The sequence below is a fragment of the Agromyces sp. P2_B3 genome (assembly GCF_056404815.1).
This window is the reverse complement of the sequence record NZ_JBFUDH010000004.1, coordinates 279992-327224: the sequence shown is the minus strand read 5'-3', so window position 1 is coordinate 327224 and position 47233 is coordinate 279992. Positions and strand designations below refer to the sequence as shown.

33 protein-coding genes are annotated in these 47233 nt (G+C 72.5%); 16 read left to right on the top strand and 17 right to left on the bottom strand.

The features are described from left to right. Positions 1-161 precede the first annotated feature (161 nt). From AC1DZA_RS09615 to AC1DZA_RS09600, 4 genes are all read left to right on the top strand, one after another. Positions 162-3110, top strand: coding sequence for a GH32 C-terminal domain-containing protein (locus AC1DZA_RS09615; protein ID WP_476772568.1), 2949 nt, complete (start codon positions 162-164; stop codon positions 3108-3110). A 218-nt stretch (positions 3111-3328) separates the two neighbouring features. Next, on the top strand, positions 3329-6142 hold the full coding sequence (locus AC1DZA_RS09610; RefSeq protein ID WP_476772567.1) for a DUF4062 domain-containing protein: 2814 nt from the start codon (positions 3329-3331) through the stop codon (positions 6140-6142). Beyond that, positions 6142-8820, top strand: coding sequence for a DUF4062 domain-containing protein (locus AC1DZA_RS09605; RefSeq protein ID WP_476772566.1), 2679 nt, complete (start codon positions 6142-6144; stop codon positions 8818-8820). Before AC1DZA_RS09610 ends, AC1DZA_RS09605 begins: the two co-directional genes overlap by 1 nt. Next, positions 8817-11492 (top strand): DUF4062 domain-containing protein, encoded by a 2676-nt coding sequence (locus AC1DZA_RS09600; protein ID WP_476772565.1) that lies wholly within the window; start codon positions 8817-8819, stop codon positions 11490-11492. Before AC1DZA_RS09605 ends, AC1DZA_RS09600 begins: the two co-directional genes overlap by 4 nt. Positions 11493-11576: 84 nt before the next feature. Here AC1DZA_RS09600 and AC1DZA_RS09595 read toward each other — a convergent pair whose 3' ends face one another. Continuing rightward, positions 11577-13166, bottom strand: coding sequence for a glycoside hydrolase family 68 protein (locus AC1DZA_RS09595; protein WP_476760930.1), 1590 nt, complete (start codon positions 13164-13166; stop codon positions 11577-11579). Between the two features lie 719 nt (positions 13167-13885). Here AC1DZA_RS09595 and AC1DZA_RS09590 point away from each other — a divergent pair. After that, positions 13886-15547, top strand: a complete 1662-nt coding sequence (locus AC1DZA_RS09590; RefSeq protein WP_476772564.1) for a glycoside hydrolase family 32 protein — start codon at positions 13886-13888, stop codon at positions 15545-15547. Positions 15548-15582: 35 nt separating this feature from the next. Here AC1DZA_RS09590 and AC1DZA_RS09585 read toward each other — a convergent pair whose 3' ends face one another. Next, a complete protein-coding gene (locus tag AC1DZA_RS09585) occupies positions 15583-16704 on the bottom strand; it encodes a LacI family DNA-binding transcriptional regulator (protein ID WP_476772563.1) in 1122 nt (373 codons plus the stop codon). Between the two features lie 83 nt (positions 16705-16787). Here AC1DZA_RS09585 and AC1DZA_RS09580 point away from each other — a divergent pair, with 83 nt between their 5' ends. Together AC1DZA_RS09580 and AC1DZA_RS09575 are read left to right on the top strand one after the other, a co-directional pair. Next, entirely contained in the window at positions 16788-19448 is a 2661-nt protein-coding gene (locus tag AC1DZA_RS09580) for a DUF4062 domain-containing protein (protein ID WP_476772562.1), read from the top strand. A 44-nt stretch (positions 19449-19492) separates the two neighbouring features. Beyond that, on the top strand, positions 19493-20620 hold the full coding sequence (locus AC1DZA_RS09575) for a DUF998 domain-containing protein (RefSeq protein WP_476772561.1): 1128 nt from the start codon (positions 19493-19495) through the stop codon (positions 20618-20620). Positions 20621-20680: 60 nt separating this feature from the next. Here the strand turns inward: AC1DZA_RS09575 and AC1DZA_RS09570 are convergent, their stop codons facing one another. Then, positions 20681-22045: a threonine/serine exporter family protein gene (locus AC1DZA_RS09570; protein ID WP_476772560.1), complete on the bottom strand. Its 1365-nt coding sequence runs from the start codon at positions 22043-22045 to the stop codon at positions 20681-20683. A gap of 8 nt (positions 22046-22053) precedes the next feature. Further along, complete coding sequence (locus tag AC1DZA_RS09565) at positions 22054-23613, bottom strand: SLC13 family permease (protein WP_476772559.1); 1560 nt, start codon at positions 23611-23613, stop codon at positions 22054-22056. 126 nt (positions 23614-23739) lie between these two features. On the opposite strand from AC1DZA_RS09565, the gene AC1DZA_RS09560 reads away from it, so the two are divergent. Together AC1DZA_RS09560 and AC1DZA_RS09555 are read left to right on the top strand one after the other, a co-directional pair. Next, a complete protein-coding gene (locus AC1DZA_RS09560) occupies positions 23740-25464 on the top strand; it encodes an MFS transporter (RefSeq protein WP_476772558.1) in 1725 nt (574 codons plus the stop codon). Then, entirely contained in the window at positions 25461-26978 is a 1518-nt protein-coding gene (locus AC1DZA_RS09555; protein ID WP_476772557.1) for a leucyl aminopeptidase, read from the top strand. The genes AC1DZA_RS09560 and AC1DZA_RS09555 overlap by 4 nt, the downstream gene beginning before the upstream one ends. A 125-nt stretch (positions 26979-27103) precedes the next feature. On the opposite strand, the gene AC1DZA_RS09550 is transcribed toward AC1DZA_RS09555, so the two are convergent. The 3 genes from AC1DZA_RS09550 to AC1DZA_RS09540 all read right to left on the bottom strand — a co-directional run bounded on the left by AC1DZA_RS09550 (position 27104) and on the right by AC1DZA_RS09540 (position 31329). Next, positions 27104-30103 (bottom strand): helix-turn-helix transcriptional regulator, encoded by a 3000-nt coding sequence (locus AC1DZA_RS09550; RefSeq protein ID WP_476772556.1) that lies wholly within the window; start codon positions 30101-30103, stop codon positions 27104-27106. A 95-nt stretch (positions 30104-30198) separates the two neighbouring features. Further along, positions 30199-30387 (bottom strand): hypothetical protein, encoded by a 189-nt coding sequence (locus AC1DZA_RS09545; RefSeq protein ID WP_476772555.1) that lies wholly within the window; start codon positions 30385-30387, stop codon positions 30199-30201. Positions 30388-30657: 270 nt separating this feature from the next. Then, positions 30658-31329 carry a pyridoxamine 5'-phosphate oxidase family protein gene (locus tag AC1DZA_RS09540; protein WP_476772554.1) on the bottom strand — a complete coding sequence of 224 codons (672 nt, stop codon included), beginning with the start codon at positions 31327-31329 and terminating at the stop codon, positions 30658-30660. Positions 31330-31413: 84 nt separating this feature from the next. On the opposite strand from AC1DZA_RS09540, the gene pdxR reads away from it, so the two are divergent. The 3 genes from pdxR (at position 31414) to AC1DZA_RS09525 (ending at position 34012) form a co-directional block, all read left to right on the top strand. Further along, positions 31414-32943: a MocR-like pyridoxine biosynthesis transcription factor PdxR gene (gene pdxR, locus AC1DZA_RS09535; protein WP_476772553.1), complete on the top strand. Its 1530-nt coding sequence runs from the start codon at positions 31414-31416 to the stop codon at positions 32941-32943. Between the two features lie 158 nt (positions 32944-33101). After that, entirely contained in the window at positions 33102-33551 is a 450-nt protein-coding gene (locus tag AC1DZA_RS09530) for a LysM peptidoglycan-binding domain-containing protein (protein WP_476772552.1), read from the top strand. A gap of 62 nt (positions 33552-33613) precedes the next feature. Further along, complete coding sequence (locus AC1DZA_RS09525) at positions 33614-34012, top strand: hypothetical protein (RefSeq protein ID WP_476772551.1); 399 nt, start codon at positions 33614-33616, stop codon at positions 34010-34012. A gap of 46 nt (positions 34013-34058) precedes the next feature. On the opposite strand, the gene efeB is transcribed toward AC1DZA_RS09525, so the two are convergent. From efeB to efeU, 3 genes are read right to left on the bottom strand one after another with little or no spacing between them, the layout of a single operon-like run. Further along, positions 34059-35345, bottom strand: coding sequence for an iron uptake transporter deferrochelatase/peroxidase subunit (efeB, locus tag AC1DZA_RS09520; RefSeq protein WP_476772550.1), 1287 nt, complete (start codon positions 35343-35345; stop codon positions 34059-34061). Beyond that, positions 35345-36565, bottom strand: a complete 1221-nt coding sequence (efeO, locus tag AC1DZA_RS09515) for an iron uptake system protein EfeO (protein ID WP_476772549.1) — start codon at positions 36563-36565, stop codon at positions 35345-35347. The genes efeB and efeO overlap by 1 nt, the downstream gene beginning before the upstream one ends. 60 nt (positions 36566-36625) lie before the next feature. Then, complete coding sequence (efeU, locus tag AC1DZA_RS09510) at positions 36626-37492, bottom strand: iron uptake transporter permease EfeU (protein ID WP_476772548.1); 867 nt, start codon at positions 37490-37492, stop codon at positions 36626-36628. 144 nt (positions 37493-37636) lie between these two features. Between efeU and AC1DZA_RS09505 the strand changes: the two genes are divergently transcribed. Both AC1DZA_RS09505 and AC1DZA_RS09500 read left to right on the top strand, forming a co-directional pair. Next, positions 37637-39799, top strand: a complete 2163-nt coding sequence (locus AC1DZA_RS09505) for a S9 family peptidase (protein ID WP_476772547.1) — start codon at positions 37637-37639, stop codon at positions 39797-39799. 106 nt (positions 39800-39905) lie between these two features. Further along, positions 39906-41225, top strand: a complete 1320-nt coding sequence (locus AC1DZA_RS09500; RefSeq protein ID WP_476772546.1) for an FAD-binding oxidoreductase — start codon at positions 39906-39908, stop codon at positions 41223-41225. A 36-nt stretch (positions 41226-41261) separates the two neighbouring features. Here the strand turns inward: AC1DZA_RS09500 and AC1DZA_RS09495 are convergent, their stop codons facing one another. From AC1DZA_RS09495 to AC1DZA_RS09480, 4 genes are read right to left on the bottom strand one after another with little or no spacing between them, the layout of a single operon-like run. Then, positions 41262-41765 (bottom strand): GNAT family N-acetyltransferase, encoded by a 504-nt coding sequence (locus AC1DZA_RS09495; RefSeq protein WP_476772545.1) that lies wholly within the window; start codon positions 41763-41765, stop codon positions 41262-41264. Further along, complete coding sequence (locus AC1DZA_RS09490) at positions 41762-42373, bottom strand: DUF1349 domain-containing protein (protein ID WP_476772544.1); 612 nt, start codon at positions 42371-42373, stop codon at positions 41762-41764. Before AC1DZA_RS09490 ends, AC1DZA_RS09495 begins: the two co-directional genes overlap by 4 nt. A 56-nt stretch (positions 42374-42429) precedes the next feature. Continuing rightward, the gene (locus tag AC1DZA_RS09485; protein ID WP_476763639.1) at positions 42430-42771 is read right to left on the bottom strand and encodes a DUF2834 domain-containing protein; all 342 of its coding nucleotides are present in this window, start codon (positions 42769-42771) and stop codon (positions 42430-42432) included. Positions 42772-42814: 43 nt separating this feature from the next. Then, positions 42815-43471 (bottom strand): hypothetical protein, encoded by a 657-nt coding sequence (locus AC1DZA_RS09480; RefSeq protein ID WP_476763640.1) that lies wholly within the window; start codon positions 43469-43471, stop codon positions 42815-42817. Positions 43472-43594: 123 nt separating this feature from the next. Between AC1DZA_RS09480 and AC1DZA_RS09475 the strand changes: the two genes are divergently transcribed. Further along, entirely contained in the window at positions 43595-44200 is a 606-nt protein-coding gene (locus tag AC1DZA_RS09475) for a GIY-YIG nuclease family protein (RefSeq protein ID WP_476772543.1), read from the top strand. 85 nt (positions 44201-44285) lie between these two features. Here the strand turns inward: AC1DZA_RS09475 and AC1DZA_RS09470 are convergent, their stop codons facing one another. Beyond that, entirely contained in the window at positions 44286-44510 is a 225-nt protein-coding gene (locus AC1DZA_RS09470; RefSeq protein WP_476772542.1) for a hypothetical protein, read from the bottom strand. Between the two features lie 45 nt (positions 44511-44555). Between AC1DZA_RS09470 and AC1DZA_RS09465 the strand changes: the two genes are divergently transcribed. Then, a complete protein-coding gene (locus tag AC1DZA_RS09465) occupies positions 44556-45050 on the top strand; it encodes a MarR family winged helix-turn-helix transcriptional regulator (protein WP_476772541.1) in 495 nt (164 codons plus the stop codon). Positions 45051-45082: 32 nt separating this feature from the next. Here the strand turns inward: AC1DZA_RS09465 and AC1DZA_RS09460 are convergent, their stop codons facing one another. Then, complete coding sequence (locus AC1DZA_RS09460) at positions 45083-46000, bottom strand: NAD(P)-dependent oxidoreductase (RefSeq protein ID WP_476772540.1); 918 nt, start codon at positions 45998-46000, stop codon at positions 45083-45085. Positions 46001-46129: 129 nt separating this feature from the next. Next, positions 46130-47233, bottom strand: coding sequence for an alcohol dehydrogenase catalytic domain-containing protein (locus AC1DZA_RS09455; RefSeq protein ID WP_476772576.1), 1104 nt, complete (start codon positions 47231-47233; stop codon positions 46130-46132).

The following is a 47233-nucleotide window of genomic DNA, read 5'->3' as shown; positions in this document are numbered from 1 at the left end:
GTGCCGCCGCGCCCGCCGCGCGGCCCCCGCCGCGCGGCCGCGCCGGCCCGCGGCATCCGCCCCTTGCATTGTCCGGCGGACACTGCGTAGCATCGCCGCCGTCGACTGACAACGATGTCACGAGTCAACCGTGACACGCGCGATGAAGGGCGAAACAGACGATGACGACGAAATCACGATGGGCGACAGGCACGACGGCGGTGGCCGTCGCCGCACTGGTCGCCGGCCTGCTCGGAGCGGCGCCGGCCGACGCGGCGGAGCCGCCGGCGCCCGACCCCGCGAGCGAGCAGTACCGCCCGTACCTGCACTTCTCCCCGGAGCGCAACTGGATGAACGACCCCAACGGCCTCGTCTACGAGGACGGCACGTGGCACCTGTTCTTCCAGCACAACCCGTACGGCACCCGCTGGGGCAACATGAGCTGGGGCCACGCGACGAGCACCGACCTCGTGCACTGGGAGGAGCAGCCGCTCGCGATCCCCCAGACGTTCGACGCGAACGGCGTCGCGATCGAGGACATCTTCTCGGGCTCGGTCGTGCTCGACGAGCAGAACACGAGCGGCCTCGGCACGGCCGAGAACCCGCCGATGGTGGCGATCTACACGAGCGCGTACACCCCGGCGCATCCGACGCTCGCCGGCCGCCAGGCGCAGTCGCTCGCGTACAGCCTCGACCACGGGCAGACGTGGACGAAGTACGAGGGCAACCCGGTGTACGACCGGGGCTCGTCGAACTTCCGCGACCCGAAGGTCTTCCGCTACACGAACCCCGGGACCGGCGAGTCGTACTGGGTCATGGCGGCCGTCGAGGCGCTGCAGTACAAGGTCGTGCTCTCGCGCAGCGACGACCTGAAGACGTGGACGCACCTCAGCGACTTCGGCCCGGCCAACGCCACGGGCGGCATCTGGGAGTGCCCCGACCTGTTCCCGCTCGCGGTCGACGGCGACCCGGCGAACACCAAGTGGGTGCTCGTCGTGAACCTCAATCCGGGCAGCGTCGCGGGCGGCTCGGGCGGCCAGTACTTCGTGGGCGACTTCGACGGCACCACCTTCACGTCCGAGAGCACGGTGGCGGATGACGCGGTGCCGGCCGGCGAGGTCTTCGCAGGCTTCGACGACGGCACGTACGACGGCTGGACCGTGGCCAACGAGCCGGGCAACTGGAAGAACGGCCCGTTCGGCGATGCCCCGGCCGCCGGCACCCTGCCCGGCCAGAACGCAGTGGGCGGATTCGTGGGCGCGGGCCTCGTGAACGGATTCAACGACGGCGACTGGCCCGTCGGCACCGCCGAGTCGCCGACGTTCACCATCGACGACCCCTTCGTGAACCTCCTCGTCGGCGGCGGCAACCACCCGCACGTCGACGGCACGCAGCTCGGCAACGAGCCGCCCGCCGGGCGACTGCTGTTCGACGGCTTCGAGTTCCCCGAGGGCACCACGCTCGTCGACACGGGCTGGACGGCGACCGGCGACCTCGCGGTCGACCCGAGCCGCAATCCGTCGACGTCCGGCGGCGACTACTACCTCGGGCAGAAGCGCATCAACACGTGGGAGGGCGGCCCGAAGGGCGACGACAACCTGGGCGACCTGACCTCGCCCGCGTTCACCATCCAGCCCGGCGAGGACCACCTCTCGTTCCTGCTCGGCGGCGGCAAGCGGTTCAACGGCACGCTCGAGGTGCGGCTCCTCGTCGACGGCGAGGTCGTGCGCACGGCCACCGGTCCCGAGGCCGGCCAGCTCAACTGGCAGTCGTGGGACGTCTCCGAGTATGCCGGTCGCGACGCGCAGTTCCAGGTGCACGACGACGCGACGGGCGGCTGGGGCCACCTCACCGTCGACCACCTCGTCCTCGGCGCCGAGCCGGCGCTGCCCCGCTCGGAGGAGACGAGCGTCAGCCTCGTCGTCGACGGCGAGGTCGTGCGCACGGCGACCGGGCGCAACAGCGAGACCCTCGACTGGGTGAGCTGGGACGTCGCCGAGTACGCCGGCCGCGAGGCATCCGTTCGCATCGTCGACAACAACCGCTTCGGCTGGGGGCACGTGCTCGTCGACCAGGTGATGTTCTCGGATGCCGCGGCCGCGCCGCGCCTCGAGGGCTACGACTGGCTCGACTGGGGCCGGGACTACTACGCGACGGTGTCGTTCTCGAACGCGCCCGACGGCCGGCGGGTGATGCTCGGCTGGATGAACAACTGGGACTACGCGAACGACATCCCGACCGGGACGTGGCGCAGCGCGAACACGCTGCCCCGCGACGTGAGCCTGGTGTCGACGCCCGAGGGCCCGCGCCTCGCGCAGCAGGTCGTGCCCGAGTTCGCGCAGCTCGAGCAGACCGATCGGGCGTACACGGATGCCTCGCGGCCGATCGCCGACGGCTCCGAGATACTGCCCGTGGCGGGCGACGTCGTGCGCATCGACGCGGTGCTCCGGCCCGGTGACGCCGACGCGGTCGGACTCAGCGTGCTCGGCGACGACGAGGCGTCGACGCGCATCGGGTACGACGCGGCATCCGGTCGCCTGTTCGTCGACCGCCGCGACTCGGGGAGCACCGCGTTCCACCCGGCGTACCCGTCGCTCGACGATGCGCCGGTGGCGCTCCGCGAGGACGGCACCGTGGCGATCACCGCGTACGTCGACCGGTCCTCGGTCGAGGTCTTCACCGCCGACGGGCGCACGACGATCACCGACCAGGTGTTCCCGAACGCCGGCGCCGACGCGATCGGCCTGTGGGCCGACGGTGACGGTGCGACGCTCGAGTCGCTCACGGTGACGCCGCTGCACGGCGCGATGTACAAGGAGGCCGGCGTGGACGACGCGACGGCCGCGCCGCCCACCGCCCAGCTGTCGTCGACGTCGGGGCCGAAGTCGGCCGACAAGGACGGCGACTACCTCGTGAAGGTGAAGCTCGGCAAGGGCCAGCCGACCACGGTGGTGCGACTCGTCGAGGGCGACTCGGTGATCGGCCGCGTCTACCGCACGGCCGACGACGGGCGCATGGTGCAGTTCCCGATCACGGATGCCGCGCCCGGCGAGCACCACTACCGGGTCGAGCTCGAGAACTCGGCCGGCACGACCGACGGGGGCTCCCTCGTCGTGCGCGTCGCCGGCTGAGCCATGGGGGCGGGGTGCGGCGCTGCTGACCGCCGCACCCCGCTCGCCGAGGCGCAGGGCGGGTTGGAGTAGCGACCCTGCGCCCGCGGGCCGGGTGCACGGCGTCGCGCCCGTGTCCCCCGATCTCGGGTGATGGACGCCGACGGCCGCTGGCCCCAGAATGGCAGGATGGGGCGCCGAAGGCGATGCACCCCGGCGGCGCTGGAGGCGTCGCCGTAATGGATCGCGCCGCCGGACTTCCGATCCGAACGCCAGACCAGCGGCTCCGGGTCTTCGTCAGCTCCACACTGAAGGAGCTCGAACCAGAGCGCCGCGCCGCTCGGGCGGCGATCGAGCGGCTGCGACTCGCGCCGGTCATGTTCGAGCTCGGTGCGCGGCCGCATCCGCCGCAGCAGCTCTACCGGGCCTACCTCGACCAGAGCGACGTGTTCGTCGGCATCTACTGGGAGCACTACGGCTGGATCGCGCCCGGCGAGGAGGTCTCGGGCCTCGAGGACGAGTACCTGCTCGCCCCGCGCGACATGCCCAAGCTGATCTACCTGAAGCAGCCGGCGCAGCGCGAGGAGCGGCTCGACGAGCTCCTCGGCCGCATCCGCGACGACGACACCGCGTCGTACACGCCGTTCTCGACCAGCGAGCAGCTGGCCGACCTCATCACGGCCGACCTCGCGACGCTGCTCGCCGAGCGGTTCGACGCGTCGCGGGCGGCGTCCATCGGGTACGGAGGGGTCGGCGGCGCAGCCGGGACGCCCGGCGCGGCTGCGGCATTCGGCCCGGCGGCGGCATCCGGCGCGCCCGCGGCATCCGCTGCATCGGCCGCCGAGCCCGACGCGAGCGCCTCGGGAACCGACCACATCCCCGTGCCGTACACCGAGGCCGTCGGCCGCGACCGCGAGGTGGCGACGCTGCTCGACTGGCTCGGCCACGGCGCGGAGCGCATCATCACGCTGGTCGGTCCGGGCGGCATCGGCAAGAGCCGGCTGGCGATCGAGGTGGCGCGCAGCGCGGGCGAGCCGTTCGACCGGGTGACGTTCGTCGCCCTCGAGCACGTGCTCGACCCGGCCGACGTGCTGCCCGCGATCGCCCGCGAGCTCGGCGTGCGCGACGCCGGCGACCAGCCGCTCAGCCGCCAGCTCGGCGCAGCCCGCGCCGGCCGCCGCGACCTCATCGTGCTCGACAGCTTCGAGCAGGTGATCTCAGCCGCGGGCGACGTGATGGCCCTGCTCAACGACCTGCCCGACGCGACGTTCCTCGTCACGAGCCGCGCGCGAATGCGGGTGCGCGGCGAGCGGGTGTTCGACGTGGAACCCCTCGGGCTCCCGCCCGACCCGGCACGCGCCTCGCTCGAGGCCATCTCCACGGCCGACGCGGTGCGGCTGTTCGTGACACGCGCCCGCGCCGCCGACCCTCGGTTCGAGCTCACCGACGAGAACGCCGACGGCGTCGCCCGCATCTGCCGCGCGCTCGAGGGCGTTCCCCTCGCGATCGAGCTCGCCGCCGCCCGAATCCGGGCCCTGACGCCCGCGGCGATGCTGGGGCGGCTCGACAAGATGCTGCCGCTGCTCGTCACGGCCGCCCGCGACATCCCCGAACGCCAGCGCACCATCCAGGCGACGGTGGAGTGGAGCATCGACCTGCTGAGCCCCGAAGCGCGGGCCCTCTTCGTGCGCCTGGGCGTGTTCGCGGGCGACTTCAGCCTCGACGCGGTGGAGGCCGTCACGGCGCGCGCGCCCTGGGCGACCGACCTGCTCGGCACGCTTCTCGAGCTCGTCGACGGCAGCCTCCTGCGCCAGCACGACGACGCGGGCGTGCCGCTGTTCTCGATGCTCGTGCCGGTGCGCGAGATCGCGAGCGCTCGATTCGAGGCCGAGCCGGATGCCGCGGCGGTGCGCCGCGCGCACGGCGAGCACTACCTGCGCCTCGCCGCAGAGGTGGAGCCGCTGCTGGAGGGATCGACGCAGTCGGCCGCGCTGCAGCGGCTCGATGCGGAACGCGACAACATCAGGGCCGCGTTCCGGCATCTCATCTCGGTCAGGATGGTGGATCCGGTCGCGCGGGCCGTGTGGCGGCTGTTCCTCTACTGGTGGATCCGCAGCCAGCTCACCGAGGCGAAGGCCTGGATGGAGGACATCCTGCACGCCGACGTGCCGCTGCGCGACCACACCCGGGCGATCGCGATGGGCTTCACGTCGTGGGTGGCGCTCTCGCAGCCCGGCCCAGAGGTCGACTCCGGTCCGATCGAGTGGAGCCTCGCGCTGTTCCACGCGGTCGGCGACCGTCTCGGCGAGAGCGGCGCGCTCACCGCGCTGAGCATCGCCTGCGCCGCGTCCACGCCGCCCGACCTCGAGCGGGCCGACAAGCTGCAACGACGGGCGCTCGAACTCGTGTCGGCCGAGGAGCATCCGACGTTCGCGGCCCTGTTCAAGGACGCGTTCGGCGCCCTCACACTGCTTCGCGGGGATGTCGACGGGGCGATCGGCATCTACGAGGAGGTGCTGGAGGATGCCCGGCGCTCGGGCGACGTGTTCGTCGAGAGCATCACCCTGGCGAACTCGGGGTGGGCGCGACTCGCGCGCGGCGAGGCGCGCCCCGACCTGTTCTCGCGCAACCTCGAGCTGTCGCTCCAACTCAGCAACGACGACGGCATCGCGTACGCGCTCGAGGGGCTGGCCGCGTGCGCCGCGGTGGCGGGCGACGTCGACCGGGTCGGCGTGCTGCTCGGCGCGGCCGACACGGTGCGCGTGCGTACGGGGCTGGTGGGCCAGCGCTCCAACCCCACCTACCGGCCATTCGTCGAGCGCATCCTGGCCTCCGACGGGGCCGGCGCGTTCGAGGCGGCGCGGGCACGGGGCCGCGGGATGTCGCGGCGCGCGGCCCTCGACCTCGCGCTGGCACCCGTGGAGCCGGCCGAGCCTGCCCGGCCGGCCAGGCCGACAGAGGCTGCCGGGGCGACAGAGGCCGCCGGGCCGACCGCGCCGGCAGCGGCCACGCCCGCGACCGACCGAGCGACCTCGGTGGAGCCGGTGACCTGATGGGTCCCGGGCCGGCGATCCGCACCCCCGATCAGCGGCTGCGCGTCTTCGTGAGCTCGACCCTGAAGGAGCTGGCACCCGAGCGAGGCGCCGCACGGGTCGCCATCGAGCAACTGCGGCTCGCACCCGTCATGTTCGAGCTCGGCGCCCGTCCCCATCCACCGCGGCAGCTCTACCGCGCCTACCTCGACCAGAGCGACGTGTTCGTCGGCATCTACTGGCAGGAGTACGGGTGGGTCGCGCCCGGCGAGGAGATCTCGGGCCTCGAGGACGAGTACTGCCTCGCGCCCGCCGACATGCCGAAGCTGATCTACGTGAAGCAGCCGGCTCGGCGAGAGGAGCGGCTCGGCGGCCTGCTCGGCCGCATCCGCGACGACGACACCGCCTCGTACACGCCGTTCTCGAGCGCCGACGAGTTGGCCGAGCTCGTGACGGCGGATCTCGCGACCCTGCTCGCCGAGCGCTTCGACGCCTCACGGCCGCCGGCCCAGACGGGAGCGATCACGGCGGCACCGACAGGAGCGGCGACGCCGGTGGGAGCGACGCCGGACGCGAACCCCTCGCCTGCGGGCCGCCTCCCCGTGCCCTTCTCCGACGCCGTGGGCCGCGAGCAGGATGTCGCGACCCTCCTCGCGTGGCTCGGGGAGGACTCGCGACGACTGGTCACGCTCGTCGGTCCGGGCGGCATCGGCAAGAGCCGCCTCGCGATCGAGGTCGCCCGCAACGCGGGGGCTCGGTTCGACCGGGTGACCTTCGTGGCACTGGCGCAGGTCCGCGATCCGGGCGAGGTGCTGGGCGCGATCGCCCGGGAACTGGGCGTGCGCGACTCGGGCGACGCCCCACTGAGCGAGCAGCTCGGCATCGCGCGGGCCGGACGCCGCGACCTCATCGTGCTCGACAACTTCGAGCAGATCGTGGATGCCGCACCCGACGTCCTCTCGCTGCTGACCGACCTGCCGGGCGCGACCTTCCTGGTGACGAGCCGGGTCCGGTTGCGCGTGCGCGGAGAACAGGTCTTCGACGTCGAGCCCCTGGGCCTGCCGCCCGAGCCCTCCGAAGCTCCGACGGGAGTCATCCTGGAGTCGCCGGCTGTGCAGTTGTTCCGCGATCGGGCCCGGGCCGCCGATCCGAGGTTCGACGTGACCGATGACAACGTCGAGGATGTGGCCCGCATCTGCCGCGCCCTCGAGGGCGTTCCGCTGGCGATCGAGCTCGCGGCTGCCCGCATCCGGTTGCTCACACCGGCCGCCATGCTCGCACGGCTCGACCGGGTGCTGCCGCTGCTCGCCACCGCGGCGCGCGACGTGCCCGAACGCCAGCGCACGATCGGGGCCACCGTGGAGTGGAGCATCGACCTGCTGGGCGACGACGCCCACGCGCTGTTCGAGCGGCTGGGCGTCTTCGCGGGCGACTTCAGCCTCGACGCCGTCGAGGCCGTGACGGCCGGCGAACCCTGGGCCTCCGACCTGCTCGGCACCCTCCTCGACCTGGTCGACGGCAGCCTCCTGCGGCAGCACGACGACCATGGCCTTTCGCTCTTCTCCATGCTCGTGCCGGTGCGGGAGGTCGCCGCCGCCAGGTTCGCCGACGATCCCGCGGCCGATGCGGTGCGCCGCGCACACGGCGAGTTCTACGTGCGCCTCGCCTCGGCGACCGAACTGGTGCTTCGCGGCGAGACGCAGCCGGCCGCCCTGGACCGGCTCGAGTCGGAGCGCGACGACATCCGGGCCGGCTACCGCCACCTCATCGCGATCGGCGAGGTCGACGTCGTGGCGGACGCGGTCTGGCGGCTGTTCCTGTACTGGTGGATCCGGGGCCTGCTCCACGAGGTGAAGGCCTGGATGGAGATCGTCCTCGGATCCGGTCGCCCGCTGTCTCCACGCACCCGCGCGGTCGCGCTCGCGTTCTCGTCGATGGTCGCGCTCTTCCAGCCCGATGCGAAGATCACGACCGAGCCGGTGGAGGAGGCCGTCGCGCTGTTCCGCACGATCGGAGACGAGTTCAGCGAAGGCCTCGCCCTCTCGATCGCGTCGCTGTCGTTCATGTCGGTCACCCCCGCCGACCTCGACCGCGCCGAGGCCCGGCAGCGTTCGGCGCTCGAGCTGGAACCGGTGCGACGTGACGCGACCTTCCACTCGTTGTTCCTCTCAGGGCTCGGACGCATCCTTCTCCTCCGCGGTGACCTGGCCGGCGCGACGGACTGCTACGAGCGTGCTCGACGGATCGCCGAGCACGCGGCCGACCGGTTCGCCGAGGTCCTCGTCCTGACGCAGGTCGGCTGGGCTCGTCTCGCGGCGGGCGAATCGCAGCCCGAGCCGTTCGCGCGGGCGCTGGAGCTCTCGCTCCTCCTGCGGAACGATGACGGCGACGCCTATGCACTCGAGGGGCTCGCCGCATGCGCGGCCGCCTCGGGCGATCTCGAGCGCGCCGGCTTCCTCCTCGGTGCCGCCGACGCGTTGCGGGCTCGCACGGGCATCAACGACCAGCGGTCGTACGTGACCTACCAGTCGTTCGTCGATGCCGTGCTCGCCACCGACCGTGCTGCCGAGTTCGAGGCGGCACGTGTGGTGGGTCGGCGGATGCCGCGAAGTGCCGTGCTGGAGATCGCGCTCGACCCCGGGGCGATCTCCACCCCGAGCACCTCGGCCACGCTGCGCACGACGGACGTGCGGTCATGACCGCAGAGGCGTCGATCCGCACCCCCGACCAGCGGCTGCGGGTCTTCGTGAGCTCGACCCTGAAGGAACTCGAGCCGGAGCGGAGAGCGGCCCGGGCGGCGATCGAGCGGCTACGGCTGGCGCCGGTGATGTTCGAACTGGGCGCGCGACCGCACCCGCCCCGCGACCTCTACCGTGCGTACCTCGGCCAGAGCGACGTGTTCGTCGGTGTGTACTGGCAGCAGTACGGCTGGATCTCACCCGGCGAGGAGATCTCGGGCCTCGAGGACGAGTACCGGCTGACGCCCGGCGACATGCCGAAGCTCATCTACGTGAAGCGGGCTGCCGAGCGCGAGGAACGCCTGACCGAACTCCTCGACCGGATTCGGGATGACGGCACGGCCTCGTACACGCCCTTCTCGACGGCCGACGAGCTGGCGGAGTTGATCGAGTCCGACCTCGCCACCCTGCTCGCCGAGCGGTTCGACGCGTCGCGGGGTGCGGTCACCTCAGAAGCCGGGGCCGCGGGCGACGGGGCGCCTGCCGACGAGGCATCCGACGGCGCCCGGACCGCCGCGGCAGCGCCACCGACGGGGCGCATACCCGCCCCGTACACCGAGGCGGTGGGACGCGAGTTCGAGGTCACGGCCCTGCTCACCTGGCTCGCCGACGACGCGCAGCGGCTGATCACGCTCGTCGGTCCTGGCGGCATCGGCAAGAGCCGCCTCGCGATCGAGGTGGCGCACCAGGCGGGGCCGCCGTTCGACCGGGTGACCTTCGTGACCCTCGAGCACGTGCGCGACCCGGCGGACGTGCTCCCGGCCATCGCCCGCGAACTCGGCGTGCGCGACTCCGGCGACGCCCCGCTGAGCGAGCAACTCGGCATCGCGCGGGCCGGACGGCGGGACCTGATCGTGCTCGACAACTTCGAGCAGGTGCTCGATGCCGCGCGCGACCTCGTGACGCTGCTCACCGACGTGCCCGGCGCGACGTTCCTCGTGACGAGTCGTGCGCGGCTCAGGGTGCGCGGCGAGCAGGTCTTCGACGTCGAGCCGCTCGCGCTGCCGCCCGACCTCGCCGATCCGGCCGATGACGGGACCGTCGACGAGATCCTCGCCGCCCCGGCGGTTCGCCTCTTCCGGGACCGCGCACGGGCAGCCGACCCCCGGTTCGAGGTGACGCCCGAGAACGCGGCGGACGTCGTCCACATCTGCCGGGCGCTCGAGGGCGTGCCCTTGGCGATCGAGCTCGCGTCGGCCCGCATCCGTGCCCTTACCCCGGCCGCCATGCGGGCGCGGCTGGATCGCGTGCTGCCGCTGCTCGTCACCGCCGCCCGCGACGTGCCCGAGCGCCAGCGCACCATCGAGGCGACCGTCGAGTGGAGCATCGACCTGCTCAGCGACGAGGCCCGGGCGATGTTCGTGCGCCTCGGCGTGTTCGCCGGTGACTTCAGCCTCGACGCGGTGGAGGCGGTGACCGCCGGCGCCCCGTGGGCGACCGACCTGCTCGGCATATTGCTCGAGCTCGTCGACGGGAGCCTGCTGCGCCAGCACGGCGACGCCGACGTGCCGCTCTTCTCGATGCTGGTGCCGGTGCGGGAGATCGCAGGGGCCCGCTTCGATCGGGATCCGGATGCCGCCGCAGCGCGCCGCGCCCACGCCGACCACTACGCGGGCCTCGCAGCCCAGATGGAGCCGCTGCTGCGCGGTGCGACCCAGGTCGCGGCCCTCGACCGCTTGGAGGCGGAGCGCGACAACCTGCGCGCCGCCTTCCGGCACCTGATCGCGGTCGACGAGGTCGACGCGGTCGCGGACGCCGTGTGGCGGCTGCTGCTGTACTGGTGGATCCGCAGCTACCTCCCCGAGGCGAAGACATGGACGGAGGACCTCCTCGCGGCGGGACAACCACTCTCGACGCGCACTCGGGCCATCCTGCTCGCATTCCCCTCGTGGGTCTCGCTGTGGCAGACGGATGCGGAGATCAGCACGGAGAAGCTCGAGGAGAGTGTTCGACTCTTCCGGGAGATCGGCGACGAGTTCGGGGAGGGCCTGACGCTGACGGTGCTGTCGCTCGCCTACATGTCGGTGGAACCGCCCGACCTCGAGCTCGCCGAGGCCCGCCAGCGTGCGGCGCTCGACCTCGAAGACGGCCGAGATGCGAGCTTCGACGCGCTGTACCGGGGCGCGCTCGGGCGCATCCGACTGCAGCGCGGCGACCTGGCCGGAGCGATGACGCTGTTCGAGCAGTCGCTCGACGAGGCGGTGCGGGCGCAGGACATGTTCGTCGAGAGCATCGCGCTCACCCAGGTGGGATGGGCGCAGCTCGCCCTCGGCCAGGACGCGAGCGAGGCGTTCCTGCGCAACCTCGATCTCGCCGTGCGGCTGCGCAACGACAACGGGATCGCGTTCGCGCTCGAGGGTGTGAGCGCATCGGTGGCCACCACCGGCGACTTCGAGCGGGCCGGCACGCTGCTCGGCGCGGCCGACGCGCTGCGCGCACGCACCGGCCTCTCGGACCAGCGCTCGTACGTCACGTTCCAGCCGTTCGTGGACGCGGTGCTCGCCTCCGACGGTGCGGCGGCGTTCCTCGCGGGTCGCGGGCGAGGGCGACGGATGTCGCGGCGCGCCGTGCTCGAGTCGGCGCTGGGTTCCCGCACCGAACGGACCGCCCCGACCACCACGGCCGGTTCGTAGCCGACGGCACACGGATGCCCCGGGGCGATCGGCCCCGGGGCATCCGTCGATCTCGCGCTGATCGGGTGACCAGCGCAGCTCGGCCTACTTCAGCTTGCCGCCGGAGTTGACGTTCAGGTTCGCCGGGATGTCGGCCCAGCCGCCGAGCCCGCCGTTGCCGTAGGAGTAGTCGACGCTGGTGGTGTCGCCGTGGATGTCCATCTTCACGGTCGGGGCGAGGGTGCCGCCGCGCACGAAGTCGTCGTGCGTGCCGATCGTGTCGATGAACGACTGCACCAGGCCGCCGGGCATCACGTAGTGCGAGTACGCCTGGAAGTGGCCGGGGTGCTGGTTGTAGTCGGGGGCGAAGGGCTGGCCGCCGGCGAAGTTCAGGTTCGTCGGGTTGCCGAGCGCGAGGCCCGAGCCGCCGTTGAGCGGCTGGAAGTCGCTGCGAATGCCGTCGCCGACGAAGCCGTAGACGCCCTCGGGTCCGTCGATGCCGTTCGCGAACGTGCCGCGGTGGCTGATCGTGAACAGGTAGGACTTGCCGTCCTTGAACACGAACTGGGGACGCTCGGTCTGGTCGGTGACGCAGTTGGCCGAGAGGATCGGGGGCAGGAACTCCCATTCGGTGAGGTCGTCGTTCTTGGCCTTCGCGAGCCCGATGTTGCCGATCTGGTAGGTCGCGCCCGAGGCGTTCACCTGGTCGACGTCCTCCGCGTACGGGTCGCCCTCGCGGTAGCCGAGGTCCTCGGCGTCGCAGCTCGCGGACTCGCGCGGCATGGCCGAGTTGCCCTCGAAGACCATGTAGGTCTCACCGGGGTGCGCGGGGTCCTCGAACGTGAACGGGTCGCGGAAATTGAAGAACTCGTTCTGCTCGCCGTTCTGGTAGTAGGTGCCGTCGGCCTCGAGCAGGTCGGTCACGGAGTCGAAGCCCGTGAATCGCACGCCCTGCTTGTTGGCGTGCACCGTGCCCACGCTGAGCGCGATGTGCGGGTCGTACGGCTTGATGTTGTTGCCAGCGGCGTCACGGTAGAACGCGACATCCGTGAAGAACAGGTTGATCTTGCCGCCCTTGTCGATTCGGGCGGAGCCCGACCACTGGGTCTGGTGGCTGTACGACTGGTCGTCGAAGATCTTCCCGGTCACGCCCTCCTTGAAGACGAGGCCGCCGTAGGTCCAGCCGCCGTTCTCGGGGCGCTCATCGGCGGGAACGCCCGCGGGCCGGAAGAAGTAGCCGATCTTGGCGAAGACGTGCCGGTCGTCGAAGCCGAGGCTGCGGTCGGCCACGAGCGAGAAGATGATCTCCTGGCCGTTCACGCTGTACTGGTTGCCGTCCTTGTCGGTCAGCGGCCAGGTGTCCCACACCCAGACCTCGCCGTTCGACATGTCGGGGAAGTCCTGCGGCACGGTCGGCATGGTGAGTGCGGCCGGCATGGAGTTCTCACGCGAGGGCGCCTCGGGGTCCGAGAGCCGTGCGAGCTGCCGGGCGTCGGCGCGGGTCCACTTCGAGGTGAAGTCGGACTCGGGCGCGAACGCCTCCTGCGTGTGCGCCGTGGGCTCGGGGCCGGGCTGCAGGTCGTCGGGTGCCGCGACGGCCCCCGCCGTGCCGGTGAAGAGGGTGGCGAGCACGGCACCGGCCGTGATCATCCCTCCGATGAGTGGGCGCCTCGTGCGCCGGGTGGGTGTCGACATGTCTGTCGCCTTCCTGTTCCAGGGTGGTGGGTGGTGGTGCCGCCGGGCGGCGGCGATGGCGGGCGGATGCCGCGTGCGGGCGTGCCACAGTCGCGCATCCGTCCGGTCCGAGCCGTCGGGCGTCAGCCGAGCGGTCGGGAGTCGAGGTGCGACCGGGTGGCTCGCCTGAGCGCGCCAGGTCGGATGGCGTGACCGCGCCGGTCATGGGTGCGCGGTGCAGCGTGTGTCGTGTTCACGTTCTTCGCTTTCGTGATGACCGCCGGCTGGTGCCTGGCCGGTCGTCGAGAACGTGGCGTTCGTGCTTCCCCCGAACAGCAAGCTATGGGTGGCTGACAACGTTGTCAAGTCGGCGCCGAGCACTAAATGATCGGTGCGTTCGCATGGAAATTCCCCGATCAGCAGGCTGACAGGCATGGTCGCGCTTCCACGGGACGGATCCACCCGTCAGAAATTGCAAATCGATTTGCAAACCCGTACCGTGGCCCCTGATTCCTCGAGTGGCGCTTGCGCTCCTCCCACCGAACACCGCTGCGAAGGCGCATCGCCGATCCGACCGGAACGCCCTCGCAGGCGCAGTGGCCGATCGTGCGATGCGCGAACCACGACGGAGGATCATGAACCGAACACCACGACCCGGCTCACCGCCGGGCGCGAAGACACCCGCGCCGCGAAGCGGCCCGGCACATCCGCGACCGTGGCGTCGTCGACCCCGCACCTGGGTGACCGCCACCACCGTGGCGATCGCCGCGGTCATCGCCACGGTGCTGGCCGTCGTGCTCGTGCCCGGCCCGGGCAGTGCGCCGACGGCGTCCTCGAACGCGAAGCCCGAGGCATCCGACCGCCCCGACGGCGACCGCGACTTCACGCGGCCCGACGGCTGGTCGACCTATCGACCGGCCGTGCACCTCACGCCCGCCGAGCGGTGGATGAACGACCCGCAGCGCCCCTTCTGGCTCGACGGACGCTGGCACTACTACTACCTCTACAACGCCGACTACCCCGAGGGGAACGGCACCGAGTGGTACCACGCGACCTCGACCGACCTCGTGCACTGGCGCGAGGAGGGCGTCGCGATCGAGAAGTACGCGAACGGGCTCGGCGACATCGAGACCGGCAGCGCCGTGGTCGACACCGACGGCACCGCGGGCTTCGGCCGGGGCGCGGTCATCGCGATCATGACCCAGCAGGCCGACGGCGTGCAGCGGCAGTCGCTCTTCGTCTCGACCGACGGCGGCTTCCGATTCGAGCCGTTCGACGGCAATCCCGTGATGGACAATCCGGGCAGCGAGCACTGGCGGGATCCCAAGATCGTCTGGGACGACGAACGACGCGAGTGGCTGATGGTGCTCGCCGAGGGTCACAAGATCGGCTTCTACACGTCACCCGATCTCACGGACTGGACCTACCGCTCCGCCTTCGAGCGCGACGACCTCGGCATCCTCGAGTGCCCCGACCTGTTCCGGATGTCGCTCGACGGCGATCCGGCGAGGACCACCTGGGTGCTCGCGGCCGGCGTGAACGGCGCCGAGCACGGCAAGACCACGGGCACCGCGTACTGGACGGGCGCGTGGGACGGCGAACGGTTCACCACGGATGCCGCCGAGCCGGCGTGGCTCGACCACGGCGCCGACTTCTACGCCGCCGTCACGTGGGACGACCCGCGCCGGTCCGAGTCCGACCGCCTCGCGTCGCGCTACGCGATCGGCTGGCTCAACAACTGGGCATACGCCGGCGACCTGCCGACCGAGGACTGGCACGGCGGTGCCGACTCGCTCGTGCGGGAGCTCGCGCTGCGGACCGTGGACGGACGGCCGACGCTGGTCTCGAGCCCGGTCGCGGGCCTCGAGTCGCTCGAGGGCGAGGCCCGGGAGCGCACCGGCCTGCGGGTGACGGATGCCGCCGTACTGCGTCCGGCCGCCGACCTCGACCCCGCCGACTCGGCCGAGCTCCCCCAGCCGCGGTCGGATGCCTACCGCCTGCGCGTGGAGGTCGCTCCCGACCCCGACGACCCGGCATCGGAGGTGCGGTTCCGCGTGAAGGAGGGCGACGGGTCGTTCGCCGCGGTCGGCGTCGACTTCGCCTCGGGGACGGCATTCGTCGCGCGCGACGCGGATGCCGCCGCGGCCTCCATGCCCGACGCCTACCGCGCGGTGCGCTCGGCACCCGCCCCCCTGCGCGACGGCGTGGTGACCCTCGACGTGATCGTCGACGCGTCCTCGGTGGAGGTCTTCGTGAACGGCGGCGAGGCGACGCTCTCGAGCCTCGTGTTCGGGGCGCCCGGCGCGAACGGCCTCTCGGTCGAGTCCGTCGACGGCACGACCGAGCTGCGCTCCCTGCGGTTGACGCCGCTGGCCGTCGCACCCGTCGACCGGCACGGCTGAGCTGGGCGGACCTCTTCCGCCACCTGGCAGGGTCTTCAGCCTGCGGCGGGCGGCGGCGGCGCGACCGAGCCGCGCTCGACGAGCTCGCATGCGAGCAGCACCGGCTCCGCGGCATCCGTCGCCGCACCGCCGTCGATGCCAGGGCTGCCGTCGATCCGGTCGAGCAGCGTCGTCATGCCCCAGCGCCCCATCTCGCGGTGCGGGAGCGCGATCGTCGTGAGCCCGGGCTCGAGCGCCGCCGCGACGATGTCGAGGTCGTCGACGCCCACGATCGAGCAGTCCCGGGGCACGTCGAGGCCGAGGGCGGATGCCGCCTGGTACACGCCCATCGCCATCTGGTCGTTGAAGCAGAACACGGCGGTGGGGCGCTCGGCGGCCGGGCGGTCGAGGAGCCGGCGACCGGCGAGGCGCCCGCCCGCAGCATCCGAGGCGGCCCGTTCGACGGCACCGCGCGAGCCGGCGGAACCCGCGAGCCCGGCGGATCCCGCGAGCCCGGCGGCATCGAGCGCAGCCCGGAACCCGGCCTCTCGGCCACGGCTCGCCGGTGCGTCATCCGTCGTCGTGGCGAAGCCGATGCGGCGATGACCGGCAGCCACCAGGTGGGCCACCGCCGTCGCGGCGATCCCCTCCTCGTCGGGCGCGATCGCGGGCACGCGCCACCCGCCGGCGGGCACCCCGTCGACGAGCACGGCGGGCGTCGCCCGGAGCGCCGCCGGGCGCGCGACCTCCTGATGCGACATCCGCGCCAGCACGATGCCGTCGACGCGATGGTCGAGGAGCGCCCGCAGCTGCGCCTCCTCCAAGCCGGGATCGCCCTCGGAGTCGACGACCATCAGCACGACATCGCGCTCCCGGGCCGCCTCCTGGGCGCCCTGCACGATGCGTCCGGCGAAGGGCGTCGTCGCGATCCGGTCACTCGCGAGCCCGATGACGCCCGTGCGTCGCATCCGCAGCCCGCTCGCGAGCCGGTTCGGCGTGTAGCCCAGCTCGGCGGCCGCCCGTACGACCCGCTCGCGCGTCGCGGCGCCGACCGACCGGGTGCCGCTCAGCGCGTGCGAGACCGTCGTCGGCGAGACGCCGGCGAGCGCGGCCACCGCGCGGATGCTCGGGCGGAGTGCCGCGGCATCCGCCCGCTCCTCCCCCGGTGCCGGCGCCATGGTCACCGAGCCTACGCGCGACGACCGCGCGACCCCCGATCGGGCACTGGACGATCGGCTCGGGCGCGCGGACAATGGGCTCCATGGGGCATCCGACGATGCACCCGGCGGTCGAGGGCGCGATCACGATCGACGCCTCCGCACCCCGCGTCATCCGTACACCCGACCAGCTCCTCCGCGTCTTCGTGAGTTCCACGCTCAGGGAGCTCCGACCGGAGCGGGTCGCCGCCCGGACCGCGATCGAGCGGCTGCATCTCGCGCCCGTCATGTTCGAGCTCGGCGCACGGCCGCATCCGCCGCGGGAGGTATACCGGTCGTACCTCGAGCAGAGCGACGTGTTCGTCGGCATCTACTGGCGTGAGTACGGCTGGATCGCCCCCGGCGAGGACCTCTCCGGGCTCGAGGACGAGTACCGGCTCGTGCCGCCCGACATGCCGAAGCTCATCTACGTCAAGCAGGCGCCCGACCGGGAGGAGCGGCTGTCGAGCCTCCTCGCCGAGGTCCGCGACGACGGCACGACCTCGTACAAGTCGTTCTCGACCGCGGAGGAACTGGCCGACCTCGTCGAGGGCGACCTCGCCGTGCTGCTCGCCGAGCGCTTCGATGCCTCACGGGCACGGCTCGCGCCGCTCACCTCGAACGACGCTGCCACGGCGGGCGCCGCCGACGACGCGGCCGAGCACCTGCCGATGCCGCCCGAGGAGGTGCTCGGGCGCGAACAGGACCTCGCCGTCCTGCTCGACTGGGTGGGCGGCGACGATCCGCGGCGCCTGGTCACCCTCGTCGGCCCGGGCGGCATCGGCAAGACCCGGCTCGCGATCGAGGCCGCGCGGCTCGCCCGCGACCGGTTCGACCGGGTCACGTTCGTGGCGCTTGAGCACGTGCGCGACGCGGGCGGGGTGCTCGCCGCCGTCGCCAGGGCGCTCGGCGTGCGCGACGACGGCGACGCGCCCGTGCTGGAGCGACTCGCCCTCGCCCGCAACAGCCGCCACGACGTCATCGTGCTCGACAACTTCGAGCAGGTCATCGCCGCCGCCGCCGACGTGGCCGCGCTCATCGCCGAACTGCCCGACGCGACGGTCATGGTCACGAGCAGGGCCAGGTTGCGCCTCCACGGCGAGCAGGTGTACGACGTGGAGCCGCTCTCGCTCCCGCAGGACCCGGGCGGGGCGTCGCTCGCCGAGATCGCCGACTCCGCCGCCGTGCGGCTGTTCCTCGACCGCGCGCACGCCGCCGACCGGCGGTTCGACCTCACCGTCGACAACGCCGAGGACGTCGCCCGCATCTGCCGCGCGCTCGACGGCGTGCCGCTCGCGCTCGAACTCGCGGCAGCCTGCATCCGCGTGCTCACCCCGGCCGCGATGATCGCCAAGCTCGACGGCATGCTCTCCCTGCTGGCGACCTCCGACCGAGACATGCCAGAACGCCAGCGCACCATGCGGGCGACCATCGAGTGGAGCATTGACCTACTGGGCGACGAGGCGCGGGCCCTCTTCGTTCGCCTCGGCGTGTTCGCGGGCGACTTCAGCCTCGATGCCGTCGAGGCGGCCTGCGGCGGCGAGCCGTGGGCGAACGACCTGTCAGGGACGCTCCTCGAACTCGTCGACAGCAGCCTGCTGCGCCAGCACGTCGTCGCCGACATGCCCTTCTTCTCCATGCTCGTGCCGGTGCGCGAGCTCGCCGCTGTGCGATTCATCCGTGAGCCGGATGCCCCCGCGGTGCGCCGCGCGCATGCCGACTTCTACGTGCGCCTCGCCGCCGAGCTGGAGCCGCTGCTCCGTGGGGCGACGCAGCAGGCGACCGTCGAGCGGCTCGAAGCGGAGCGCGACAACATCCGCACGGGCTACCGGCACCTGATCGCCATCGGCGAGGTCGACACGGTCGCCGACGCGGTGTGGCGGCTGCTCCTGTACTGGTGGATCCGCAACCTCCTGCCCACGGCCAAGGCGTGGATGGACAGCCTCCTGGAGTCCGGGGTGCCGATCGCCGACCGCAGCAGGGCCATCGCCATCACCTTCTCGTCGTGGGTGTCGCTGTCGCATCCGGGCACCGAGGTCGATCGCGAGCCCCTCGTCGCGGCCGCGGCGCTGTTCCACGACGCCGGCGACCGATTCGGCGAGGGCGCGGCGCTCACCGTGCAGGGCATCGCGTGCGCCACCGCGGCCACCCCCGACCTCGATCACGCCGAGGAGCTGCAGCGTCGGGCCTTCGACCTGGTCACCGCCCATGACGACGCGACGTTCGACGCCCTCTTCCGCGGGCAGCTCGGCAGTATCGAGCTGCTGCGCGGTCACGCCCGGGAGTCGCTGGAGATCTTCGACGAGGTCATCGCCGACGCCGTGCGCCTCGGCGACCACTTCGTCGAGATGATCGAGCTCACCAACGCCGGGTGGGCGCGGCTCGCCCTCGGCGAACCGCACCCCGAGCTCTTCGCGCGGCACCTCGAGCTCACCCTGCAGCTCGGGAACGAGGAGGGGATGGGCCACGCGCTCGAGGGCCTGGCGGCCTGCGCGATCGCCGTTGACGACATCGAGCGCGCGGGACTCCTGCTTGGGGCCGTCGACACGCTGCGCACCCGCATCGGCCGAGTCGACCAGCGGACCTACCCCACCTCGGGACCCATGGTCGGGCGGGTGCTCGCTTCCGACCGCGCCGACGAGTTCGAGGCGGCACGACAGCGCGGTCGCGGGATGTCGCGGCGCGCCGCGCTGCGGTTGGCCCTCGGAGCACGCGACGACACGTGATCGGGGACTGCTTCGAGCCGACTCGCCGGGCGTACGATCCAGCCATGACCGCACACGCCGTAGTGGAGACGCCCGCCGAGGCGCCAGCCCCACGCCGCCTCGCCGTGGAATCCGAGGCCCTGCTCGCCGGCGCCCTCGCCGCCGGGCTGACCGGCATCATCGCCGCCTTCCTGTTCGCCGGCGGCGTGTGGCCGCTGTGGGGCGGGTACTCGGTCGGCGTCGTCGCGGCGATCGCCGTGCTGCTCGTCGGGCTCGTCGCCGGCGCCGCAGGCTACTGGCGTTCGCGCAACCTGCCCGGCCAGGAGTGGCGGCACCGCCTGAAGCCGTGGAAGTTCTCAGTCGACGTCGGCACGGTCGCAGCGGTGCACGGCATCATCGGGTTCATCCTCACGATGGTCGTCTTCGTGATGCTGCAGCGCAGCTTCGAGGGCCTCGTCGTCGACGTGTGGACGTCGATCGGCGCGGTCGCCGTGGCCTCCGGACTCGGCGGCTACTGGATCTACCTCTCGGTCTCGTCGATCACGACGCCGAAGCTCGCGATGCTGCTCATCGTGTTCATGGCGAGCGCGACCCTCGCGAGCATGGCGACCGCGCAGGACCCGCAATGGTGGGAGTACCACTTCAGCCAGCTCGGCACGGCCGACGACTTCTCGAGCTCGCTGTTCAACCTGGCGCTCATCATCGGCGGCGCGTTCGTCACGACGTTCGCGCTCTACGTGGACCGCGACCTCACGACCCTGGTGCAGCAAGGGGTGCTCGAACGCGCCTCTGCGCCCCGCGTGGTCTCGGTCGTGTTCATCTTCATGGGCGTGCTCCTCGCGGGCGTCGGCCTCGTGCCGGTGAACGTGAGCACGCCGATCCACAACTTCTGCGCGGTCGGCATGTCGATCTCCTTCCTCGCCCTGCTCGTGGGAGCACCGTGGATCCTCCGGGGCATGCCGCGCCGATTCTTCGTGTTCTGCTGGGGCGCCATCGCACTGCTGCTCGCCTCGGCGGTGCTGTTCGAGCCGCTCGGCTACTACAACCTCACGGCGTTCGAGCTGGCGGCGTTCTCGATCATCTTCGGCTGGATCTCGGTGTTCATCCGGTTCGTCAGCGCGCTCACGACCACGGGCGGGGCGGATGCCGCGGGCACGGGCGGCCCCGCGGCATCCGGCGTCGCCGACGCCTGATCGGCTGGTGGCCTGATCGGCTGGTCGCCTGATCGGCCGGTCGCGTGATCGGCCGGTCGCTCAGAGCACCGGTCGCTCCATGCGGTTGGACACGACCGACCCGGCAAGCACCCCCAGCGCGATCGCCACCATCGTCGACAGGGTCGCCACGATCGAGTTCAGCCCGTTCGTGTCGCCGGTGAGCAGGTCGGTCACGCCGACGAGTCCGAGCGCTCCCGGCACGAGGAGCCAGAACGCCGGCATGAAGCTCACGAGCGCCGCGGGTCCTCGCGGCTGTTGTGCGACCAGGGCCGTGACCGGCACCACGACGAGCGCGCCGACGAACGCCGAGAGCACCCCGCCGACGAGGGCGGCACCGAGCACCTGGGCGGCGTACGCCATGGCGAGCACGAGGAGCATCCACAGGATCGATCGACGCGGCACGCACTGGTGCACGGCGATGCCGACCCCGAAGAGGACCACCGCGATCCAGGGCGCCGCAGGTCCGAGCGCCTCGGGGTTCTCGGTGAAGTCGAAGTCGGGCACTCCGGCGATCGCCCCCGCCGTGACGATGCCGGCGGCCAGGAGCACCAGCTGCCAACCGCCCGCCGCGAGACGCCCTGCACCCGAGATCATCTGCCCCATCGAGAGTTCGAGCGCCGCGGTGGTCAGCAGCACGCCGGGCAGCAGCACCACCAGCGGCGCGATGAGCGCGGCCAGGATCCCGGAGCCCAGCCCCGCCCGCAGCAGCAGGAACACGGCGAGCGCGACGACGAACGCCATCCCGACGGTGAGCAGCGCCCCATATCCGCTGGGCAGGCGCTCGGCGACGAGCAGGACGGTGCCGACGATGACGCCGAGTCCGGCCGACAGGGCCACGCCGGTCCAGGACGATCCGAGCAGCACGGCGAGGGCGCCGCAGAGCACCACGTAGCCGATGACCCGCAGCACCCGGCCGTACGGCGGAGCCATCGCCCGGATGTCCCGAACGTGCCGGATCGTCGACTCGGGGTCGAGCACGCCCTTCCGTGCCGCGTCGACGGTGCGCTGCAGCTCGTCGACCTGCGCGAGCAGCAGGCGTCGCTCGCCGCTCGTGATCGCTCCGGTGCGATGATGGCCCTCGCCTCGCGCGGAGACGAGCAGGGCCGTCGGGAACACGAGCACCTGGCTCGACGGGAGCCCGTTGACCCTGGCGATGTCCTCGAGGGCGCGTCGCACGGTGGTGCCCGAGAAGCCGGCATCGATCATCGCGTCGCCGACCGCCTCCGTCGCTGCGAGCGTGGCGGCGGAGTCGGGCTCGCGGTCTGGCATCACCGGCATCGAGCCCGTCGTGACCGCCGACTCCGCGGTCGCTTCGACGCCGCGCCGCCGTCCGCGCAGCGCCACCAGGATGACGATGCCGGCGAGCAACACGGCACCGGCGACGAGGAGTGAGACGTCGACCATGATCCCCCTCAGAACGGCCAGACGAGCGGCACGTAGAACACGGCCACGAGCAGGAAGAGCAGCAGCAACGGGAGCCCGAGCTTCCAGTAGTCGCCGAACCGGTAGCCGCCCGGCTCGAGCACCATCGTGTTCGCCGGGGTGGCCACGGGTGTGAGGAACGACGCCGCACCCGACACCGTCAGCGCCATCATGAACGGCAGCACCGAGACGTCGAGGTCGGCCGCGAGCACCGCCGCGATCGGCACCATGATCAGCACGGTCGCCGTGTTCGAGATGAGCTGGCCGAGCACCATGGTGAGCACGCACAGCGCCGCGAGCGCGAGATACGGCGACGCGTCGCCGATGACCCCGAGCAGGCCTCCGGCGATGACCTCGGCGGTGCCCGTCGTGATGAACGCCGTCGACAGCGGGATCATCCCCGCGACGAGCACGACCGTGGTCCACGAGACGCTGCGGTAGGCCTGGGTCGGCGTCACCACTCGAGTGAGCACCAAGGCGGATGCCGCGGCGAGTCCGGCGATCGCCGCCGGAACGATGCCCGTGGCGAGCAGCACCACCATCGCGGCGAGGATCACGATCGCGCGCTTCGCGCCCACCCCGAGCGGCACCGAGCGCCGCACCCGCGCCGGATCGTCGACGACGAGCACGTCGGGCCCGGCCGTGTTGCGCTGCAGCTCCTCCCACCCGCCGCTGAGCAGCAGCGTGTCGCCCGCCCGCAGCGTCGTGTCGGTGCCGGTCAGGTCCTCGCCGCCGCGCTGCACGGCGAGCACGACGAGGTCGCCGCTCGGCGTCGCCATGCCCGCGAACAGGTGCAGGCCGATGAGCTCCGAGCGGGGCGCGACGACCACCTCGGTCACGCCGCGGCGCACGCCGATGAGCTCGGTGCCCTCCGGCAGCGCGTACTGCTCGCGCAGGGTCCGCGCGTGGGCGCTCACGTCCTGCGGGAGCGTCGTCGCCGCGCGCTCGGGCAGCAGCCGCCGGCCGAAGAGCGCCACGATCAGCAGCGTGCCGACGACGAGCGGGACGCCGACCAGCCCGAACTCGAAGAACCCGAACGGGCGAGCCCCGGCATCCGCTGCCGCCTCGCTCACGATGATGTTCACCGGCGTGCCCGTGAGCGCCAGCAGCGAGCCGGCGTGCGCCGAGAACGCGAGCGGCATGAGCATCTGCGACGGGGCGAGGCCCGCGCGTGTGGCGACCACGACGACCACGGGGATGAGCGCCGCGACCGCGCCGTTCACGCTGATCAGCGCCGTGACGCCCGCGACGAGGAGGCACACCACGAGCAGCAGCCGGGTGCGCTTCGTTCCCGCCCGCCCGATCACCTGGCGGCCGGCCCACGCCGTGACCCCCGTCGAATCGAGCGACTCGCTCACGATGAAGAGCGTCGCGATGAACACCACCGTGGGGTCGCCGAAGCCGGCGAGCGCCTGCCCGAGGTCGAGGATCCCGGTGAGCCAGAGCGCCACGGCCACGCCGATCGCGACGATGCCTAGCGGCACCCGGTTCGACATGAACGCCACGATGGCGAGCGCGAGGATGACCAGCGTGGTCGCCACGGGATCCATTCGCTCAGACTAGCCACCGGCTCGCCGGGAGGCCCTCAACCGATCGATGGCTACCTCCGCGCCGACCTTCGGCGTTACTGTCGGATCAGGAGCCGGCACGGCCCGGCGGTGGACCTGGGGGGCAGCATGGCCGCAAGTACGACCGCGTCGGCGAGTCGGGTACCGAGCTCGGACGCCGTGAAGGCATCGTGGCTGCCGCTCATCGTGGTGGTGCTCACCCAGATCCAGGCGTCGTTCGCGGTGAACGCGCTGACCGTGTCGATGGCCGGCATCACGACCGACCTCGACACGCCCGCCACCTCGGTCGGCACGGCGATCACCGCGGGCACGTTCGCGATGGCGGCGTTCATCCTGCTCGGCGCGAAGATCGGCTCCCGCTTCGGCAGCCGCGGCGTGTTCCAGATCGCCGTCGCGATCCACGGGCTCGCGATGCTGGGCGTGGCACTGAGCGTGAGCCCCGCGATGCTCTTCATCGCGCAGGCGTCGTCGGGTGCCGTGATCGCGCTCATCGCCCCCGCCCTCGTGGTCTTCATCGCGACGAACTACCACGGGCGGCAGCAGGCCAGGGCGATCGGATTCCTCGCCGCGGCCATTCCCGCGGCCGGAGTGCTCGCCCTCCTCCTCGCCGGCTGGTTCGCGACCACGATCGGCTGGCGCTGGTCGTTCGCGCTCATGGTCGCCCTCGCCGCGATCAACCTGCTGCTCAGCTTCCGCCTGAAGAGGGTCCCCGCCCAGCCCGGACTCACCATCGACTGGACGGGCGCGATCCTCGCCGCCATCGGCATCATCCTGCTCAGTTTCGCGTTCAGCGGGCTCGCCACGTGGGGCCTCTGGCTGGCGACGCCCCAGGCGCCCTTCGACGTGCTCGGACTGTCGCCCGCGCCGCTGCTCATCATCGCGGGGCTCATCGTCGGGCAGGCGTTCTTCGCCTGGCTCCGCCGTCGCGGGCGCGAGGACAAGCCGCGCATCTTCGACCTCCGGGTGCTCGCCACCGGCTCGGAGCGCGCCGTCACGGCGTGCATGGCGACGATGCTCTTCGTCGGCACGGCCGCGAACTTCCTCATCCCGCTCTACATCCAGGTGGTGCAGGGCCGGTCGAGCCTCGAGACGTCGTTCTCGATCATCCCCTACACCCTGTCGATCTTCCTGGCCTCGACGTTCGTCGCCTACCTCTACGACCGGTACACCCCGCGCGTGCTCGCGACCGCCGGGTTCGTCGTCGTGGCATCCGCGCTCACCTTGCTCGCCTTCACCGTGCGAGGCGAATGGAGCCAGGGCTTCGTGGTCGCCGGGCTCATCCTGCTCGGCCTCGGGCAGGGCGCGATCGTCGCCCTCGTGTTCAACACGCTGCTCTCGGCGGCGCCCCGGCAACTCGCCGGCGACGTCGGCGCCTGGCGCGGGCTCGTGCACAACCTCTCGGGCAGCGTCGGCATCGCCGTCGCCAGCGCGTTCGCCGTGGGCATGCTCTCGGCACTGCTGCTCTCGGGCGCTCAGGAGCACCCCGAGATCTCCGACGAGCTCATCGCGCAGGTGAACATCAACGAGGCGAACTTCCTCACGAACGAGCAGCTCGCCGACGTGCTCGGCAGCCGTGCCAGCGGACCCGAGCTCGACGCTGCGATCGCCGTGAACGCCCAGGCGCGGCTCGAGGCGCTGAAGATCTCGCTGCTGGGCCTCGCCGCGATCTCGCTGCTCGCGATCGTCCCCGCGACCCGCATGCCGGGGCGGCGGCGCGGCGACCTGCCCGAGAAGCTCGAACCCGACGATGACGACGACATCGACGACGTGGTCGACGACGAGTTCGAACCCGCCCTCGACCCAGCACTCGACCAGAAGGAGACGCACGCGTGACGCGCAATCCGGTCAAGCTCATCCCCGCCGACTTCTCGGCCACCCCGTCGCTCGATGCCGTGCCAGAGGTGGCCGTGGTCGCCGAGCTCGGCGAGCAGCACGTCGACGCCATCGGCGTGCTCGTGACGAGCGACGGCACGCTGCCCGAGGGCATCGACCTCGACCGCGAGGCGCAGTCCTTCGCCGGGTTCGACGCGAAGCCCGGCACCACGCTGGCGCTGCCGCATGCGAGCCGCCCGCTCATCGTGCTCGTGGGCGCGGGGCCGACGGGCGAGCTCGATCTCGCCGGCCTCCGCAACGCGGCGGCGGCCTTCGCTCGCGCCACCTCCCGGTTCGGCCGCATCGCGCTGCGCGTGCCGTCGATCGGCTCGGCGGATGCCGCGGACGCCGCTCAGGCGCTCGCGGAGGGCGCGATCCTCGCGCGCTACCGATACCGCGAGCTGCAGCGGAAGCCCAAGGACTCGCCGCTCGAGCGCGTCGAGTTGCTGCTCGACGGGGCCGACCGCGCCGCGGCATCCGCCGGCGCCGGGCACGGCGTCGTCACCGCCCGCGCCGCGAACATCTCCCGCGACCTCGCGAACACGCCACCCGGGCACCTCACCGCCACCGACATCGCCGACGTCGCGGTCGCACTCGGTGCGCGCTTCGGCTTCGCGGTCGAGGTGTTCGACCGCCAGCAGCTCATCGACCTCGGCTGCGGCGGTCTCCTCGGCGTGAACTCGGGCAGCGCGGAGGAGCCGCGCATGGTCAAGCTGCGCTACACGCCTCCTGGGAACTCGAGTGGACACCTCGGCCTCGTCGGCAAGGGCATCATGTACGACTCCGGCGGCATCAGCCTGAAGCCCTCCGACCCGATGCACCTGCTCATGAAGATGGACATGGGCGGTGCGGCATCCGTGCTCGCGGCGTTCACCGCGCTGCGCGCGCTCGACGCGACGGCGACGGTCACCGGCTGGCTGATGTGCACCGACAACATGCCGTCGGGCTCGGCCTACAAGCTCGGCGACGTGCTCACCGCGCGCGGCGGCACCACCGTCGAGGTGAAGAACACCGACGCCGAGGGCCGGCTCGTGATGATGGACGCGCTCGCGCTCGCGAACGAGGACGGCGTCGACGCGATCATCGACATCGCCACGCTCACCGGGGCGGCGCTCATGGCCCTCGGCCCGTCGCTCGCCGCCGTCATCGGCAATGACCCCACCACCATCGGACTCGTGAAGGCCGCGGCGGCCGCGGCCGACGAACCGGTGTGGGAACTGCCGCTCGAGCGCAAGTACCGCAAGCAGCTCGACTCCGACGTCGCCGACCTCTCGAATCTCGGCGGCCCCTACGCCGGCGCGACCACCGCGGCGCTGTTCCTGGCCGAGTTCGTCGGCGAGACGCCGTGGGCGCACCTCGACATCGCGGGCACCATGCAGTCGGATGCCGACGACTCCTGGCGCTCGAAGGGCGCCACCGGCTACGGCGCCCGCCTGCTCATCGACGTGGCGCGGCGCTTCCAGCCGGCGAAGTAGCGGGGCCGGAGCGCCGCGTCGTCGGGCCACCCCACCCGCCGAAGTGACGCAAATCGACGTCCCGAGGGCCAACGAAGGTCGATCTGCGTCATCTCGACAACGCCGAGAGAGCGTTGACGAGCGGGTCAGCGCAGGGCGCCGGCGCGGTAGGCGGCCTCGGTGCGGGTGGCCGCCCCGAGCTTGCGCAGGATCGCCGAGACGTGCACACTCGCCGTCTTGCCGCTGATGAAGAGCCGCTCGCCGATCTGGCGGTTGCTGAGGCCCTCGGCGATGAGCTCGAGCACCTGGCGTTCGCGCGCCGTGAGGTCGGCGGTGGCTCCGGCGTCGGCGTCGGATGCCCCTGAGCCCGCCACTCCCCCGGCGGCGACGACGAGCGCAGCTCCGCCGCCGACGCCGTCGAGCGCGAGGCCTGCGGCCGATGCCACGCGGAGCACCCGGTCGCGGACCGCGATCACGCCTCCGGACTCGGCCACGTCGAACGCCGCCTGCAGCGAGGCGCGCGCGGCGGCCCGGTCGGCGGCGGCGAGCTCCGCCTCAGCCTGCCGGAGCAGGGCGTAGGGCGCGAGGAATCCGGGAGCCAACGGCCCGGCGGTCTCGCTCACGGCGACCCGCCAGGCGCCGGTGTCGGTGCCGGGCACCCCGGCGCCGGCACCGTCGGATGCCTCGGCGAGCTCGGCCTCGAACAGGGCCGTCCAGACGGGGCTGTTCGGCCAGTACACGAGGCGGCCGAGCAGCGACCGGAACGCTGGCACGGCGTCGATCGCCTCGGCGGCGATCGTCTCGCTCACCGCGTGCGGCCGCGTTCGAATGGCGGCGACCGTGCGCGCGGCGACCCAGAGGAACGGCAGCGCGTAGCCCGGAAGGGGCAGGTGCTCCTCGTGGAGGAGCGCCCGCGACTCGCGCCAGGCCGTGGTGAGGTCGTCGTTGGCGAGCGCCAGTTCGGCCGCGAGCCGGCCGACACCGAGTCGCGTCTGCATCTCGACCTCCATGACCGGGATCATCGAGGAGCGGGCACTTCGGTAGAGCGCGGTGGCCGCCGCGGTATCGCCGCGCCAGAGCCACGCCCAGATGCGGGCACGCAGGAGGTAGGCCGTGAACGGCGTCGGCGGGTCGAGGGCCAGCGCGCGATCGATGAGCTCCTCGGCGCGGTCCCATTCGCCGAGCGCGAAGAGCGGGTCCACCGCATTGCCGGCGAGCAGCACGCCCGTGCTGCGCTCGATGCCGTCTTCGCGGGCACGGGCGAGGCCCTCCTCCGCGAGCCGCACCGCCTCGGCGTGATTGCCGATGAGGTAGTGCAGGTCGGAGGCGTTGACCCAGTATCGGAGGAGCGCACCGCCGTCACCCGCGGCGAGCTCCCGGGAACTCTCGAGCAGCGCGATGCCCTCGTCGACCTCGCCGCGCGCCGCGCGACTGATGCCCACGATGTTCGTGGCGATCGAGCGATAGCGGTTCGAGTCGATCTGGGTCGCGACGTCGAGGGCGCGTTCGGCCATCTCGACGGCGTCGTCGAGCCGGCCGTCGATCATGAGCCGGCCCGACAGCGCCGTGAGCACGGTGGCGCGAAGGTCGCTCGGACCGGAGTCGCCGAGGGCCGCGAGCGCCTCTTCGAGGACGGGGATGGAACCGGGTCGGCCGACGTTGGCCAGGTAGAGCGCCTTGTCGCGCAGCAGCCGCGGATACTGGCGGTCGCCGGGCGGGCACTCGGCGAGGGCTGCCTTGACGAGCGCGAGGCCGCGTTCTCCCTCACCGGCGTTGCGCAGGTGCGAGGCGGTGCGGCCCATGAGCTCGAGCTTGCCCATGCCCGCGGCGGCCTCGGGGTCGGGCACGACGTCCCAGAGGCCGAGAGCCCGCTCACCGAGCTGCGCCGCCGTGGCGTACGCGGCCGCCGCGCGCGCCTCGCGCATGGCCTGGATGGTCGCCGGGAACGCGCGCCCGGCATCATTGGCCCCGAGCCAGTGGTAGGAGATCTCGGCGGCGAGTCGCCGCGTGCCCGCCGCGGCGGCGGCCTCGTGCGCCTCGGCGTAGCGGGCGTGGAACCTGGCGCGCTCGCCCGGGAGCAGGTCGGCCAGGATCGCCTCGCGCACGAGGGCGTGGCGGAACGCGTAGTCCTGTCCGTCGATGGTGAGGACCCCGCCCAGCACGCTCTCGCGGGCGGTGGCGTCGAGCTCGTCGGCGCTGCCGCGATACACGGCGGCGAGCAGCGAGTGCGAGACGCACACTCCGCCGATCGAGACGAGTCGCAGCAGCTCCTGCGCCGGTTCGGACAACCGCTCGTAGCGCGCGAGCAACAGTTCACGGAGCGTGTCGGGCACCTCGCCCTCGTCGCGGCATCCGTCGATGCCGACGAGCTCCTCGACGAAGAACGGCACGCCGTCGCTGCGGCGGAACACCGTGGCGAGCACCTGCTCGCTGACCGCCTCGTCGACGATGAGCGACCGGGCGAGCTTGCGCACCTGGGCGCGCGTGAGCCGGCTGAGCTCGCGGCGCTCGACCCACCGATCGCGCTCGGCCTCGGAGAGGAACGCGCGCACCGGATGCCCCCTGGTGACGTCTTCGGTGCGGTAGCTCAGCACCGTGAGCACGCGGCTCGAACCGAGCGCCCGCATGAGGAAGCGGAGCAGCGTGAGGCTGGCCGCGTCGATCCAGTGCAGGTCTTCGATGACGAAGACGATCGGGCGCTCGCGGGAGAACGTCTCGAGGAGCACGGCGATGGCCTCGTGCAGCTGGCTGGTGGCGGCGCCGGCGGCAGGAGGGGCCGTCGGCGCCGCGGTCAGTGGGTCGGATGCCGCGAGCTCGGGCAGCAGCGCAACCAACGCCGCGCGACCCGGGCCGACGGCGTCGAGCACGCGGTCGGCGCCCTCCTCGGCGACGAGCGTGCGCAGCGCGCCCTTGACGGGCGAATAGGGCGAAGCGACGCTGCCGAGGTCGACGCACTGGCCGACGAGCAGGCGCACGTCGGAGGGCAGCCCGGCCTCGAACTCGCGCAGGAGACGGGTCTTGCCGATGCCCGCCTCGCCGCCGATGATGACCGTGAACGGCGCGCCGGCGCGCACCTCGTCGAGGCGCTCGTTGAGCCTCGCGAGGTCGGCGTCCCGGCCGATCATGGCCGGCGCTGACGTGGTCACCATCTCATGGTGCCACGTTCCACCGACACCGGCACCGGGCCGGGGAGCGCCGTCGAGCGGCGCCGGAACGCCCGCACCGACGACTGCCGCCACGCTCACCGCAGCGCGAGTCGGGGCGCGTGCAGTGCGCGGTGCGCCCGCCGACGGGCGACCGGCTCGGACGACGCCCCCGCGCCGTCCGAGCCGCGCTCCGCCGCGGCCATCCGCAGCTGAATCTCCTCCTCGGCACGCCGCACGTCGGCCTGGTGTGCGCCCAATGCGATGTAGTCAGCCGAGAGCTGCATGATTCCTCCTGATGTCGACCGACCCGTTCGATCGGATACCTTCAGCGTGCTCGCTAAGGCGGTGGGGCCCCATCGGGCGATCGCCCTATTTCGCCGGGGCGCAGGTGGCCGGCCACCTCAGGACCGGCGCTCGACCGCCTCAGGCAGCGCGGCGGGTGGGCATGCGGCGGTAGCCGTCACGGCGGAACTGCACGATCGAGGCCGTCGCCGCCGCAGCGGCGAACAGTCCGAGCACGATCAGGGTCGCGAACATCTCGCACCTCCTCTCATTCAGTGAAGCGGGTGGCGACCGGCCGTCAGGGCGGCCACCGAGCCGGGCACCGGAGTGCCCACGGGCGTCAGCGCGGACGGTTCGGGAGTCCCCCAGGCGCGTCGGATCGGCACGACGCCGGCCCAGCCCGTGTGGTCCTCGCCATCGTCGGGAGACTCGGATGCCCCGGCGGCGCGCACCTTCATGACCACGTCGTCGAGGGCGAGCCGCAGCACGCGGGTCGCGGCCCGCTCCTTCCGGGTGGTGGCGCGCACCTCGGCGGGACGGCCCGGCATGAGCCGCTCGGAGAGCGCCAGCAGCGCGGCATCCGCTCGCTCGTCGTCGACGGGCTCGAGCACGCCGTAGACGACGGCGCTGCGGTAGTTCATCGAGCTGTCGAAGAGGGAGCGCGCATAGACGAGGCCATCGAGGGATGTCACGGCGAACGCCACGGTGGCTCCCTCGGCGGCGGCGCGCAGTGCGAATCCGCCGCCCGTCGAGCCGTGCAGGAGCAGGTGGTCGCCGTCGCGGGCGAAGCCCATGGGCACGACCACGGGCGTGCCCTCGGCGACCGCGGCGAGGTGCCCGACGAGCTCCTGGTCGAGGAGTTCGAAGAGCGCGTCGCGGTCGATGGACTGGCGTTCGGGCATGCGGCGGATGCGGCGGGGCGAGGAGGTGTTCGTCGTGGTCACGTTGCGAGTCTCGCCGCTAGACTGGTCGGCGACGCAGTCCAGTTCTCGCTGCATCGAGCAGACCAGTTTGGAGGCGATGGCGCCATGGACGGACCGATCCCGGTGATCGATCGCGACACCGGTCGCCCCATCGGCGTGCAGCTCGTCGAGGGGCTGCGCCGCCGCATCCTCGACGGCGTGCTGCGACCCGGCGACGCGGTGCCGTCGACGCGCGCGCTCGCGTCCGAGCTCGCCGTGTCCCGCAGCGCGGTCGTGGCCGCCTACGAGCAGCTCGCCGGCGAGGGCTACCTCGACATGCGCCAGGGCGCGCCCACCCGGGTCGCCGCGCTCATCCTCGCCGGGAACGGGAACGGGAACGGAAACGGGGCCGGCGCCGAGCCCAGAGACACCTCCGAACGCGGCGCGCGCGCATCGAAGGGTCGCGAACTGCGGGTTCCGGCCGCCCCGACCCGCAGTTCGCGACCACTCGACGGGATGGCGGCGGGCGAGGCGGCGGTCGCGCCCAGCGCCACGCCGCCGCGCATCGACCTCCTGCCTGGCCGGCCGTCCACCGCGCGCATCGACACCAAGGCGTGGCGCGCGGCCTGGCGGCACGCGGCGGGGCTCGACATCCCGTCCGAGTCGCCGCCGCCGTTCGGGGTCGCGCGCCTGCGGGCCGAGATCGCCGACCACCTCCGACTGGCCCGCGGCGTCGCCTGCGCACCCGACGACGTGGTCGTCACGGCCGGCACCGCCGAGGCGCTCGCGCTCGTGGCATCCGCTCTCGCCGAGCTCATCGGAACCACTCCCGAGGTGGCGGTCGAGCATCCGGGCTACCCCTCGGCGCGCCGCATCCTCGAACGACGCGGCGCCCGCACGACCCCCGTGCCGGTCGACGGCGACGGGATCGACGTCGAGGTGCTGCGCCGGATGCAGCGACCGCCGCACGCCGTCATGGTGACGGCGAGCCACCAGTACCCCCTCGGCGGACGGCTGCCGGTGGCGGCTCGGCTCGAGTTGCTCGACTGGGCGCGCACGGCGGGAGCCCTGGTGATCGAGGACGACTACGACAGTGAGTTCCGCCACCTCGGGCCGCCGCTGCCGGCGCTCGCCTCGCTCGACGACGAGCACGTGGTGCTGGTCGGCAGCTTCTCGAAGGTGCTCACGCCCTGGCTGCGGCTGGGCTACCTCGTGCTGCCCGCGAATCCGGCCCTGAGGGACGCCATCACGCTGATCCGCGCCGACGAGCCGTCGCCGGTTCCGGGCACGGCACAGGATGCCGCGGCCGCCCTCCTCGCGAGCGGCGCGGTGCGACGGCACATCGCGGTGACCCGCCGCGAGTACGCGCATCGGCGCCGGCTCGTGCTCGACGTGCTCGACGGGCTTCCGGGCGCGCCGCTCTCGGGCCTCGACGGCGGGTTGCACGCCGTGCTCGGGCTGCCGGATGCCGCGACGGCGGCGTCCGTCGTCGACCGGCTCTCCGCCGAGGGCGTCGCCGTCGCGAGCCTCGCCGAGTACTCCGCGGTGCCCGGCGACGAGCGCGCCGGGCTCGTGTTCGGCTACGCCGGCCCCAGCGACACGCTCCTCGCCGAGGGGCTGGAGCGGATCCGCGCGGCCGTCGCCGCCGAGACCTGACCTCGGCGGCGAGACCCGGCGCGCGCGGGACCGCGGGAGGGATCGCGAGAGGGATTGCGCTTCCCCGCGCGATCGCTAGGCTGGCTCGAACGGCGCCCCCGACGGAGGAGCGCCGTTCGGCACGTCGGTCGGGAGGCCCGGTGGGGCGAGGATTCGGCATGGTGGCGGCATCCGCTGCCGTGGCACTGGGCTCGGCGCTGCTGCTGAGCGGATGCGTCGCGGAGCCCGCTCCCGCCCCGGTGACCATCACCGCGACCGCGACGGTCACGGCGTCGCCGACCCCCACGCCCGAGCCTGCCCCGCCGGCTGCGGAGCCGGCACCTGCGCCCGTCCCCGATCCGGTGCCCAACGCGCCCGCGCCCGTCGTCGAGTGGGGGCCCGCGTACGACACGGGGCCCATTCCCGGGGCCGGCGGCACCCCCGCGCTCGACGGCAACGGCGTGCCCGCCAGCTACGTGGTCGTGTCGGGCGACAGCTTCTTCGACATCGCGCAGCGGTTCGAGCTGCCCCAGCAGCAGTTGCTGCGCATGAATCCGCAGATCCACGACTTCGGTGAGACCGTCTACATCGGCGACGTCATCAACCTCGACTGGACGAAGACCGGTTGACGCGGCTGACGCCGTCGCCGGGCCGGAGTAGCATCGGCCGCGGATGAAGGCTGGCTGATCGCATGAACGAGATCGTCGCCATCGAGCCGTGGAGCCCGTGGCCGCTGGCCTTCCCCGCCGTCATCGCGTTCGTCGGCGTGCTCGCGTCGCTCGTGGGCACGCGGTTCCACTCGAAGACCATGCGCGAGAGCGGCTACGTGGCGTTCCTCATCGGCGTGCTCGCGGCGGCCATGATGACGTGGTCGCTGTCGGGCATGTGGGACTCGGGCCGCCGGGCCGACGCGCTCATCGACCTCGGTTACGAGTCGCCGACGTTCAGCGGCAGCCTCAACCTCGCCGGCGACCGCCTCGCCCCGATCGCCTGGCAGGCCGTGCACGACGGCGAACGGGTGCGGGGCGTGCTGCGGCCGCTGGGCGGCGACCGCTGGGAGGTCGCCGAGCTCGAGCCCCGCTCGGAGTGAGTCGACAGGCGGCACGCTCGCCGCGACCCCCGACCCGCTGCGTCGCCTACGCGAACAGCGCCTGGCCCACGAACTCGCCCTTCGCGACGCCGCCGGGCACCGCGAAGATCGCCGAACCGACATGCTTCAGGTACTCGTTCAGGCCGTCCGCGGCGAGCCGCTGCTGCACGGTGATGAACTGCTCGGGCGAGCGCTGGAACGACAGGAAGAAGAGACCCGCGTCGAGGCGGCCGAGCTCGTCGTTGCCGTCGACGAAGTTGTAGCCGCGGCGCAGCATCCGAGCCCCGCCGTTGGCCGAGTGGTGCGCGAGCCGCACGTGCGCGTTCGTGTCGATGAGCGGCGCGCCCGTAGGCCCCTCGGCCTCGAAGTCGGGCTCGGTGAACTCGGTGCCGCCCGACATCGGCGCGCCCTCGCCCTTCGAGCGGCCGACGAGCTTCTCCTGCTCGCCGAGCTGCACGCGGTCCCAGTTCTCGATGATCATGCGGATGCGGCGGGCGACGAGGTACGAGCCGCCGGCGAGCCAGGCGGGCTCGTCGCCCGGCTGCACCCACACCTGCTCGTCGAGCACGGCGCCGTCCTCGGCCTTCACGTTCGCGGTGCCGTCCTTGAACCCGAACAGGTTGCGGGGCGTCGCCTGCGCGGTCGACGTCGACGAGGTTCGGCCGAAGCCGAGCTGCGACCAGCGCAGGCTCGCCCGGCCGAAGGCGATGCGGCTGAGGTTGCGGATGGCGTGCACGGCGACCTGCGGATCGTCGGCGCACGCCTGGATGCAGAGGTCGCCGCCGCTGCGCTCGGGCTGCAGCGCGTCGCCTTGGAAGCGCGGCAGCGGCTCGAGGCCCGCGGGCCGGCGTGCGGCGAGTCCGAACCGGTCGACCCCGTCGGCGTCGGCGAAGAGCCCGGGGCCGAACCCGAACGTGATCGTGAGGCCGCTCGCCGCGAGGCCGAGCGCCTCCCCGGTGTCGGTCGGCGGCGCGTAGTCGGAGCCGCCGACGGCGCCGCCCTCCTCGACCTCGAGGCCCTGGGTGAGGCGCGCCGCGGCATCCGTCCACTCGGTGAGCAGCTCGATGAGCCCGTCGCGGTCGAGGGTCGAGCTCACGTCGAAGGCCGCGAAGTGCAGCCGGTCCTGGGCGGGCGTGACGATGCCCGACTGGTGCGCGCCGTAGTAGGGGTAGACGGATGCCGCTCCGCCACCGCTCCCGGCAGCGCCCGCGCCCGTCGCGGCCACCGCGACGCCCGCGGCGCCGGCCGCACCTACGGCGACGCCGGCCGCCCCGGCCCCGAAGAGGCCGAGGAGGTGGCGGCGGCTGACGCCGGAGGCGGACTGCTCGGTCATCAGGCGTCGGGCTCCGTCACGCCGAGCACCGTGTGGGTGAGCTGCGAGAGCGGCTCGGCGAGGGCGTTGACCTGGTCGGAGAGGGTCTTCTTGTCGGCGTCGGTGAGCTCGGCGTAGTCGACGAACCCGGCGTCGAGCGACCCGTACGCGGCGAGCGACGCCTCGAGCGCGGCGAACTGCTCGTCGATGTCGGCGGCGAGCGCCGCGCCGTCGTCGCCCTTCGACTCGGCGAGCGCGCGCACCGCACCGAACGCGACGCCGGCGCCCTGCACGTTCGCGGCGAAGTCGGAGAGGTCGGTGCCCGACCACCAGTCCTCCTCGCCGGTGATCTTGCCCGCGGCGACCTCGTCGAGCAGGGCGATGGCGCCGTTCGAGATGGCGTCGAGCGAGACGTCGAAGTCGTCGGCGGTCACGAGGTCGTGCAGCTGGGTGACGTCGGCGACGAGCGCGTCGGCGAACTCCTGGCGCTGCTCGGGCGTCGACGGAGCCCAGTTCGCGAGCGCGTCCTGGCCGTCGGAGTTGAGGTCGCCGGCGGCCGGCGGCCAGAGGTCCTTCTCGATGCGGTGGAAGCCGGTCCAGTCGAGGCCGTCGGCCACGGCGTCGACCTCGCGGAAGTCGATCTTCGGGTCGAGGTCGCCGAACGCCTCGGCCGTGGGCTCGATGCGCTCGTAGGGCACGCGGGTCGCGGCGAAGAGCGACCGCGCCGTCTCGTCGTCGCCCGCGGCGTATGCGGCGGCGAACGCCTGCACGGCCGGCAGCAGCTCGGCGGCCTGCGAGCGCACGTAGGCGAGGTACTCGGTGACGGCCTGGTCGGCGAGCGCCTGGTCGTCCGCCGACACGGCGGATGCCTCGCCGGTGACGGTGAACTCGGCGAGCCCGACCGGGGCCCCGACCTGCTGGAACTTGCAGGCCGTGTAGTAGGTGCCCGGCGCGAGCTGCGCGACGAACTCGATCGCCTGCCCGGGGGTGACGTTCTCCTTCTCGCCGACGATGCGCAGCTGGTCGTCGGCGAGGATCTCGAACTCGTTCACGTCGCTGCCCGTGTTCTCGAGGCTGAACGTCACGGCACCGGCCGGCGCGGTGGCCGCGGCCACGGCGCATCCGTCATCGGTGATCGACACCGGGATCGACTGGGCGAGGTCGGACTTCGCGACGCAGCCCGTGAGGGCCAGCGCCAGTGCGGTCACGGCAGCGGATGCCGCGAGGGCACGTCGGTTCATCGGGGATCCAATCGGCGGGGTCGAGGGGGCTGAGGGGCTGAGGGGCTGAGGGGCTGAGGGTCAGTGCGCGGCGACCGGCGAGACGGGCGTGGCGGGCGCTGCAGCCGGTGCGGCCTTCGGCGCACTGCGACGGCGCAGCAGCCGCAGGTAGAGCGACATCGTGACGGCGACGTACGCGACCCAGCCGATGACCTGCGCCCACGTGGGCTCGGGCGTGAAGTTGAAGATGCCGCTGAGCACGGCGTGCAGCCAGCCGCCCGGCGGGATCACCGCGGTGAGGCTGTAGGCGGTCACGCCGCCGCCCGGGATGACCGAGGCCTCCTGCAGGTCGCCGATCGCGTAGGACAGCACCCCGGCGGCGACGAGGATCAGGAACACGCCCGTCCAGGTGAAGAACTTCCCGAGGTTGATGCGCACGAGGCCCCGCGAGATGCCCCACGAGATGACGACGGCGGTGAGGATGCCGAGGACGGCGCCGATCGTGCCGAGCACCGGATCGTTGCCGCCCGCGACGCTCGCCCAGACGAAGAGGGCGGTCTCGACGCCCTCGCGGCCGACGCTCACGGCGCCGAGCACGACGATGGCGATCCAGGATCCGGTGAGCGCGGTGTCGACGCGCCCGCGCAGCTCGGAGGAGAGGGTGCGGCCGTGCGTGCCCATCCAGAAGATCATCCAGGTGACCATGGCCACAGCCAGGAGCGAGAGCGTGCCGCCGAGGATCTCCTGCGCCTGGAAGGTCATCGCGTACGGGCCCCACGTGAGCAGGGCGCCGACGCCGAGCGAGACCGCCACGGCGATGCCGATGCCCATCCAGAGCTTGCCGAGCAGGTCGCGCCGGCCGAGCTTGCCGAGATAGGCGACCAGGATGCCCACGATGAGACCTGCTTCGAGGCCCTCGCGGAGGCCGATCAGGTAGTTGGCGAGCACGTGCGACTCCCGGCTAGGAACGAGTGGATTGAGCTAAGGCTAACCTAAGCCGCCGTTCGGCACGAAACGGATGCTCAACTCCGACGCACGGCGTCACGGGCACGCGCCTCGAACGTCGGCGGCCCATGGGCGTACCGTGGACAGGTGCTCACCCCGCCGAAGACCGAGAAGCGTCCGATCCAGCGCGAGCACCACGGCGACGTGGTGGTCGATGAGTACGAGTGGCTGCGGGCCAAGGACGATCCGGCGGTGCTGGCCCACCTCCACCAGGAGAACGCCTACACCAAGGCGAAGACCGAGCACCTCTCGATCCTGCAGGAGCTCATCTTCGAGGAGATCAAGGACCGCACGAAGGAGACCGACCTCAGCGTGCCCAGCCGCGAGGGCGAGTGGTGGTACTACACGCGCACCGTCGAGGGGCAGCAGTACGGCATCCACTGCCGGGCGCCGATCACGAGCCCCGACGACTGGGAGCCGCCCGTGCTGCCCGAGCTCACGGGCGATGAGCTTCCGGATGCCGCGGACGAGTCGATCCCGGGCGAGCAGGTGCTGCTCGACGACAACCTCGAGGCCGCCGGCCACGACTTCTACTCGCTCGGAAGCTTCGACGTGACCGCCGACGGCGCCACGATGCTCTACGCCACCGACGTGGAGGGCGATGAGCGCTACACGATCCGCCTCAAGGCGATCGACGGCACCGACCGGGTCTACGACGACGTCATCGAGGGCACCGCGGCCGGCGCCGTGTTCGACCCGTCGGGCCGCTACCTCTTCTACGCCACCGTCGACGAGTCGTGGCGCCCCGACACCATCTGGCGCCACGAGGTCGGCACCGCGGCATCCGACGACGTCTCGGTCTTCCACGAGTCCGACGAGCGGTTCTGGCTGGGCGTGGGCCTCACCCGCAGTCGCAAGTACCTCATGATCGAGGCCGGCTCGAACGTCACCGGGGAGACCTGGCTGCTCGACACCGCCGACCCCGCCGGCGACTTCACGGTCGTGTGGCCGCGCAAGGACGGCGTCGAGTACGACGTCGAGCACGTCGTCGCCGGCGGCATCGACCGGCTGCTCATCGTGCACAACGACGACGCCGTGAACTTCGAGCTCGTGAGCGTCGCGGCATCCGACCCGCAGGGACCGCGACGGATGCTACTGCCCCACGATCCGGCCGTGCGGCTTGAGGGCGTCGACGCCTTCCGCGACTTCGTCGCCGTCGAGTACCGGCGCGACGGGCTGCCGCGCGTGGCCGTCGCGAAGGTGCCGCCGGCCGGACTTCCCGCGGATGCCACGCCCGACGACACCCTGCACGAGCTGCCGTTCGACGAGGCGCTGTTCTCCGTGGGCGTCGGCTCGAATCCCGCGTGGGAGCAGCCGACCCTGCGCATCGGCTACTCGAGCTTCGTCACGCCGTCGACCGTGTACGACGTCGTGGTCGCGACCGGCGAGCGTCGCCTGCGCAAGCGCCAGCCGGTGCTCGGCGACTACGACGCGACGCGCTACGCGCAGCGACGCGAGTGGGCCGTCGGCGACGACGGGACGCGCATCCCGATCTCGCTCGTGTACCGGCACGACCTCGTCGACCTCGGCACGCCGGCGCCCACGCTGCTCTACGGCTACGGGTCGTACGAACACTCCATCGACCCGGGGTTCGGCATCCCCCGGCTGTCGCTGCTCGACCGCGGCATGATCTTCGCGGTCGCGCACGTGCGCGGCGGCGGTGAGATGGGGCGCCTCTGGTACGAGCACGGCAAGAAGCTCGAGAAGCGCAACACGTTCACCGACTTCGTCGCCGCGGCGCGCCACCTCATCGACGAGGACATCACCGCACCCGACCGGCTCGTCGCCCAGGGCGGCAGCGCCGGCGGGCTGCTCATGGGCGCCGTGGCGAACATGGGGCCGCGGTACTTCTCGGGCATCCTCGCCGAGGTGCCGTTCGTCGACCCGCTGACCTCGATCCTCGACCCGTCGCTGCCGCTCACGGTCATCGAGTGGGACGAGTGGGGCAACCCGCTCGACGACGCCGAGGTGTACCACTACATGAAGTCGTACTCGCCGTACGAGAACGTGCACGTCAACCACTACCCGCCGATCCTCGCCGTGACGTCGCTCAACGACACCCGTGTGCTCTACGTGGAGCCCGCGAAGTGGGTCGCCCGCCTTCGCGACGCCGGGGCCGACCCGCTGCTGAAGACCGAGATGGCGGCCGGCCACGGCGGCGTCTCGGGGCGGTACTCGGCGTGGCGCGAGCGGGCCTTCGCGTACGCGTGGGTGATCGACCGGGCGAAGGCGCACCCCTCGGGCGAGTAGGGGCGCGCGGGTCGCCGCATGCGGTCGGCGATGCATGCGAACGCAGGCATTCCGCGCTGAGCGAGCAGCGATTCCGCTTGTCGGCGGCCTCTGCCAGAGTGGCGGAATGTCGATCCTCTCCGAATTGAGTGAGCGCGTTCCCGGCCGGGCGCATGGCCCCGGCACCACCGAGTACGACGCCGGCGCCGCGGTCTTCGCGGGCGTCGGCGAACCCCAGGTCGTCGTGCGTCCGCGCACCGCCGACGAGGTCGCCGCGGCCGTCGGCCTCGCCGCGGCATCCGGCCTGCCCATCGCCGTGCGCAGCGGCGGCCACGGCCTCCTGCCCGTCGACGACGGCCTCGTCATCGACCTCGCCGAGCTCACGGCCGTCGAGCTGCGACCCGACGGCACGGTGAGCGTCGGCGCCGGCGCCCGCTGGGCGGATGTCGCCGCGGTCCTGTCGCCGCACGGGCTCGCGGTGAGCTCGGGCGACACTCGCGACGTCGGCGTCGGCGGGCTCGCCCTCGGCGGCGGCATCGGCTGGTTCGTGCGCCAGCAGGGCCTCGCCGCCGACGCCCTGCGCGAGGTCGAGCTCGTCACCCCGGCCGGCGACGTGCTCACCGTCGACGAGACGTCGCACCCCGACCTGTTCTGGGCGTTGCGCGGTGGCGGGGGCAACTTCGGCGTCGTCACCCGCTTCGTGTTCCAGCCGCTCGCGGGCGACGGCCTCGTCGGCGGGCATGTGCACTTCGACACGTCCGACGTGCCCGCGGTGCTCCGTGCGTGGCGCGACGTGATGCGCGCCGGGCCCGACGAGCTCAACTCCACGCTCACCGTCATGCCCGAGTTCGCCCCCGGCATGCCGGCGGGCCCGCAGCTCGGCATCGCGCTGCAGGGCGACGAGTCGCGGCTCCGCGAACTCCTCGAGCCGCTGCTGTCGCTCCCGTCGGTCACCGAGGTGTCGCTCGGACCGGTGGCCTACGGCGACCTGCTCGAAGACGCACCGCCCGGAAGGCCGCCGTTCGTGTTCGTCGGCGGCAACGGGTTCGTGCCCGACCTCTCCGACGAGGCGCTCGAGGCGTTCGCCCGGGTCTACGACCGCGAGGTGCCCACCATGGTGCTCCTGCGCGCCCTCGGGGGCGCGTTCGGTCGGGTGGCCCCCGATGCCACCGCGATCGCCCATCGCGATGCCGAGGCGCTCCTCATCGTGAACGGCGTGCTCCAGCCGGGTGCCACCCCCGAGCAGGTGGCCACCGCCAAGGCCGGCAGCGATGCCGCGCTCGCCTACACGAGCGGAACCTACGGCAACTTCTCCGCCGAATACAGCGACGCCGTGACCGCGTCGATGTATCCGCCGCACACGCTCGAACGCCTGCGTCGCATCAAGGCCGAGTTCGATCCGGGCAACGTGTTCCGGCGCAACCACAACATCACGCCGGCTCGCTGAGCGAGGCGCGCGTCAGGCGAGCGTGAGCAGCGCGCGTCAGGCGAGCGTGAGCAGCATCGTGTCGGAGCCGCCGTTGCGTCCGACCGTGCGGAACCCCGCCCGTTCATAGAGATGGCGGGCACGGTTGCCGTCCTCGACGCTCAATGAGATCCCGCGCAGGGCCCGGCGCCGCGCCTCGTGGACGACGGCGTCGAGCACGGCGGCGCCCAAGCCGCGCCCGCGGTGCCCCGGGAACGTGGTGATGCTCAGCTCGGGCACGTCGTCGGCGACGAATCCGTAGCCCGGGTCATCGGCGGTCAGGAAGACGACCCAGGCCACGGCGAGCACCGCCTCACCCTCGTCATCGTGGTCCTCATCGTCATCGTCGACCGCCGCCGTGCCGAAGTCCCGAGCGCCGTCGAACGAGGTGTAGTAGTGCGCCAGGTCGGGCATGCCGTCGACCTGCTCAGGCTCGAACCGCGGTCCGTCCCAGTTCATGTTCGCGAGCGTCGCGTCGCGCAGCAGCCCGCGGTCGTCGTCGGTGAGCGGTCGTAACCTCATGCGATCGGCGGGTCCTCGTGCAGGTCGGCGTCGGGCGCGGTGAACGCCCACTCCGTGAACCGCACCTCGAGGTCGGCGCGCATCGGGGCGCAGATCATGGGGCCGACGGATGCCGCGCCGGCGGTGAACGGCGCGACGCGAAGGGTTCGCCAGCCACCCGCATCGCTCCGCGCGCGCAGCGTGACGGCGTCGCCCGCCTCACCACCCCGGCTGGCCCGGATCGTGACGGGCCGCCCCGCCCATTCGGGCACGGGTGCGAGCGACCAGTCGGACACCCCGTTCGTCACCACGGCGCCGACGTGCAGCACGCCGTCGGAGACCTCGAGGCCCGTCTTGATCCACCGCTCGGCATCGACCCAGAGCAGCAGGCCGGCCTGGTCGTAGAGCCCGGTGAGCGTGGACGTGTCGAAGGTGAGCTCGACCGCGGCATCCGTCGGCCACTCGGCCACGAGCCCGTGGCCGTCGTCGTGCACGAAGCCGTAATGGGTGGTGCGCCACCAGTCGCTGCCCTCGACGGCCATGACGACGAGGTCGCCGCCGTCGACCCGCGACGCCGCGGGCTCCCTCGTCCAGCTGCCCGATGCCCAGTCCACGCGCGTCCGTTCCATGCACTCCACGCTATCCGCCACCTCCGTCGGCGTCGGCGTCGGCCGCCGGACGGCGTTCAGGCGGTGGCGTCGGCCAGCAGGTTCAGCCGCCGCTGCCGCATCGCCAGGAAGAGCGGGAAGGTGAAGGCGAACGCGGTCAAGCCCGACGCCACCACGTAGAGCCATCCGAAGCGCATGCCGAGGCGGCGCGCCTCGACGATGATGAAGATGCTGCCGGCGACCGCGGCCACGAGCAGGTCGACGGTGATCGACGACACGGCAGGCCCGCTCGTGACGAGGTCGCCGATGAAGTCGTGCAGGCCGACGATGGCGAGGGCGTTGAACCACCAGGTGCCGATCAGTCCGGCGATCGAGAGCAGCAGGTAGACGACGGCGAGCGGGCTCCAGTGGCTGGTCATGCTCCCAGTGTGGCGCGGCGGGCCTCGCCGAGGCGGCAGCCGCTCAGCCCGGCCAGGCGCCGAAGGAATCGTCGAGCTCGTCGAACGTCTCGCGTCGCTGCCGGGCTTCGGCGAGGTCCCGCTTGAGATCGAGTGAGAGGCCGCGCATGCGGTCGTCGCGCTCGCGCTCGTAGGCCTCGTCGATCTCGATGTCCGGCCACTCCTGGGCCAGCCGCGCCTCGATGACGCCCGCGATCTCCTCCCACGCCTCCTGCCGCGCCCGCTCGGCGAACTCGGCGAGGTAGGCGTCGTCGTTGCGGAGCTCGGTCAGACGCTCGGCCACCGCGGCGTTCACGCGCTGCCGCAGGCGGAGGTTCCAGGCATCCGCCCGGTGGTAGTCGTGCTGGTGCGCCGAGCGGCCCTCGCGCTGCGCCGCCGACTCGCGTTCGGCCGCCGACCATTCGGCCACCTCGTCGAGCTCCTGCACCAGTTCGTGCAGGACCTCGCGCGCCGCGGCCGAGGCCCGCACGGCGTCGAACGGCTCGTCGCCGCGCAGGGCCATCACGATGATGCGGTTCTTCAGCGCCATGCGGCCCGCCGCCTCAGAGACGAGGAGGCCCTCGGCGAAGGACTCCTCGAACGTGAGCGGCTCCACTTCGGGCAGGGCGGTGCGGTCGAACGGCGCGAACCGCTCCCGCTTCCGTCTCCGCCAGATGCGCATGGTGATGCCGGCCTCTCACCCTCGAACGCCCGTGCCCGCCGCGGGTCCGGCGGTCGGAGAACGAGCCTATCGCGGCGGCGCGAACGCCCGTCGGGTGTCGGGGGTGGCGCGTAGCCTGCCGGCATGAGTGCAGCGGATGCCGCGAGCGGGCGCCATGGCGACCCGGGCACCGGGTGCCGGCTCGCCGACGCCGAGGGCCGACCGTGCGGGCGTCCAGTCGACGCCGGGACGCCGCTCGGGCTCTGTCGCGAGCACCTGCTCGAGGCGTACGACTGGGTCAGCCGCGATGCCGGGGTGACCGACGTGCTGCCGTCGCCGTGCCGGGCCTGCGGGTCGAACGTCGGCGTCCGCTATCCGTCGGGGTGGGTCTGCGCCGAGTGCGAGTGGCGGGTGGGCGACGTGCCCGACGACGAGCTCGACCGGCCGCGCGTCGAGGTGGTCTATTACATCCGCTACCGCGACCAGATCAAGATCGGCACCTCGGTGAACCCGCGCATGCGGCTCGCGGTGCTGCCGCACGACGAGGTGCTCGCATTCGAGCGCGGCGGGCGCCCGCTCGAGCAGCGGCGGCACGTGCAGTTCGCCGCGCACCGGTATCCGGGCACCGAGTGGTTCGCGGTACACGACGCGCTGCTCGAGCACGTCGCCGAGCTGGCGGCCGGCATCGACGATCCGTGGGCGGAGTACGAGCGCTGGGTGCTGCGGCGCCTGGCGGTGGCACGGTCCTAGCGGTGGCGATGGGCCGGGCCGCGAGCCGACGGACCGGGCGGAGAGCGGATCCCCGTCCGCGCTGCAAGCGGGGTGCCACCCGCGCCTACGGGCAGCGCAGCTGCGTGCGCTCGAACGTGCGGTCGATGTGGTGCTCCGACATGGGTGCCCCGCAGAGCGGACAGGCGGCGGCGCGGTTCGGCGCCGGCTCCTCGTCGTAGGGTCCCAGCGGCGGCGGGCCGATCCATGGCAGCAGCCGCGCGTTCAGCCGTTCGATGAGGCCGGCGTAGCCGCGCCCGCCTGGTCGATCGGAGCGGGTGCGTCGTGTCATAATCATTAGTGTACTAACTATTCGCACACACCGCATACTGGAGCCATGGACGATCGACCCGCCGCCACCGCAACCGCAACAGTGACCGCAGCTGTCGACGGCGCGGCATCCGACGACCTGCTCGCCCTCGAGAACCAGGTCTGCTTCGCGCTGGCCGTGGCCGCCCGGGGCGTCATCGGCGTCTACCGGCCGATTCTCGAGCCGCTCGGCCTCACGCACCCGCAGTACCTCGTGATGCTCGCCCTTTGGGGCCGCAGCCCGCGCACGGTGCGTGACCTGGGCGATGCGCTCCAGCTCGAGCCGGCCACGCTGTCGCCGCTGCTGAAGCGGCTCGAGGCCCAGGGCTATCTGACCCGCGAGCGCAACGCCCGTGACGAGCGCGCCCTCGACGTGGCGTTGACGGATGCCGGTCGCGCGCTGCGCGAGCAGGCGCTCGGCATCCCGCCGCAGGTCGTCGATCGGCTCGGCATGAGCATGGGCGAGCTCGCCGCCCTGCGCGACCGTCTCACCGACGTGATCGCCGCAGTGCAGCGGGGCTGATACCGGCGCACTGGCGCGGCATCCGTCGATCCTCAGGCGTCGGGATCGAACCCGGCGACCGTGCCGTCGGCCGAGGCGTACTTCACGATGAGGCTGCAGTCCTTGCCGCCGTAGCCCTCGTCGATGAGGCGCTCGAACTGGTCGAGCGCGATGCGCGCCGCCGGCAGGTGCAGGCCGGCCTCCTCCCCCGCTGCGAGCGCGAACGACAGGTCCTTCTCGGCGAGCACGGTCGTGAAGGTGGCGTCGAAGTTGCGGTTCGCCGGGCTCGTGGCGACGACGCCCGGCGCCGGATACCAGGTGCGCAGCGGCCACGAGTCGCCCGACGACACCGACGCGACCCGGAAGAACGTCTCGGCGTCGAGTCCGAGGTGCGCTGCGAGCTGCGAGCCCTCGGCGACGCCGAGCAGCGACACGAAGAGCATCAGGTTGTTCGCGAGCTTCGCCGCGATGCCCATGGTCGGCCCGCCGACCGGGAAGACGTGCCCCGCCATGGGCTCGACGAGCGCGGCGGCCTCGGCGACGGCTGCATCCTCGCCGCCGAGCATGAACGTGAGGCTGCCGGCCGTGGCGCCCGCGATGCCGCCCGACACGGGCGAGTCGACGAACCGGAAGCCGCGGGCCGCCGACTCCTCGTGACTCCAGCGGGAAGTCTCGACGTCCACCGTCGACGTGTCGAGCAGCAGCGCGCTCGTCGGCGCCGTCGCCCACACCCCTGCCTCGCCGCCGAGCACCTCGCGAACGTGCTCGCCGCGCGGCAGCGACGTGAACACCGCATCGGCACCCGCCACCGCGTCGGCGATCGACGCGACGACCTGCACGCCGCGGGCGGCGGCTGCATCCCGGCAGGCGGCGTCGGGATCGACCCCGCGCACCTCGTGCCCGGCGGCGACGAGGTTGCCCGACATCGGGCCGCCCATGTGTCCCAGGCCGATCCAGGCGATCGTCGCCATGTGCCCCTCCCGACCTCGTCGACGCGGAGTGCGCTCGGTGCGGGCGAGCCGACCGGCTCCCGCGCCTCCCACGATACGTTCGCGGCAACCGCCCGGCAACGGATGCCGCAGGCGCCGGTGGCCGGCCGCTCAGAACCGGATGACCTGCCGGATCGCCGCGCCGGCGGCGAGCGTGTCCATCGCCTCGTTGACGTCGTCGAGGGCGATGTGCGACGAGATCAGCGCCTCGACGGGCAGTCGACCTCGGCGCCACAGCTCGGCGTACCGGGGGATGTCCCGCGACGGCACGGCCGACCCGAGGTAGCTGCCCACGATCGTGCGCGCCTCGGCGGTGATCGTGAGCGGCGAGAGCTCCACCCGCGCGGCCGGCGACGGCAGGCCGACGGTCACGGTGCGCCCGCCGGGTGCGGTGAGCGCGAACGCGGTCTCGAACGCGCGCGGATGCCCCGCCGCCTCGACCGCCACCTCCGCCCTGATGCCCGCCGTGATCGCCTCGTCGGGCGTGAACGCCGCAGACGCGCCGAGCTCGCGTGCCCGGTCGAGCTTCGACGGCACCGCGTCGACGCCGGTGACGCGTCCGTGGCCGAGTGACACCGCCGTGATGAGCGCGGCCATGCCGACGCCGCCGAGGCCCACGACCACGACGTCCTCGCCGGGACGCACGGCACCCGCGTTGACGACCGCGCCGCCGCCGGTGAGCACGGCGCAGCCGAGCACGGCCGCGATGTCGGGCGGCACATCGGCGCCGACGACCACGGCCGAGCGCCGGTCCACGACCGCGTGCGTGGCGAAGCCCGACACCCCGAGGTGATGGTGCACGGGCCGCCCGTCGCGCCGAAGTCGGATGCCGCCGTCGAAGAGCGTGCCCGCGGTGTTCGCCGCGGTCCCCGGCGTGCACGGCATGACGCCGCCGGTGCGGCATCCGTCGCATTCACCGCACCTGGGCAGGAACGCCGTGACCACCCGGTCGCCGACGGCGAAGCCCGCAGCGGATGCCGCGACGCCGACCGCCTCGACGATGCCCGCGGCCTCGTGGCCGAGGAGCATCGGCACGGGCCGCGGCCGGTTGCCGTCGACCACCGACAGGTCGGAGTGGCAGACGCCGGCCGCCTCGATCCGCACCAGCAGCTCGTCGGGGCCGGGCGGGTCGAGCTCGAGCTCGCCGACCGTGATCGGTCGCGACGCCGCGAAGGGGCGCCCCCGACCGAGCTCCTCGAGCACGGCTCCGGTGAT

Excerpts from the sequence above, each read along its gene's own strand:
- AC1DZA_RS09565 (WP_476772559.1), bottom strand. The coding sequence starts at position 23,613 with ATGGATCCCGTGGCGACCACGCTGGTCATCCTCGCGCTCGCCATCGTG.
- AC1DZA_RS09475 (WP_476772543.1), top strand. The coding sequence starts at position 43,595 with ATGAGTGCAGCGGATGCCGCGAGCGGGCGCCATGGCGACCCGGGCACC.
- AC1DZA_RS09615 (WP_476772568.1), top strand. The coding sequence starts at position 162 with ATGACGACGAAATCACGATGGGCGACAGGCACGACGGCGGTGGCCGTC.
- AC1DZA_RS09530 (WP_476772552.1), top strand. The coding sequence starts at position 33,102 with ATGGTGGCGGCATCCGCTGCCGTGGCACTGGGCTCGGCGCTGCTGCTG.
- AC1DZA_RS09495 (WP_476772545.1), bottom strand. The coding sequence starts at position 41,765 with ATGAGGTTACGACCGCTCACCGACGACGACCGCGGGCTGCTGCGCGAC.
- AC1DZA_RS09585 (WP_476772563.1), bottom strand. The coding sequence starts at position 16,704 with ATGGCGCCGGCACCGGGGGAGGAGCGGGCGGATGCCGCGGCACTCCGC.
- AC1DZA_RS09570 (WP_476772560.1), bottom strand. The coding sequence starts at position 22,045 with ATGGTCGACGTCTCACTCCTCGTCGCCGGTGCCGTGTTGCTCGCCGGC.
- AC1DZA_RS09545 (WP_476772555.1), bottom strand. The coding sequence starts at position 30,387 with ATGCAGCTCTCGGCTGACTACATCGCATTGGGCGCACACCAGGCCGAC.
- AC1DZA_RS09595 (WP_476760930.1), bottom strand. The coding sequence starts at position 13,166 with ATGTCGACACCCACCCGGCGCACGAGGCGCCCACTCATCGGAGGGATG.
- AC1DZA_RS09500 (WP_476772546.1), top strand. The coding sequence starts at position 39,906 with ATGTCGATCCTCTCCGAATTGAGTGAGCGCGTTCCCGGCCGGGCGCAT.
- efeO (WP_476772549.1), bottom strand. The coding sequence starts at position 36,565 with ATGAACCGACGTGCCCTCGCGGCATCCGCTGCCGTGACCGCACTGGCG.
- AC1DZA_RS09470 (WP_476772542.1), bottom strand. The coding sequence starts at position 44,510 with ATGACACGACGCACCCGCTCCGATCGACCAGGCGGGCGCGGCTACGCC.
- AC1DZA_RS09600 (WP_476772565.1), top strand. The coding sequence starts at position 8,817 with ATGACCGCAGAGGCGTCGATCCGCACCCCCGACCAGCGGCTGCGGGTC.
- pdxR (WP_476772553.1), top strand. The coding sequence starts at position 31,414 with ATGGACGGACCGATCCCGGTGATCGATCGCGACACCGGTCGCCCCATC.
- AC1DZA_RS09460 (WP_476772540.1), bottom strand. The coding sequence starts at position 46,000 with ATGGCGACGATCGCCTGGATCGGCCTGGGACACATGGGCGGCCCGATG.
- AC1DZA_RS09525 (WP_476772551.1), top strand. The coding sequence starts at position 33,614 with ATGAACGAGATCGTCGCCATCGAGCCGTGGAGCCCGTGGCCGCTGGCC.
- AC1DZA_RS09465 (WP_476772541.1), top strand. The coding sequence starts at position 44,556 with ATGGACGATCGACCCGCCGCCACCGCAACCGCAACAGTGACCGCAGCT.
- AC1DZA_RS09490 (WP_476772544.1), bottom strand. The coding sequence starts at position 42,373 with ATGGAACGGACGCGCGTGGACTGGGCATCGGGCAGCTGGACGAGGGAG.
- AC1DZA_RS09560 (WP_476772558.1), top strand. The coding sequence starts at position 23,740 with ATGGCCGCAAGTACGACCGCGTCGGCGAGTCGGGTACCGAGCTCGGAC.
- AC1DZA_RS09605 (WP_476772566.1), top strand. The coding sequence starts at position 6,142 with ATGGGTCCCGGGCCGGCGATCCGCACCCCCGATCAGCGGCTGCGCGTC.
- AC1DZA_RS09610 (WP_476772567.1), top strand. The coding sequence starts at position 3,329 with ATGGATCGCGCCGCCGGACTTCCGATCCGAACGCCAGACCAGCGGCTC.
- AC1DZA_RS09580 (WP_476772562.1), top strand. The coding sequence starts at position 16,788 with ATGGGGCATCCGACGATGCACCCGGCGGTCGAGGGCGCGATCACGATC.
- AC1DZA_RS09575 (WP_476772561.1), top strand. The coding sequence starts at position 19,493 with ATGACCGCACACGCCGTAGTGGAGACGCCCGCCGAGGCGCCAGCCCCA.
- AC1DZA_RS09485 (WP_476763639.1), bottom strand. The coding sequence starts at position 42,771 with ATGACCAGCCACTGGAGCCCGCTCGCCGTCGTCTACCTGCTGCTCTCG.
- AC1DZA_RS09480 (WP_476763640.1), bottom strand. The coding sequence starts at position 43,471 with ATGCGCATCTGGCGGAGACGGAAGCGGGAGCGGTTCGCGCCGTTCGAC.
- efeB (WP_476772550.1), bottom strand. The coding sequence starts at position 35,345 with ATGACCGAGCAGTCCGCCTCCGGCGTCAGCCGCCGCCACCTCCTCGGC.